This window comes from Nocardia sp. NPDC051990, from assembly GCF_040680755.1.
In the GTDB taxonomy this organism is placed as follows: Bacteria; Actinomycetota; Actinomycetes; order Mycobacteriales; family Mycobacteriaceae; genus Nocardia.
The window spans coordinates 286577-340701 of the sequence record NZ_JBFAXH010000004.1; the positions used below are offsets into that span (position 1 = coordinate 286577).

Below are 54125 nucleotides of genomic sequence, written 5' to 3' on the forward strand. Positions count from 1 at the left end.
CGAGATTGCGCGCCGCATTGGTCGCGGCCGGATTCTGCGTGCTCGAATCGGGTTCGGCGGCAGCGGATTCGGGTGCCGCCGCGGCGACATCGTCGGCTGCGGTCCGCTTCGGTTCGGAAGTCGCTGCAGCTGCGGTTCGACCCGCCGAGGTGGTCAACGCTCGGCTCCACCGCGGCGCGCACCACCACCATGCGCGTCATCCGCGCCGACTGCCGAGTAGCGCAGGTAGACCAGCCGGGCGGCCTCGTGCCGAGAGCGTCGGATGCCATCAAGGATCAGACCAGCGGTCCAGGCCAGGCTGCCGAGCAGCAGCAGGGTGAAACCGAGGAACAGCGTCGGGAACCGGGGCACCTCATGGGTGTTGTAGAACTCGACGACGATCGGAATGGTCAGGATGATCGAGACCAGCCAGCTCAGCGTGCCGAACAAGCCGTAGAACGCGACCGGCCGCTCATGTCTGGCCAAGCCGATGATCAGCGCGAGGATTTTGAATCCGTCGTGGTAGGTGCGCAGCTTGCTCTCACTGCCCGCGGGCCGATCGCGGAAGCCGACCGGAACCGCGGTCTGCGGCACCCGCAGATGCAGGGAATGCACGGTCAACTCGGTTTCGATCTCGAATTCGCGCGAAACGGCAGGGAAGCTCTTCACGAACCGGCGCGAGAACACTCGGAACCCGCTGAGCATATCTTCGACGTTCTCGCCGAACACCTTTCCGACCACGCCGTTGAGCACCTTGTTACCGGTCTCGTGGCCGGAGCGGTACGCCGAGGCACCCTCGTCCTGTTTACGGACGCCGAGCACATGATCGTACGGACCATCGAGGAGCGTCTTGATCATCAGCGGCGCGGCCGACGCCTCGTAGGTGTCGTCGCCGTCGATCATCAGATAGATATCGGCCTCGATATCGGCGAAGGCGCGGCGCACCACATTGCCCTTGCCCTTGGTGCGCTCGTGGCGCACGATCGCACCGGCCGCGCGGGCCCGCTCGGCGGTCGCATCGGTGCTGAGGTTGTCGTAGACGTAGACGACGATTCCCGGCACGGCGGCCTGTAGGTCGGCGACGACCTTGGCGACCGAAGCCTCCTCGTTGTGGCATGGCACCACGGCGGCAATTCGGAGCTCGGTGGAGTCCACCCGGTCAATCCTCGATGTCGGCGGTGAATGGGGAACACCGGGAGGGTACAGGGCGATATCTATTGGTGCGCACTCGGTTCGCCGAGCCACTGGGGTACCGTCGCCGAGTGTCTTACCCTGAGCAGCCCGTGTCCTTCTCCGAACGGTCCGGCTCACCGCACAGGTCGCCGATCGGTGACCAGGAACAACCGGCGGACGAGCCACTGACCGCGAAGGTGATCGCCGCACTGCGGCGCGGCGGCGCCTTCCTGGTGGTCGGCGCGATCGGCTTCCTCGTCGATGCGGGCACCTACAACCTGCTGGTGTTCTGGGGTGGCGAGGGTGTGCTTTACCCCGCACCGCTGCCCGCCAAGATCATCGCGATCGCGGTGGCCACCGTGGTGACCTATTTCGGGAACAAGTGGTGGACCTTCGGCCACAAGAAATCCGATAATCCGGGGCGCGAGTACCTGCTCTATGCCCTTTTCAATGTGGTCGCTATCGGTCTGCAACTGGGCTGCCTCGGGTTCTCCCGCTATGTGCTCGACCTGTCGTCACCGCTGTCGGACAACATTTCCGGCACGCTAATCGGTCAGATCGTCGCGGTGGTATTCCGCTACTTTGCCTACGACAAATTCGTATTCGTCGGTTCTTCGGACAAATCAGCTAATGACAAGCAACCATAACTAGCGGGGCCGCCCCGATTCCTGGACAGGCAGTTGCCGAGGCGAATTGGTATCCTCGCACCCGCCGCGAAGGCATCCAGGGGCGTGTCTGTCCCGTCGGCACCAAAACGATTTCGAGGACTTCATGGATCAGTCGGCTACCCAGGCCGTTACCGAGACAAATGACCGACCTTCGACCGCGCCCGCCTCGCTGCGCGTCGATCATCATGCGCCCGATCGGCTGGTGCTGCAGCGCGGCATCTTCACCGGTCCGTCGGCGAAGGTGAGTGACGAGCTGTATGCCGTCGTCAAGGGTCGCGCCCATCGGGAACGCTTGGAGCTGAGACTGGACAAGGGCGCATCCGCACATACCAATACCTATTTCGGGCGGTTCGTGGCGAGCTACTGGCAGCGTTGGACCACGGTCACCGAGGTACGGGCGACCATGGTGCTCGATGTGACCAACCGGGCCCGCGTCCGAGTGGTCGCCTCCGATATCGCCGGGCACCGCCGGATCATCGATACCGCCGAGCTCACCGCCAGCGGCCCGCTGACCATGACCGCACCGCTGGACCAGTACGTCGACGGCGGCGCGCTGTGGCTCGAGTTCGATGCCATCGGCGGCGAACTCGGCATTTCCGCGCAGACCTGGACGGCTACCGCGCCCGATCACGTGCGCCCCGTCGCCATCGCGATCTGCACCTTCAACCGGGCCGCGGACTGCGCCGAGACGGTGGCCGCGCTGGCCTCCGACGCCCCGATTCTGGAGGCTATCGACGCGGTCTATGTGGTGGATCAGGGCACCGATCTGGTGGAGAACCAGGCGCGTTTCAAAGAGACGCTGCCGATCTTCGGTGACAAGCTGCAGTACATCCGGCAGCCGAATCTCGGCGGTGCGGGTGGCTTTACCCGTGGCCTCTACGAGGTGTCCGCGGTCAACGAGCACGCCGACGTCATCCTGATGGACGACGACATCCTCTGCGAACCGGAAACGGTCTTGCGGCTCAATGCCTTCGCCAATATGACCGTGGCACCGACGTTGGTCGGTGCGCAGATGTTGTTCCTGCTCAACCCGGATTACCTGAATGTCGGCGCCGAGGAAGTGCATCTGCACGAACTGAAGCACGGCCAGAAGGTGCCGAAGGCGCTGCGCAACACCAGCATGCTGAAGAAGAACCAGGAGCGCCGCGTCGACGCCGGCTACAACGCCTGGTGGACCTGCCTGATCCCGGCCGAGGTGGTCGCCAAGATCGGGCTGCCGGTGCCGATCTTCTTCCAGTGGGACGATGTCGAGTACGGCATCCGGGCTCGTGAGCACGGGTTCGTCACGGTGACGCTGCCGAATGCCGCGGTCTGGCACGCGGACTTCTACTGGAAGGACTACGACGACTGGGCGCGCTACTTCAGCACGCGCAACTCGTTGATTGTCGGTTCGCTGCACACCGATCTCGATGGCAAAGCCATTACCCGCCAGCTGTTCCGGAATCTGGCCGAACATCTGGTCGCCATGCAGTACGGCCTCGTGCACACCACGCTGCAGGGCATCGAGGACTTCCTGCAGGGGCCGAAGATCCTGCGCGACGGTGGCATTGCCGCGCTGGCCACCGCCCGCACCAGCCGCTCCGATTACGACGAGACCATCAAACATCCGGCCGCGACCCCGCCGGTGCGCTCGGCCGATATCCAATTGCGCCGTGCCGGTGGTGAACCGAGTCGGGTCACGGCGGTGCTGATCAAGCGGGCCATCGCCCAGTGGACCGGACGCACCCAGCGCGGCCTGATCGGCATCACCCGCGAGGACGCGCACTGGTGGCACGTTTCGCTCTTCGACCACGTCGTGGTCACCGACGCCTCGCAGTCCGGTGTCCGGATTCGCCAGCGCGACAAGGCGCGCGCTCGTGCCCTGCTCATCCGCACCATCCGCGTCCTGCGCCGCCTCCGCCGCGAACTCCCCAACCTCACCAGGCAGTACCGCGCCGCGATGCCGGAGCTCACCAGCCGCGAAAACTGGGAGCGCCTCTATGGCATCGAACCGAACTGAGGGCTGAGTGCTGACCGTGCGGCGCGCAGTGGTTTGCGCGCCGCGCATTGATTTGCCCGGACATTTCGCGCGCATGCGCGGCGATGCTCAGCGCAGTGCGGTTTCGAATGCGGTGTACGCGCGCTCGTCGAAGAGGACGAAGCGGACTTCTTGAACGGATGTTTGTGTGTGGCACACCGTTTCGGTAGCGATGCGGGCGCCGTCGTCCATCGGCCAGCCGTAGATGCCGGTCGAGATGGCAGGAAAGGCGATTGTTCGCGCGCCCAATTCGTCTGCCACTCGGAGGGATTCGCGGTAGCAGGAGGCGAGGAGGGCGGAGCGGTCCTCGGTCGCGGACCAAACGGGTCCGACGGTGTGGATCACCCATCGGGCCCACATGTTGCCCCCGGTGGTGGCGACCGCCTGGCCGGTGGGCAGCCCTTTGCCGTAGTGCGACGCGCGTAGATCGCGGCACGCGTCGAGAATCGCGGGCCCACCAGCGCGATGAATTGCGCCGTCGACACCCCCGCCGCCGAGCAGAGCAGAGTTGGCCGCGTTGACGATCGCGTCGACTCGCTGCTCGGTGATATCGCCCTGATGCAGGATGATCGTGGCGGTACCAGGCGCGCCCGAGATCAGGTGCCGAGCGCGCCCTTCCAGTAGCGGCATCAATACCCGCCGCCAGGCATCGAGACTCACCATCCCGCTCGACATGCCGCCGTGCGCGAACTCCGATCGGTACACGCTGTCGGGTGCGTCTTTCGAGTCGAGACGCAAGCCGACGATCTGCTCGAAGGTGTTGTGCAGCAGTGCGATCACCTCGGCCGATGTCGGCGGTGGGCCGAGAGCCTCGAGCCGGCTCCGCAATTCTTGCCACAGGTAGGGATCTCCGCGTAGCCCCCACCCTTCGGGCTCCGGCTCGAAGAGTGCGGCCAAGGTCGAGGTACCAGTCACGATCTCAACGGTAGCGGCGGGCGGATCGAAGGTGGCCGGGTAAGCCACCTTTCTAGCGCGACGATCAGAGGAAGAGGTCGGTGGTCAGTTCGCCGTCGCCGGGGACGACGCGGTATTTGTCCAGGTCGGTGCTGCCGTGCGCGGCGAGGACTTCGTCATCGAGGAAGAAGTTGCCGGTGGTCTCCTTCGACGGCGAGGTGAGGACCAGGTAGGCGGCGTCGGCGTAGATATCGGGGGTGCGGGAGGTGGCGATCATTTCCGCGCCGCCGAGCAGGTTCTCGACCGCGGCGGTGGCGATGGTGGTGCGCGGCCACAGTGAGTTGACGGCGATACCGTCGCCCTTGAGCTCCTCGGCCAAACCCAGTGTGGTGAGCGACATTCCGTATTTGGCGATGGTGTAACCGAGCGCCATACCCGCCCACTTCGGGTCCAGGTTGAGCGGCGGCGACAGGGTCAGGATGTGCGGGTTGCGGCCCGCCGCGGCCGATGCGCGCAGCGCGGGAATGCTGAGCTTGGCGAGCAGGAAGCTGCCGCGGCAGTTGATGTCCTGCATGAGGTCGTACTTCTTCATCGAGAGGGTGTCGGTGGGCGACAGATCGATCGCGGACGCGTTGTTGACGACGATATCGATGCCGCCGAACCGCTCGACGGTCTGGCGCACGGCCTCGGCGACCGACTCATCGATGCGCACATCGCCGACGAAGGGCAGTACCGTGCCGCCCGCCGCCTCGAGTTCCGCCGCCGCGGTATGGATGGTGCCGGGCAGCTTCGGATGCGGTTGGTCGGTCTTCGCGATCAGGGTGATATTCGCGCCGTCCATGGCGGCTCGCTTGGCGATCTCCAGACCGATGCCACGGCTGCCGCCCGACATGATCATCGTCCTGCCCGCGAGCGGCTTCGATCCCGATTCCGTCATGACTGCTCCTGTCTTCTCTGCCGCGAGTGGGTGCGCCCGCGGCGGCCGTGCCGACCCGTTCGAGCGACCCTGCGAGCAGTCGCCGACGGGTGTTGTGCACGTTAAGCGTAACTCAGAATCCTATGCAACTGGTTGCATAGGGTAGCCGGAGAAAGGGCGCCGGAACCCCGACGCCCTTTCTTCGCTGTCAGATCGTGGAGGCTCCAACGATCAACACGATGTTCAGCAGAATCATCAATGCCACGATGGCCCAGCTGATGTAGATGAAGATGGCGCCGGGCGTCTTCTGCGGCACCGGGCCGATGGCGCCGTTGAGGAAGATGATCGCGGGCGGCTTGTAGTAGAACCGCACGCCCTGACCTTCCTGGATCGACGCCGTCGTATTCGCCGGGCCCATATCGAACAGCCAGGGCGTGGTCACCCGCACGTGGTACTGACCCGGACCGACCGGAATGTGGTTTTGGCCCCACCGCGTATTCGGCACCGGCTGACCGTTGATCAGGATCTTCGGCTTGGTGATCGCCAACAGGAAGGCGAACCACTCATAGGAGGCGTCGACGGTGATGCCCGGCGCGGCCGGTGCCTGCTGCGGACCCGCCTGGCCATACGGCACGGGCGGCTGACCGAACGGCTGCTGCCCATAGGGCTGCGGCTGACCGTACGGCTGCGGCGGTGCGGGGTGCGGCTGACCGCCGTACTGCGGCTGCGGAATATGCGGCTGGCTGCCGTACGGCGGTTGCGGCACCTGCGGTTGGCTGACCGGCTGCCCTGCGTGCGGCGCGTATTGCGGTGGCGCACCGTAGGGATTCGGCGCGCCCTGCGGTGCCGGCTGACCATATGCGGGCTGACCGGGCCATTGCCCTGGCTGGCCTTGAGGCGGATAACCGCCTGGGAAATTCATCGGAACCCTCCCGTATTGCGATGTTTGCGTGCCGACCCTACCGTGCTGATGCGACATCAGCTTGCCGCTGATGGTTAGCCCTGCCGCACCCCGGCCTTGGGGATGCGCCGGCATCAGCGCCGCGAACCTCGCTCCTGGTAGAACTGCCGCTGCTGGTTGCGGATATCGCGCCACGCCTCGGCGCGTTCGGCCTGCAATCGCTTATCCGATCGCGCTGCCATCCAGGCGTTTTCCCGTTCGAGTTTGCAATAACTGTCGAAGCGGCGCCGGCGTACGGTCAGCAGGGAATGTTCTTGACGGACAATCGCGGATCCCCATCGGGGCACCGTGTGAACCCGATGCCCTCGAAGTGTTCAGGTTCGTCAGCAAGCAGCGCAGCGAACATGACCCCTGGCCGGCGAACCCCGACCAGAGCGGCATCCAGAACGGCCGAAGCGAGGCCGGGATACCGTTCAGCAAGCCCGTGGCCGACGTCTACCTGTGACACCAGCACGGCCCAGTCCGGCTCCTCAGGCGGCAGGACAGCCCGCACATGGCGCTGCACGTCCCACGAACGGTCGTCGTGGACAACGAACACCGCATTGCCCAGCTCGGCCAGATGTCTGTCGCCCTGACACTCGGACCAGTCGACGGGGTTGACGCAGTCGTCGAATCCGATCAGATGGAGTTTCGCGTAACCGAGCTGCTCGCTCGCCACCATCAGCCGCGCCGTGCAGTTCGTGAAACCGACCTCGGACTCCTCCGGCTCGAACAGCGGCAGGTCGAGGGTGACCTCGAGGCGCGCGCAGCCGAGATCCGCACCAGCGGGCATGGCTGTGCGCAAAGCTGCGCAATCTAATTCTCGCCCGAAGTCTTCTCGTCCGGGGCCGGCTTGCCGAACTGCTCGTTGCGGCCCAGGCTGCGCAGGTGGAACCATTCGCGCAGACCGGCCGGGTCGCGGCGGGTGACGAGGAAGAACCAGGAGAAGCGAATCCATTCCTGGGGCAGCAGTTTGCGCATACCGGGCTGGGCCATGAGGTAGCCGCGGTTGCGGTAGGTGAAGTAGCGCTTGACCGGGTCGTCCGGATACTGGGTGTGCATGCGGCCGCCGAGGATCGGCTTGAATTCGGCGGCGCCATTGGGGTGCAGGTAGGCCGTCTGTAGGCAGGTGCCGAACGGCAGACCGGAGCGGACCAGCCTGCGGTGCACCTCGACCTCGTCGCCGCGCACGAATAGCCGCAGGTCCGGCACGCCGATCAGATCGACCGCCTTGGCGGAGATCAGTGCGCCGTTGAAGAGCGAGGCGATGCCGGGCAGGAAGTCTTCATCGCCTAGTTCGGAACGTAGCCGCCGCCAGACCACGCCGCGGCGCAGCGGGAAGGCGAGGCGGTCCGGCTCGTCGATATCGCAGACCACCGGCGATACCTCGACCAGACCGTGTCGGCCCGCGCAATCGAGCAGTGTGGCAAGCACTTCCGAGCCGTCGGGGCGGCCGTCGTCGTCGGCCAGCCACACCCAGTCCGCGCCGAGGGTCAGCGCGTGCAGCATGCCGAGCGCGAAACCGCCCGCGCCGCCGAGATTGTGCGCCGAGCCGAGGTAGGTGGCCTCGACCGGTTGCTGGGCGACCAGCTCCGCGACCTCGGATTCATTGGCATTGTCGACCACGATCAGGTGGTCCACCGGCCGGGTCTGGGAGACAAGGACTTTCAGCGATTCGGCGAGCAGTTCGCGGCGCTTGTGGGTGACGACCACGGCGATGATTTTGGCCTCGGGGCCGGTGCCCGCCGGGGTGCGGGCGGCTGCGATCTGTGCGGGGGAGGGGTCGTCGGAGTCGTCCAGGTCGTCCGGGATGGGTGCCACCTGGTCATCCGCAGGCTGAGGGTTCGCGGCTTGTGGTGCTGGGTCGTTCGCGGGCTGAGGTGTTGCTTGTGGTGCTGGGTCGTTCGCGGGCTGAGGTGGCGCAGGATCGTTGGCCGGGGCGCTCGAGGTCGGTGCATCGGAATCCGGCACGGAGTCGATCGGGGTCTCACGCCCCGCGTCGATCGGAGCGTTCTGCCCGGTCGGCTCACTCATGCTGTAGCCATTTGGCATGATCGGGGGGCCCTCCGTGGTTACGCGAGCCGGCTCCTCCGGAGCCTGACCGCTCATGGCGATTGCTCGCTCGCTGCGCTCGCTCACGCCTGATTCCGCTCCAGTTCTCGCTCGGTTCCCATTTTCCGTTCCGCTTCCATTTCGCGCAGCACGGTGGCGACGTGATTGCCTGCGTCCGGGCCCTCGTAGGCGCGCACCACTTCTTCGATACCGCCGCGCAAACGGATCTGCCCGTGGTCGACCCACATGGCGGTATCACAGAGCTGGGCGAGGAATTCGTTGGAATGGCTGGCGAACACCAGAATGCCCGAGCGGGCAACCAGTGATTGCAACCGGATCCGAGCCTTCTTCATGAATTCCGCATCGACCGCGCCGATCCCCTCGTCGAGCAGCAGGATCTCCGGATCAATGGAGGTCACCACGCCCATCGCCAGGCGCACCCGCATACCGGTGGAATAGGTGCGCAGTGGCATCGACAGATATTCGCCGAGTTCGGTGAATTCGGCGATCTCATCGATCTTCGACAGCATCTGCTTGCGCGTCTGTCCGAGGAAAAGCCCGCGGATGATGATGTTCTCGAAGCCGGAGATCTCCGGATCCATACCGACGCCGAGGTCGAATACCGGCGCCACCCGGCCGCGGATGCGCGCGCTGCCGCGCGAGGGTTCGTAGATTCCCGAAAGCAGCCGCAGCAGTGTCGATTTGCCGGCGCCGTTATGTCCGACCAGGCCGACCCGATCGCCCTCTTTCAGCGAAAGAGTAATGTCGCGCAGCGCCTCGACCACCACCACATCGGACTGATTGCGGCCGATCGCACCGCCGGCCTTGCCGAGGAATGCCTTTTTCAGCGACCGCGATTTGGCGTCGAAGATCGGGAACTCGACCCACGCCTGGCGGGTTTCGATACTCACATGGTCGGTCATCGGCCCGATCTCCTATACCCAGTACGGCACGCGCGAGCGGTACTTCTTCATGGCGAATATCGCCACGATCCAGCCGACCACGGTGATGGCGCCAACGATCCCCCAGTGATACAGATGCTGATCATCGCCGAGCAGCGGTGCGCGGACGATCTCCAGGTAATGGAAGGTCGGGATGATTTCGGCCAGCTTCGCGCGCTCGCTCACCTGACCGCCCTGGGATTCCAGGCTTTTGGTATTCCACATGACCGGCGTGAGCACGAACAGCATCAGCGTGAGGCTGCTGAGGATCGGCGCGATATCGCGGTAGCGGGTGCTGAAGATGCCGAACACGATCGAGACCCACATCGAGTTCAGGAACACCAGCCCCAGCGCGGGAATCGCCAAAATGGCGGTCCAGTGCAGTTTTTCCCAGACGCCGAATGCGACCAGCACCACCAGATAAATCAGCATGTTGTGTGCGAAGAACAGCAGCTGTCGCCAGACCAGGCGATAGACGTGCACGCTCAGCGCCGACGGCAGCTGTTTGATCAGCCCCTCATTGGCGATGAACACCTCCGAGCCCTCGAGGATGCTGGCCTGGATCACATTCCAGACGATGATGCCGACCGCCACATACGGCAGATAGGACTTGATCGATTGGCCGAGCAGGGCGGAGTACAGAATGCCGATCGCGGCGGCCTGCACACCGGTTGCGATGGTGATCCAGAACGGACCGAGCACCGAGCGCCGATAGCGCTGCTTGATGTCCTGCCAGCCCAGCGACAGCCACAGCTCGCGCTGCGCGAAGCCGCCGCGGAAATCCTTGAACGCGCGGCCGAAGGTTTGCGAATCCGAGATGATCGGGGTCGCCAGCGCGGTGTCCTGGTCCGACGGCGATGTTTCCGCGTCGGCGCTCACCGGATGCTCCGGCGCGATCTCTGCTTCAGGAGGTACGGAGGTCTCATCGGAACTCTCGTCGGTATGCGCTTGGCTGGTATCTGAACGCACTGAACCCTCTTCAGGACGGTCCGAGCCCTCATCGGGACGCGCCGTATTCACATCGGAGACCGAGTCGGGGCGGGCGGCGGCGGACGGCACGGTGCACGACACTACCCTCGCGAATCCCCGCGGCGTGAGCGGCAGGGCCCGGAGGCGGTAGCGGAGTGTAACCAGTCGGGCCCCGCGAATCGCCGCGAATCAGCCACCGCCGCCCCGGCTGGCACTCGACTCGGATCTACTCAGAGATATTGTCCGGAGCCGCCGGTCGCCGGATTCCACTGGCTCGCGCGCGGGTCGGCCGCGTGGATGCCGGGCGGCAGCGCACCCTGACGCATCTGTTCCAGCTGCGCCCGTGCCGCCATCTGCTGGGCGAACAGCGCCGTCTGGATGCCGTGGAAAAGACCTTCCAGCCAGCCGACGAGCTGGGCCTGAGCAATGCGCAGTTCGGCATCGGAGGGCACCGCGTCATCGGTGAACGGCAGCGTCAGCCGCTCCAGTTCCTCGCGTAATTCCGGTGCAAGACCCTGTTCGAGTTCGCGTACCGAGGATTTGTGGATCTCGCGCAGCCGGGTCCGGCTCGCATCATCCAACGGAGCGGCGCGGACCTCTTCCAGCAATTGTTTGATCATGGTTCCGATGCGCATGACCTTCGCAGGCTGCTCGACCATATCGGCGAGCGATTCCTCGACGTCGTCCTTGTTGTCCGCATTGTCGGATTTCTTGTCGCCGTCGGAAACGACCTGCGCGGTAAAGGGCGTGTGCGAGCCGGACTCGGCGGGAATGGCCAGCGGCCTACCGTCCGGCCCGATCACGACAATGGATTCAGCGGCTCCATCCGATTGCGTCATGGTCCCTATCATGTCGCGTCCGGCGCGAACGCGCTAAGTCGGTGGCCTCCGATCAGGTCACTGGGTCGGTGCCGCGGCGCTGAGGTGGCGTCTATTCTGTTCGGGTCGTGTGGTTCGGATTTGCTGAAAGTCGGTTGCCATGCTGAGTTCCAGTTCACTGCACCCCCGCCCGCCGGCGAGAGGGAACGCGGTTACGCCGGCTAGCCCGCTGCCCTTAGAGTGGCCAACATGACTTACGACGTCGCGAGGGTTCGGGGCCTGCTACCGTCCCTGGGCGACGGCTGGATCCATCTCGACCCGCAGGGCGGAATGCTGGTCCCGGATTCGGTATCTCGTGCCGTATCAACAGGTTTCCGAACCTCTTCGTTTTCCCATATCGGCCGCAATGGTGCCGCCGTTCGCAGTGCCGCGATTCTGGACGCGGCGCGCGAGGCCGTCGCGGATCTCGTCGGCGGTGATCCAGCGGGCGTCGTACTCGGACCGGACCGTGCGGTTTTGTTGGCCTGGTTGGCGGAGTCACTGAGTTCGCGGCTCGGTCTCGGCACCGGGATCGTGCTGTCGCGATTGGATGATGAGGCGAACGTCGCGCCGTGGTTGCGGATCGCGAATCGCTACGGCGCGCATGTGCGCTGGGCCGAGGTCGAGATCGAGACCTGTGAGATGCCGTCGTGGCAGTTCGAGGAATTGATCGGCCCGACCGCCCGGCTGGTCGCGCTGACCGCAGCATCGCCGATCGTCGGTTCGGCGCCCGCGGTGCGGGTCGCGGCGGATCGGGTGCACGAGGTGGGTGGTCTGCTCGTCGCCGATTGCTTCGGCGCCGCGCCGTATGCCCTCATCGATATCGACGAACTGAATGCCGATGTGGTCGCGTTGAGCGCGCCCGCGTGGGGTGGTCCGCAGATCGGCGCGCTGGTCTTCCGCGATCCGGCCTTCTTGGACCGGATTCCGTCGATGTCGTTGAACCCCTACGCGAAGGGCGCCGAACGCCTCGAGGTCGGCGGCCATCAATATGCCCTGCTCGCCGGCCTGACCACCTCCATCGACTTCCTCGCGGGCCTGGACGAGCGCGCCCGTGGCACCCGCCGCCAGCGCCTGGAAATCTCCATCACCTCGCTGCAGGACTACCACGATCAACTTTTCGAGCACCTGATGGATGTGCTCGACAAAATCTCCAATCTGACCGTCATCGGCCGCGCCTCGACCCGTATCCCCACCGTCAGCTTCACCATGGCGGGCATGCAGGCCGAGAAGGTGGCCGCCAAACTCGCCGACGCCCGCATCGGCACCCTCAGCGGCGTCCACGGCGGCAGCCGGCTGTTGGACGCGCTCGGCGTCAATGACGAAGGCGGGGCCGTCACCGTCGGCTTGGCCCCGTACACAACGAAATTCGAGATCGATCAGCTCGGTCGGGCGCTGGCCGCGCTGGAGTGACCGCGGGTGCCGCATCGAGGTGTCCGGCGTCAATATCGCTTCGGCTGACCCCACTGATTACTCGGCCGCTCCGGCATCGCATCGGCGACCTCTCGGGGCGCGACCGCATCGGCCGGCGCGATGAAGTCCAGATAGATCCACTGCCCATTGGTCTCGACCGGCACCTCGATACTGGCAATCCAACGCCCGTCCACGAGTCGATGCCACGCCCGCTGCCTGGCCACCATCCGACCCGACAAGACGAGACCGTATTTCTTGACGCGCGCGGACACCTCGCGCGGCGGTGATCCTTCCGGCGGAAGCACACGATCGATGTCGACGTAGATCGGCAGGAGCGGTGAGTACGGCCGCCAGACGTCTCGATGTCGATTATCGAACATACATTCGAGTATGGCATCGATGATGTGTCACGCAACAACTCTGTTCGGTATCGGCAGAGCCCACACTGGGCGTCGAGGATCTTCAGGGCTCGTCGCACTGGCGCCGCACGCCGGAGTCACGCCGCGGTGTGTTCAGCGCGCTCGTCATCTCGGCCGGCCCGTCATTTCCCGGCCGGCTCGGGCTCCTCGGCGCCGTGCACAATCTGCTCACAGAGCTCGACCCCGGTCAGCGCGGAAGTGCGACCGCCCTGACCGCGGCGGATGGTGCTCATCCGGACGGCATCGGGCTCCAGCGCTTCGATCACATGGCGCACTGCGTAGGCCGGATCGGCGCGCTCCCCGCAGGTGAATACATCGACGAAGGCCGCGCCGATCTCTGGGTAGGTATGTATGGAGGCGTGCGACTCCGACAGCAGCAGTACAACAGTGACCCCTTGGGGTACAAAGCGTTTGGATGCGATGTCGAGCACCGTGGCACCGGCTCGCGTGACCGAGTCGGTGAGCAGGGTGCACAGCAGATCCTCGTCGTCGAGCCGATGTGAATCGACGCCTTCGAATTCGGCAATCACATGTCGGCCGAGGAATTCCCCGACTGCGGTCAATTCCGTATACCCTTCTCTCACAGTCTTTTCCATGCCTCGCTCAGTACCGTGCGCAGTATCGACTCCATCTCGGCGAAATGGGTTTCGCCGCAGATCAGCGGAGGGGCGAGCTGGATGATCGGGTCACCGCGGTCATCGGCCCGGCAGTACAGTCCCGCCTCGAAGAGTGCCTTCGACACATAACCGCGCAGCAGCGCTTCCTTCTCCTCGGTGCTGAACGTTTCGCGAGTCGCTTTGTCCTTGACCAGTTCGATGCCGAAGAAGTAGCCGTCACCCCGGATGTCGCCGACAAGGGGCAGGTCGTAGAGGCGTTCCAGATAGGAGCGGAAGACGTTGGTGTTCGTGCGAACGTAGTTGTTGAGCTGCTCCCCCTCGATGATGTCGAGGTTGGCCAGCGCTACGGCCGCCGCCACGGGATGCCCGCCGTAAGTGATGCCGTGCGCGAACCAATCGCGTTCGGCGCGAAAAGGTTCGGCCAGGCGTTCGTGTGCGATCATCGCGCCGAGTTGGGCATAGCCGGAGGTCAATCCCTTGGCGCAGGTGATGATGTCGGGCTGGAAGTCGTAGCGTTGCGCACCGAAATACGATCCGAGCCTGCCGAATCCGCAGATCACTTCGTCAGAGACGAGCAGGACGTCATAGTGGTCGCAGATCTCCCTCACCCGGCGCAGATAGCCGGGCGGCGGCGGGATGCAACCGCCCGCGTTCTGTATGGGTTCGATGAAGACCGCCGCCACGGTGTCCGGCCCCTCTTGCTCGATCGCCTCGGCGATCTGGTCGGCGGCCCACTGCCCGAAGACGAACGGATCCGCGGCGCGGTCGGCCCGCCGGTAGTAGTTGGTGTTGGGAACCCGGACCACCGTCGGCACCAGCGGCTCGAAATCATTACGCACAGTGGGCATTCCGGTGATGGACAGCGCGCCCATCGAGGTGCCGTGATAGGACATGGAACGGGAGATGGCCTTGTGCTTGAGCGGACGCCCGGTGCGCCGGAAGTAGGCACGAGCCAGCTTCCACGCGGTCTCGACCGCTTCGGAGCCTCCGGTGGTGAAGAAGATCCGGTTGAGGTCGCCGGGCGTCAGATCGGCGAGCCGCTCCGCCAGTTCGATCGCGGGTTGGTGCGCATATGACCAGATCGGGAAGTACGCCAGCTCGCTGGCTTGTTTGGCGGCGGCCTGGGCGAGTTCCTGCCGGCCGTGACCGACCTGCACCACGAAGAGGCCGGATAGTCCGTCGAGGTAGCGGCGGCCGGCCGCGTCGTAGATATAGGGGCCATCGCCGCGCACCATGACCGCCGCGGTCGAGGTGTCCTGGGAGGCGTGTCGGGTGAAGTGCATCCACAAGTGGTCGGAGACGGCGTTGTCGGCGCCGAAGTCTTGAATGGTCACAGTCGCTGCCTGCAATATCATGGGCCCGCTTCAGCGGGACCCGTGTGTAGCCGATGAGTCACTGAAAGCGTGTCGCGTTCCGATGCACTCGGATAGATAGGGAAATCCCTACGTCCGTGCCGGCCGGTATTTCTGCGCAGCGACCACCGGCGCCGGGCACTCGAACGAATCATCCGGGGCGCCAAGCTATTTCCGGCGGATTGAACGCGTGCCGCGACGACGGATCGTATGGAAATTCCCGCATCGAAGCTGTCCCTGCCATGACAGGACACCGGCATGCGGGCTCGTTACGATGCAGCGAATTTCACGAATACTCCGCGAAACCCGCTGTCAGTGCTTGGAGGTGACATGTCAGGGTCGTCGGGATTCATTCGGCCCCTGGTGGGCCGTGTCGAAGTCAGTGTGCAGCACCCGCTGAATCGAGCCCGGGTACGCAAATTCTGTCGGTTATGCGTGGGGAGAGGTACGTTCCGCCTCGACGAAGGAAGAGGACCATCGTGCCGACCAGCTCGTCGACGTCGGCGAGGTGAGCGCGCACGGTCGTCGCAGGTCCGGACCGCTGCTAGCCACGCTCCGTAGCCGCTGTAGCTAACCTCATCCCATGACCGACGAAACCTTGTACCCCATATGGAAACTCGACCTCGCCGAGGAAGGCGTGATATTTGATGAGCTCACGTTCTCGGTGCGCGACAACAAGTCCGGCGAGTCCATCGGTCTCAGCGGGATGGAGTGGTTCCTCGGCAGGCTAACCACGTCCACAACGCGGACGGTCCTGTACGACGTCCGGGTTCGTGCCGAGAAGCCGCCGACTGTCGGCACGTGGTCCAAGGACGCAGTGCTGGGGTCGAACGCTGGCTGAGATGGTGTCCTCGGGCAGTGGCGATACGCAACTGCCCGTGCCAGAGACATCGCGCCTTCGGCTTGGGAGACGCGTTTAGCTCGGCCAATACGGGCCCGCATCGGGGCGAATGCTCGAGTGATCAACTGGACATGCCATGTACATCAATGCCCACCCGGACATGCACCCCGTGTTGATCCTCGAGGCGCTGCTGACGATCGGCATTGTGCCTCCGGATCACCAACGCTCGAAATGAACGTCGGTTGAATCGGGACCCGGCTGGTTCGAGGCAGCGCTGATCCAATCTCGGTCGGCTGGTGCCTGATATCTATCCGGCCGATCGCGCCGGGCTCACGGTGGTGAGCCGGCGCGAACTACTTCGGTTGCCGCGAGCATGGTCAAGCTACTGTGCACAACGGCACTGGAAATCATCCGACTGTCGCAACTGGAGTGCGTCGGACGAGGTCCGACCGGGCGTCGTGCGCCGGGGCTGCTGCCCGCCTACCTCCAACGGTCGCCCTCTGCGCGGCTATCCGCCTATCTCGACGCGCTGCCGGTAGGTGGACGGCTCTGCCAGGTTTCGGACGATCCAATCCGCGACATTGGCCCGCACTGCCGTTCCTGCCTTGGCGAGATGTCCGCCCACCGACAGCTGGTACGTGGAAGTCGGCTCGCCGTCCACGAGCATCGGCACGCGCACGATTGTCCAGTCCAGCCCGGAGTCGGCCACCACCGTCTCCATTCGGGCCAGGTCGGCGTGGATTTCACCGTAGACGCGTGTTGCCACCAAATGGGTGACCTGGCGTTGGAGGAACGGTAGGTGGTCGGTGGACAGACCTGCCGACGACATGACGATCAGCCGGCGCGTCCCGGCGTTCTGCGCCGCGGTGACGATGTTGCCGAGGCCGTCGGAGAACAGTGTCGTGCGACCGCGACCGAGCACGCCGAGTGCCACCGCGACCGCGTTCTGCCCTGCCATGGCTGTCGCCAGATCGGCCGGATTGTGGACATCGCCGCGCACTGTGTTCAGACCAGGGCGGGTGGTCACCCGACTCGGATCGCGAGCCAGCCCGGTGACCGTGTGGCCATCCTGCAGTGCTCGATCAACCAGCAAGCCCCCCGTGCGACCTGCGGCTCCTACCACCAGAACGTTCATGTGCTCGCCTCTTCGTTGCCCCGCACGGTCGGGTGACCGGCGTCTAAAATTTATTTAGTCAGATAGTGTGTATGAATAATAGCTCGGCGGATGTGCTTCGGCGCCGAACACTTACGAACTCAGGGAGAACTCATGGGCGCGCAGTATCCGGATCTGAAGGGGCGCGTGGTGGTGGTGACTGGCGGCTCACGCGGTATCGGGGCCGCCGCGAGCCGCGAGTTCGCTCGACAGGGAGCAAGGGTCGCGGTGATCGGCCGGGACGAGGCGGCGCTCGCCGCGGTGGTCGGTGACATCGAGCAGGACGGCGGCACGGCACTGGCGGTGCCGGCCGACTGCACCGAAGAGGACGCGCTCGCCGCGGCCGCCGCCACCATAACGAGCACCTGGCAACAGCCCGCATCTGTATTGCTCGCGTTCGCGGGCGGCGACGGCCGACCGACACCAACGATCGACCTGGAGCCGCAGCGTTGGCGCGCGACGTTGGCGGACAACCTCACCGCGACCTTCCTGACCGTGCAGGCATTCCTGCGGACCATGGTCGATGAGGGGCGCGGTTCGATTGTCACCATGGCCTCCACGGCAGGACGGTTGCCCGGCGGGGCCAGTGCGGCTTACGGGGCGGCCAAGGCAGGCGTTTTGATGTTCACCCGGCAGCTGGCCCTGGAGGTGGCCAGTTCCCAGGTCCGGGTCAACTGCCTCGCTCCTGGCGCGGTTCGCACCGAACGTACTGCCGCGCAAATGTCGGCTGATGTCCGGCGGCGGGTCGCAGCGGCACACCCGCTCGGTCGCATCGGCGAGCCGGCCGACGTGGCGCAGGCCGCTCTCTTCCTTGCATCGGACGCGTCCTCATGGATTACTGGTCAGACGATCGATATCAGTGGCGGCCGGGTGATGATGTAGCGTTCGCTGGTCGATGCCCCGACCGGGGAGGCGATCGACCGGATGCGGTGTCAGCGATACTGCTCGCACGCCCGCTCGGCGACCGGCCGAGCAGGTGAGAGGTACGGATGAGCCCAAGGCCATACAACATGGGTCGTCGACGCGAATTGGTGGACGAGACCCGCGCCCGCATCCTCGCAGCGACCCGCGATCTTCTGGTCGCCAAAGGGATGGTCGCCATTGATGCGATCGCTCGCCAGGCCGATGTCTCGCGTGCCACCGTGTACTACCAGTTCGGTACCAAGATCGGCTTGTTGGAGGCGCTGTGTGACGAGCTGGCCGAGGGCGGGGGCATGCGGCGGATCGCCGAGGCATTCGGTCAGCCCGACGCACGTAGGTCCCTTCATATGTTTGTCGAGGTCATCGCGGACTTCTGGGCGGTCGATCGGGAATGCACACGCCGCCTGCGTGGGCTCGCCGCCCTGGACCCTGATGTCGGCGAGGTCATCGCGGGACGGGATGCCCGGCGTCGCGCCGCCGCCACAGCTATCGCTACCCGGCTCGATGCCGGGCCGCTCTTCGCTCCCACCCTGTATACATTGACCAGCTTCGAGGTATTTGATTCCATGGCGGCAGACCGTCCCATCCGCGAAGCCACCACAGCCATACGGGCGCTCCTCGATGCCGCCTTGGCGATTCCGCCATCGCCGTCGACGTTGAATTGTTGAGGCCAGCGGTATCGAAGCGCACATCCCTCCCGCGCAATCGGTAGCGTGCGCGTTCAGGTGACTTGTGGTACGGCACAGGACATGTGTGGGTTGCTTCGCGCTCCGAGCACTCTTGCAGGAAAACACGTCGCCATCGAGCCGAATCTTGTCACCGACATAGCGGGTTAATTCAATGATCAGCTGCTGCTGGACGTAATGCCAGGTTCGGGCCTTTCGCGCACCATGATCAACGGCTCTCAGCACCTGGTTCCTGTTGACCGCTGGCCGGACAGAGCTCGAAAACCCTGCCCGCCCTATGGTTTCTGCGGAGACGGAGGGATTTGAACCCCCGGTCGCTCTCGCGACGCTCGCTTTCAAGTCGAATATCTGAGGTCCGCTCGTCGTCTGCCGACGTCCATTCCCCTACGCGAAGTGGCGAAATGCTTCCGTAGGGGTTTCGTCGTGTCCGGGGTCGTATGGGCGAGTTGTGACAACGACGTGACACATCTGCATGTCTGGTGACTTCCCTTCCCCTGCTTCCTCATACTGGCCATCTCTGAGCCGAGGGAGGGCGTGTCAAGGGCGTTGTTTCCCTTGACTCGTCCAAGTGAGGTCAGACAATTGGGCCGTGAGGAGGCAGGGATCTACGCAACCCCGTGCCGCCACGTCGGCAACGTGAGATGCGGTGGGTAGCAGGGGTGATGGGGGCCGAAGCCCCCGGGGTGGTTTAGGTGCCGTCGGTGCCGCAACCGTTGCACAGCAGCAGGGTGCCGTCGAGGTACCAGCTGCCGTGTTGGATGGGGCAGGCTTTGGGCTGGTAGGGCCATTCCCAGCCGGGGAAGTGAGCCTGGCCCACCTCGACGGGGCGGCCGTAGGCACAGTCACGCGTGCTCACGATGGTCCAGGTGCCGCCGATAACGGAGATGTCGGGAAGCTGGTCGACGGGGTAGCTCATGAGTGGTCCCTTTCCTGCGTTCGGTGATCTGGGCTCCGCCCGAACCAGGCCGCGCCCGCCCCGGCAATGGCTCGGCACCCGAGGGGGTGCGCGGCCCTACTGTTCGAGATTCCGCAGCGTGGAGGTCCGGGAAAGTCGCCGCGTGCCCCCTCGGGGGTCGACACCGCTTGGCCATTGCCGGGGTGGGTGTGGTCTGGTACGCCTGTGGCAGATCGCTGGGCGCAGGAAAGGGACCGCGCACGCTGCCCCGTCGACCAGCTTCCCGGCATCGGTGGTGAGGTGGCACCTGGACCATCGTGACCGCGTGACTGCGCCTACGGCCGCCCCGTCGAGGTGGGCTCACCCGCGGCTGGGAATGGCCCTACCAGCCCGAAGCCTGCTTACGCGGCGGCTGATACCTCGACGGCACCCTGCCCCGGCTGTGTGACGGTTGCGGCACCGACGGCACCTAAACCACCCCGGGGGCTTCGGCTCGCATCGCCCGTGTGGAAGGTGACCAAGGACCTTTGTCCGGAGTCGTGGAGTCAACCGCAGCGCGTGAATTGCAATGCAGGCCAACCCAGAGCAGGGCCACGTAGCTAGCGGTCGCGATACCACCAACCTCACCGCGGATTCGTTCAGCAATTCACTCGCTCCTGGTGAGCGGCTTGGTGATTGGGCAGAGTGGCGGCGGATTCGGCTGACTGGTGACGGCTTGGTGGCCACCTACGCGGGTTCGGCAGGCTGGTCTTATGAGGCAAGCGAGCGAAGCTCGTGCGGCAGCACCGTATGAGAGTCGTCGCGCTGGTGGCCGTCGATCGGGCAGAGTGCCGGCCGATCCGGGGTCGGTGATCCGTTCAGCAATTCGCTGTCGGGCGTGATCGTGGCCAACGTCGGTGGCTCGGGGCCGGTGCTGTCTGAGCATTCGGGAGTTCGGGCCGTCTGCTGGTAGCGCATGGGTGCCGCCGACGCGCCCGGTGGCCCGCCAGCGTAGCCAGGGACGCCGGTTGCGCGGCGGCGGCGCGCATGCGCCGCCGCAGGCGCCTTGACTCTATATAGCGAAATTCGGCAACCACTCTGTGCGGTGACGGGCGCTGTGCGACTGAGGTATCCGACACGGAGCTGTGGAATCGGTTGCCGTTCTTGCGATTCGGCTCGGCTGCTCGAGTAGGCTGGGATCACCTCCAGCTCAGGGGCGGTGTGGCAGTTGGTCCAAGCCGCATCGCGCCGAGGAGGGAGGTGGTGGGAGATGGCGAAACATCGCCGGAGCAAAACAAAGGCCCCGGTCGACTACGGCATTGTCCTTGCAGGGGCTGCCGTGATCGCCGGGGCGCTCATGTTGGTCCGCCGAGTTCGACGGGCTAGCTAATTCCATCTGGGTAGGGCGTCGGCTGCAATGGCGTCCTACCCGCTCGGCATCACATACGTGACATGGCTGATGCTACTTGACTATGTCTTGCCGCGGTAGGTGGTCGGCGCGTAATGCCAGTGGGGGAAGTCGTGAGCAAGCGCAAGCGCACGCCGCTCGATGATTGTCCGGCGAGAGGTTAGGTCGTTGTCGTCCACGTGAGCCGCCTGAGCTGTCGTCTGACCCGGCCATTTCCGGTACAACAGCCCGACTTCCACTGAGAAGTAGCCGTCTGCAACCGCGTTTGCGGCCAGAAGTAGCCCGGTGTCTTCGGATGCAGGTAGCCCCATCCAGCCGCCGAGGGCAAGGACGAGTTCGGTTCGGATACACAGCGTCGCCGGATGTACCTGGGCGCGGTATCCGTGCGATTGCCAGTGAGCTAGGACCGCACCCGGGGTGAGAATGCCTTCTTCTGGGTCGTTGTCGAATCCGACTGTCGAACCGTCCGGCAGAAGATCGAGGACTCGCGAGGTGGTCCATCCGGTGTCGCTACGCTCAAGTGCGGCGATATCACGTGATAGGACTCCACTGGCGAGTTGATCGTCTGCGTCAAGGACCTTCACAAGTTCCCCGTTGACGCGGCCGAGTGCGAGCGTGCGCGCTACACCTGGCCCACCGTGGCGTCCGGCCGCGAACCGAATCCGATGGTCGTTGGGGAGCATGGCAGAGGTACCAGCCTCTTCAAGTCCGTCCGCCTGGACGATCCATTCCCAAGTCCAACCGCTTGGCAACTCCTGGGACACGAGAGATTCGTACGCCTCCGCGAGATATTCGGGAACGGCCTGGTAGACCGGTGTAACGATAGAGATTACGTGATTCACTGTGACCACCTTTCGAGGCGGGTTTCGTATTCGAGTTCGGTTCGGTCGCCAGGCAAGGTCACATCAGCGATGTCCACGACTGTGCCGGTTGTGTCAATCAAAGTCTTGTGAATGACAAAGACCGGTACACCCGGCCCTATCCCGAGTTGTTCGGCTTCCTTTGGGGTTGGGGGCCTGGTCGTCACTTCTTCGATTACGCGTTCGATCTCGATCCCGACCGTGCTCAGCTGGTGCATCGTGCCACCAGGCCATGGCTCGTTCGAGTCGTCCAATAGAGCCGGATTCGCTGAGACCATGTCGTAGACCAGATAAGACCGGGCCAGGTTGAAAGGGGTGTGCTCGTCCTTGGACCGGGTGCGGAAATCGCGCTGTAGCAGCTTCGCGCCGGTGTGAATGCCGAACTCGATTGCAAGTTCCTTGGTCGCTTTCACGACGGTGTACTTGGCTTCGAAGACCAGGTCATCGACGTCCAGACCGGTGTCGCGTTCGGTGGCACCTGTGGCCGCCCGCTCGTCATTCGACTGATGCACTCGTGTCTTGTCGAAGTGGTTGTTTGTGTTGCTGCGTCGGACCTTTCGACGCGGTGGGCGGACGAATACGCCTCGCCCCTGTTGCGAGTCGATGAGCCCCTCGTTCCGGAGGACATCGAGGGCCTGCCTGACCGTCGGCAGACTCACGCCGTACTGCTCGCTGAGGGTTGGGGTGGTCGGCAACTGACTGCCTGCCGACAGTTGCCCTGACCTGATCGCTTTGCGCAGGTCATCGGCGAGCTTCTCGTATTTCAGCGCCATAGCTTCAGCTTATTCCTCACGTTGTCTTGACAAGTGGTCTGGGGCTCTGTCATTCTAGTTGTACGGTTAACAAGACAACCGGACAACATGACAAGCATCGCACAAGGAGCTGACATTCAATGGCACTCAAGGACATGTGGCTTTCCACCGAGTTCCGTACCGCGTTCCCGATGGGGGTGTTCCTGCTCGGCAGCATCGAGGCCGTCACCGAGTTCAACCAGGACCGCAACGCGCCGAAGCGTCACCAGCTCGATTTCGATCGCGACGGCAACGGCACCGGCAAGCGCCTGTGGAAGGCCACGATCATGGACCCCACGGGCGGGAAGGCGGCACAGGCCAGCTTCGATGTCGTGTTCGTCTCTGATCATCAGCCGGTTCCTTCGACTCCGGAGATCTCGCCGGGCCTGCGCCCGATCGAGCTGGAGGGGTTGATGCTCAAGCCGAAGGTTGTCGGTAACGGTGAGTTCAAGTCGATCGGCTGGAACATTCGGGCGACCGGCATCGTGGGCGACAACTCCGGTGCGAAGGTCAACCAGTCGGCTGCCTCGAAGGCTGCGTGATCGCGATGACACACATGCTGGTGAGCAGCGGCGTCATCGGTGGTGTGACTGCTGAGTACGTCCCTGCTGCGGAAGACGACGCGTTCTCGGCGTATGTGCGGATGTGCTTCAACGGTACCGATGCGGGTGCCGCGACGGTGTTTCTCGATATCGAGGATGTTCGGTATCTCGCCGAGGTGCTGCCGGGGCTATTGATGGCCCATGATGCCGCCGAGCATGCTGCGGCTGAACGGGATGCGATCCAGGCTGAGGCGGCCTGAGATGGACGCGGCGGATCGGCAGTCCAAGGGGATGGCGTGGGCTCGCTGGTCCGCCGTTCTCGTTGTCGTGGTCATCGGGGTCGCGGCGTTCGTGTTGTCGTTCGCGGCCCTACGTGACCTCGCGATCAAGGCTCATACTCCCGAACCGCTGGCGTGGCTGTTCCCGGTCATTGTGGACGGCACCATCATTCAGGCCACTATCGCCGTGTTGGCGTTGGCCGAGAGCGACGACCGCAAGTGGTTCGAACGTGTCCTGGTTGCTGGGGCTGCGGTCTCGATCGGCGGCAACATCGCTCACGCTCTGGTGTCGGGTCACGGGATCGGTGCTGCTGTGCTCGCGGTGATCGCCCCGGCTGCTCTGTTGATCGATACGCACGGGCTGGCGGTGCTGTTGCGCAAGCGGCAACCCACGCCGGTCGAATCAGACGAGCCTGCAACGGATTCCGTTCCCGTGGACGCTTCGGCTCCGCAACTCCCGGATTCCGTGCTTGAGCCTGTTGAAGTTCCTGCGCCCGCTGTGGTGGCCGAGGTCCCGGTTGCGCCCATGGTCTCCGCGCCGGTGCGAACCATCCAACCCATTCCCGCCCGCCCGGCTGCTCCGCTGCTGCCTGCCGCGGCTCCGCTCACCATTTTCTGAAAGGTGTTGATTAGCAATGAATTTGATGTTCCTGCGTCAGCTGTTCGGCTTCCCACCGCCGCCAGTGCGGATGGAAACCGGTTATGACCCGGATCAAGACGTGGTCTTCCTGAAGCTGGGGCGCAAAGGGGTTGCGCTGTCACCGCGCGAGGTGTTCTGGCTGATCGAGGATCTGCGCGATTCGGTGGATGAGCAGGTCCGCAGCGTCGGAGCCGACCAACAGTCGCCGGTCCCTGCCGCGTCGTTTCCCGGTGAGGTGGAAGCGTTCTGCCACCGACTCCCCAACGGGGAGCTGGCTGTGGTGATGGAGATCGGGAGCGAGACGACCGTTCACGCCTCGGTGCGGATGGACTACGACCAGGCCGAGGCACTCGCGGTTGAGTTGGTTGACGCCGTGGCCGAGTTCGGCACTGCTCGCGGGTCGGAGGTGGCGTGATGTCGAAGTCGTTGCTGCTGCCCGTGGGTGTGGTGTTCGCCGCTGTGGTCGTGTCAGCGGCTCCGGTGGCCGTGGCTGATCCGTCTGGGTGCGTGATGTTCTGCCAGAACCAGCCCTCGCGCCCGTCTCCCGACAAGTGCGCGATGTTGTGCGAACCGACACCACCGCGTGATGAGAGTTCCTGTGGCCAGTTCTGCGTGCTGAACAACCGGTGGGATCGGGGGACGCGCTGATGAGTTTCGCAACCATGTTGCCCCCGCTGGCTGCGGCGGCCGGTGGTGTGGGTATGGCGGCGCGGATGGCGTATTGGTCGCGGCGCAAACCCGCTGCCCGTGTGGAGACGGTCGCTGATTGGGTGGGGGCGGCACCGCTGCCGTTGAAGACCTCGATCCTGGTGTTCTGTGATCGCCAGCAGGAGTTGATGTTGTGGCGTGAGCTGGGTTTCGGCTCCAACGATGAGGGCTTCCCCACGGTCCTGGATGTCGAGTACACCGCCTACGGGCTGGATGTGGACGTGCAGATGCGTGGTGGGCACAAGATCTCCGATTGGACCGATCAGAACACCCTGGACGCGTTCGCCCACTACATCGGTGTTCCCGAGGTGACCGCGCTGTCGTCGTCTCCCGGATTCGTCCGCCTGCAAGTGAGGGTGGTCGATACGTTGGGCCACCCGTCACCGGTCCCGGTGGTCTCCGATGACGTGGACCTGGAAGCGATCCCGGTCGGCGTGTTCGAGGACGGTCAGATCTGGACCATGCCGGTTCAGGGCTATCACGACCTGATCGCCGGAGGTATGGGCTCGGGTAAGTCGAGCCTGTTGTGGTCGCTGGTCAACGGGATGGGGCCGGCGATCCGTTCCGGGCGGGTGGATCTGCGGGTCATCGACCCCAAAGGCGGTATGGAGCTGGGGTTCCTGCAACCGCTGTGCACCCGGTTCGCCTGCACCAGCGAAGAGGAAATGGTCGGGCTGCTGGAAGAAACCGTCACCGATCTGCAGGAGGCCACGCAACAGTATCGGGGCAAGGTCCGCAAACCGGTTCCGACGCCGGAAAACCCCCTCGTGGTGACGATCATCGACGAGGCGGCCACGTTGTCGGCGTTCTCCACCCCGAAGATGCAGCAGCGTTTCGAACGCGCTCACGGTCTGCTGCTCTCGCAGGGTCGGGCTCCGTTGTATTCGGTGATCGAGACGGTGATCGATCCGTCGAAAGAGAATGTGCCCCAACGGCAGTTGCTTCCGTATCGGGTCGGTATGCGCATGGACGAAGCCGCCCAGGTCGCGATGATCCACGGTCAGGGCGCCCGTAACCGCGGCTCCTATTGCGACCGGATCCCGCACACGACACCGGGTGTGTGCTACGTGCAGGAAGACGGTACAGCGGGGTTCCGGCGTGCTCGGGCGTTCATGGTCACCGACGCCGATGTGGACCGGATCGTCGCGCAATACAAGCCGGTCCCGCGCCCGGTCGATTTGGCTGACTTCGCCGAGGGGCGTGCGGCATGAAGACCGGGTTCGTCACCGAGGTGCACGTGGTCATCTACTGCGACGTCTGCGGTGACACCTACACCGAGAACACCGGTGAGGGCATCTGCTTCGACACGGTCAACCAGGCGGTTGCCTACCTGACCTCCCGATCCGCCGTCCTCGGCTGGGTTTATGACGGCGACAAGGTCGTTTGCGACGGCTGCCAAGCCTTGGCCCGCTGTACCGAGGCTGGCCACACCTTCCCCGAACGGCGTATCGCCCTGCAGCTCAACAAAACCACCCGTCCCCGCACCTGCACCGTGTGCGGCATCTCCGAAACCGAGGCCCTGTCATGAACACCAACCACCGTTACGACGACAACGTCATCGACCTGCACGCCCGTCGCCGCTGCCAGCTCCAAGCCCGCGGCCTCGACCCGGTCACGGTCGCGGTTCACCTGCTCGCCGAAACCGGCGCAATCCCGGCCTGGGGCACCGATGACTACGACGGTGGGGACTGGGTGGCATGACCAGCAACGAGTCTTCACGCGGCTATTGGAAGCCGGAGCGGGGCATGGACTTTCACCGGGTGCTGGTCTCCGCCGATCGTGGGCATCTGCGCGAATCGTGCGAGGTATTCGCCAACTACCTTCCCGATGCCATGGGGCAGCGCCAGATCCAGGTGAGCTTGCACAAGGAACACAACTTCGCCGCTGTGCTGCATATGGCCATGACCGTAGACGACGCCGTCGCGGTAGTTGGTGTGCTGCAAGCCGCAATCGGGCAAGCGACAGGTGGCCAGGGCGACGGGGAGGACCTGTCATGAGCGGCTCTGTGAAACCTGTTTCCCGACAACCGAATCCGATCGTCTCCGCAGCGGCGGCATCGGTCCGGAAACCACGCTCCAAGCGCAAGAACCTGCACGAACCCTGCGCGGACCAGCTGACCCTGTTCGAACCACGTGCGACAAGGACTTCGAAATGATCTGGTGGACAACGGCATTCGCAGGCGAGGCAATGGTCGCGGGAATGGTGGTGTGGCGGTTCCGGAGCCCGCGCACCTTCCGGCGGTGGATCAGCGCCCCAATCCGTGCCCGCTATCTCACCTGGTACCGGTACCGCCTGCGTTGGACCCGCCTGATGACCGCGGCCCGTCTCACTCTCACCACCGCCGACGGCGTCACCCGTGTTCCGCGGCTGCTGTCGGTCCGTATCGGCGACACCGTCGATCGAGTTCGGGTTCGGATGCCGCACGGTCATTGCCCCGCAGATTACGAGAACCGCACCACCCAGCTCGCCGAGGTCTTCGGTGTCCCGGGCTGTGACGCCGCGATCGTCGGCCCCGGAACAGTGGAAATCGTTCTCTACCAACAATTCTCACCCACAGCTATCGCCCTACAGGACGATCTGAAGGATGTGGCATGAGCGAGATGATCGACGGAGGCCGGACCGGGGATATCACCCTTGATCCGGCCTCCGGGCCATCCACCCCCCGCCAAACAGCGGCTGAGCGTCGCGCCCTGCCCGATTTCCGGGATATCGCCGAGGTGTTGGCTGATGAACAGCACATCTGCCGCCGCCCGGTGCCGATGCGGGCCGAGGACCCGAAAACGTTGCAGGTCACCTACATCGGGTCGCCGTGTAAGTCGACGATCGAATCGGTGTGCCCGGCATGCGCGGCCAAGGCCCGGTTTCTGCGGATGACCCAATGCCATGAGGGCTGGCACATGGACGCCGAACCCGTGGTCGACAAGCGCACTCCCACCCAACAGCAGAAGGACCTGGTGTCGGCGCGGTCGGACATGTTCGCCCAATACCAGCAAGCCGCCGATGACGGTGATCGCGAACTCATGGCCGGTATCCGGGAAGTCGTCGCTTCCCTGGATGTGGAGTTGCGTGGGTCGGGGTTTCGTGGCCGCCTCCCAGACTTCGACAAGTCGGCCACCGAGCGGCGTAAGCGTTCCACCAGCCGCCGTCAGGACGTGCCGGAGCTGCCGCGTAAGAAGGTTGCCAAGACCACCGTCGGGCGTGAGTACGCGGGCAAGTACCGGCCCTCGACGTTCGTCACCCTCACCTTGGATTCGTACGGGGCGGTGCACAAAGACGGCGCGATCGATTCGAAAGGTCGTGTGTGCGGGGACGGTTCACCGCGTGACCCGCAAACCTACGACTACCAGCGTGCGGCCCGGGATATCGTGCATTTCGCCGCGTTGTTCGACCGCTGGATACAGAACCTGCGTCGCGCGGTCGGCTGGGACGTGCAGTACTTCGCCACCGTGGAACCGCAGAAACGTGGTGCCCCGCACCTGCATATCGCAATCCGGGGATCGATCCCACACGCGGTGTTCCGGGCGGTCACCGCTGCCACCTACCACCAAGTCTGGTGGCCCCATCACGACCAGGAGGTCTACGCCGATTCCCGGATGCCGGTCTGGGACGCCGACGCCGGCACTTTCACCGACCCCGACACCGGGCAGCCGTTGACCGGCTGGGACGAAGCCCTCGACGTCATGGACCTGGTGGACGAGTTGGACCCCGCCCACGTGATCCGGTTCGGTGTCCAGGTCAAACCCATCGGCGTCCTCGGCGGCACCCCCGACGCCGACCGGAAGGTGCGGTATCTGACCAAGTACCTCACCAAGAGCATCGCCGAGATCATCGAACCCCAATCCCACCGTGCCGCCGAGCACTACGACCGGCTCCACGCCGAACTCACCCACACCCCGTGCTCGCCCCGCTGCCCGGTGTGGTTGCGCTACGGCATCGTCCCCAAGGGCGCCACCGCCAAGACCCAGCCCGGCAAGTGCAAGGGCAAAGCACACCGCCGTGACACCTTGGGCATGCCCGGTCGCCGGGTCCTGGCCTCGCGCCGCTGGTCGAACAAGACCCTGCCCGACCACAAGGCCGATCGCGCCGATTTCGTGCGGCAAACCCTCGCCGCGGTCGGGATCACCCCAGCGGATCGCTCCCACCTGATCATCACCCCGGTCGAAACCGGCGACAAGAACGTGCCACCCCGAGACCACCTGATCATGGCCACGGTCTCCCAACGCATCACCTGGCGCGCCCAATACACCAACGCCCTACTCGCGGCCAGTCCGCCAGGGCCGCAAAACACTTCGGCAATCCAGCAAGCCGCCGCATAGGAGGGGAACCCATCATGTCGAAACTGCTCACCGAGTCCGACGTCCGCAAGCTCATCCCGATCGGCCACAGCAAGTACTACGAACTGATCGGGTCCGGCGAACTGCGCTCGGTCAAGATCGGCCGTCGCCGGTTCGTCACCGAACAAGCCGTCACCGACTACATCGCCCGGCTCGACCAGGACGCAGCGGCATGAGTCGACGGCAGCTACCGCCGCAGATCGAGAAGATCACCCTCCTGAACGGCGAGATTCGCTACCAGGTCACCGCTGAGGCAGGAACCGATCCGACAACGGGCAAGCGTCGGCAGACTCGCAAGCGGTATCGGACCGAGAGGGAAGCACGCGATGCGTTGGGCAAGGTCGTCAATGCCGTTTCGAGTGGTTCCTACGTCGCTCGGTCGGTGATCACCATCGAACAGGCTTGTGCGGAGTGGCTTGACGGCAAGCGGATCGCCAAGAGCACGAAAGCGGCGTACCGCCATGCTCTCCAGCCTCTCCGTGATCGCCATGGGTCCCTTCCTGTTCAGCAATTGGCCAAGGCTCACCTCGACAACCTTGTGAGCGACCTGCAAGACGGCGAATTCGTCTACGCGCATGGGCGACCGTGCAAGACGTGGAACGCCCAGACCATAAACCCGATGCTGCGGATTGTCGGCAAGGTGCTCGACTCGCAAATGGGGCAGGGCCGTTTGGCGCGCAATGTCGCCGACCTGGTTGACCGGGTGCCAGGATCGCGGAAGGAGATGGATACCTACGACGCGGCTGAGGTTCGGAAAGTGCTCGCCGTCGCTGATCAGGTCCGTGCTGGGCACGCATGGCATCTGGCGCTGTCTGGCCTCCGTCGCGGAGAAATCGCTGGTTTGCGTTGGTCTGATGTGGATTTTAGAGCTGGAACGGTGACCATCACGAATACTCGGATTCAGGTTGACGGCGAGGTCATCGAGAAGGAGACCAAGACGGAGAAATCGAAGCGCACCCTGCCGCTTACGCCGGTGATCAGCGATGCCCTGAAGCGGGCTAAGGCTGCCCAGGCGGTGGAACGGCTGGAGTTGGGCGCCAGCTATGGCCCGGGTGAGTACGTGGTTTGCGATGAAGCCGGGCATCCGGTGCACCCGGATTGGCTGTCGCGAGAATGGCACCGGGTCTGTGGATCCGCCGGGGTGCGTCATATTCGGCTGCACGATGCTCGGCATACCTGCGGCACCCTGCTGCACCTTCAGAACGTGCCGATTGCGGTGGTGTCGGCGTGGCTGGGGCATTGCGATGCCGCGTTCACGATGCGCACTTACGTCCACAGCCAGCCCGACGCGCTGGCCGATGCCGCCCGGAGTTTGAACGCGGTTGTGACAAATCGTGACAAGACGGCGGGCGTTCGATCGATTCGAACACGCGGACTCCGCAGGCCAACAGCATGACCAGGGTGTCTGTTGCGGAGACGGAGGGATTTGAACCCCCGGTCGCTCTCGCGACGCTCGCTTTCAAGGCGAGTGCATTCGGCCGCTCTGCCACGTCTCCAGGCCAACGAGAGTACCCGGCGCCGTGCGCCGGCTGCCGAGGGGTCAGTCGGAATTGCCGATCTCATCGTCGACGCGGGCGAAGACCTCGCCGACCACCGCGAGTTGTTCGGGATTCAGTAGGTCGATGAAGTTGCGGCGGACCGCTTCGACGTGACCGGGGGCGGCGGCCTCCAGCCGACGCATACCTTCCTCGGTGAGTTCGGCGAGTACGCCGCGGCCGTCCTCGAGACAGGTGTTGCGGCGGACCATCTGCTGGATCTCCAAGCGGCGGATCTGATGGGTGAGTCGGCTGCGCGAGGACAGCACGCCGTCGGCCAGTTCGCTCATGCGCAGTGATCGGGCGGGGGCCTCGGAGAGCAGGACGAGGATCCGGTATTCGGCGAGGGTGAGGTCGGAATCGCGTTGCAGTTGACGGTTGAGTACCGTGGCCAAGCGTTGGTTACCGTCCATATAAGCCCGCCAGGCACGCTGCTGCGATGACGAGAGCCATTTCGGTTCGACAGGCGCGTGACTGTTCGGTTCGGCTTGCACGGGTCTATTCTAAGCCCGCCTGAACAGGGCAAACCCCGCCCAAGCGGGCATCAAAGACCTGGACAGACGATCAATCAACCCCGCGAAACTTGCGCCGAGCTCGGCAGGCAGCCCGATACCCGAGCGAACCTGTGCGCGGTCGTTGAAACGCGGATCTGTGCAGGTTCCGAGGCCGGAGCCGGAAGGCTCAGTGGGCTATCGCGATCCGACCTACCCGGGCTCGGAACCCGACGTCTGAGCGAGCTGACGCGTGGCGGACCGGTTGGCTGCCGCCGTGCGCTCCACCCACGCGCTCCCCGCCACATCGGCGAAGGCTTCGCTACGCAGCAACTCGCGCGCCCGCTCTTCCAAACCCGCAGCCGTCAATGGCAATTCGGGGACTGCACCACCAGTTCCGCCGGGTAGATCTCATGCTGGAAGTCGACAAAGCCGCGTACGTCAGGAACGCTGGTCCCCCGCACCTATCCCCGCAGGCAGCTCGCCATATTGTTGCCCGCGAGGCAGGATGGGACGGTGCGCGCTATCAAGCTGAACGGGTTCGGGGGACCCGAGGTGATGGAGTGGGTCGAGATGGCGGATCCGGTGCCAGGGCACGGGGAGGTGCTGATCGAGGTTGTCGCGGCGGGGGTGAATCGCGCGGATCTGCTGCAGCGGCGGGGGTTCTATCCGCCGCCGCCCGGGGCCAGTGAGGTCATGGGGTTGGAGTGTTCGGGCGTCATTGCCGAGGTCGGTGATGGGGTGCGGGATTGGCATGTCGGCGATCGGGTGTGCGCGCTGCTGTCCGGGGGCGGGTATGCGGAGAAGGTTGTCGTCGCCGCGACGCAGGTGCTGCCGGTGCCCGATGGACTCGATCTCGGTGCGGCGGCCGCGCTGCCCGAGGCGGCTGCGACGGTCTGGTCGAATCTCGCGATGACCGCCGGGCTGCACGTGGGGCAGTTGGTGCTGATTCATGGCGGCGGCAGCGGAATCGGTACGCACGCCATTCAAGTCGTGGTGAGCCAGGGTGCGCGTGTGGCGGTTACCGCGGGCTCGGCGCAGAAGCTGAAGCGGTGCCGCGAGCTGGGCGCGAGCGTACTGATCAACTACCGCGAGGACGACTTCGTGGCCGCGATCCGCGCCGAGGACGGTGCGGGCGGTCCCGGCGCCGACATCATTCTCGACATCATGGGTGCGGCCTACCTGTCCCGAAACGTCGAGGCGCTGGCACCGCACGGCCGCCTCGTGGTGATCGGCATGCAGGGCGGCGTCAGCGCGGAGCTGAATCTCGGTGCGCTGCTGTCCAAATGGGGCACGATCCACGCCAATAATGTCCGCAACCGCCCCGCCACCGGCCCCGAAAGCAAGGCCACCGTCATCGCCGAGCTGAACCGCCACATCTGGCCCCTGATCGCCGATGGCACCATCGCCCCGGTGGTCCACGCCGAACTCCCCATCACCGAAGCCGCCGAGGCTCACCGCCTCCTGGACTCCTCCGAAACCTTCGGCAAGGTACTGCTGAACATCCACGACGCCTGACCCGATCGTGCAGAAGCAGCCGCCTAGTGGTGGATGCGAGTCGAATCTGGTTGGCATGGCCCGGGTTTCCTTCAACTGACCGATGCCGGCAACTCGACCGCGGAATCTGGCCGAGGGGTGGGTTCGACGCTGACCTGACCCGACTGGATGAAGCGGTCGGGTCGTCGGCGTATGCATCTGTTGGCTAGCTGGTGCAACCTTTTCGTCCGGGTGGTCTTGCGGCAGGGTTCCGGCGGCCTGGTCGACCAGGCACGATGCCGTGATAGGGGCCGCCAGGCCGGCGACCGCAACACCGACGCCCGGTCCGCTATGGCGGTCTAAAGCCGAACATGACCGTCGGAGCGCCGAACGCTACGCCGAGAACGCCGAGAACGACGCCACGGTCGCGATCGATTTCGCGCTCTACGCGCTCGACCAGTGACTACGCCATCGTCGAGGCTGCCATCGCCCGCGCGGACGCCGACGAGTTCGCGGCCCAGAGCTGATCACGCGGGGTGGCGTAGCCATCGACCACTCCGGGCCGAAACTGCACAGAATACGGATGAATTGGAACTGATCCAGCGGGTCGCGGGCATCTCGGTGGCCTACTTGCGCACCGGCAGGCACGAAAAAATCCCCCCCGCCAGACTTGGGTTCCCGCGACACTCTCGATTGAGAGGCGACCGTGTCGTTTTCGAAGATGTGGCCATGTTCGGTGACCACCCGATCGGGTTGGTCGGTGCTGGGGTCGCGGTGGCCGAAGTTGCTGCGGTGTCGGGGATTACGCGGGCGCGGTTCTCGCTACGAATCGAACCCATAGCGCACCGACTTTCATTGCGCTATGGACCCGATCCAGGAGATATCTTGCGATTTTTCCTGGTTACGATGAGGCGCCGCAGACGCGATTGAGCTCGTCGGTGTAGGGGTTGAGATCGGCGACGTTCTCATCGATCAGCGCGTTGGCGTAGGCGGTGATGGCGTCCCTCTCCTGGCCCTGGGTGAAATCAGCCGGGACCCTCAGTCGGTCGGAGAGCGCTGTCGACGTCGCCACGTCCAGGTTTCCGCCGCTCATTTCGATCGCGGCGTTGATCAGGTCGATGGCCTTGGCGCAGGGAGCGGACTGGGCGTGTGCGGGTGCGGCGGGCAGAAGGAGTAACGCGGCAGCTGCTGCCGCAGAAACCGCAGCGGTGTAGGCCGTCGACTTGGCCATGATTCCTCCCGGAGAGACATGCGGTGCGGCAGATCTCGCATCGCTCGAACAAACAGGTCTGGTCGAGTAATAATGCTCGACCAGACCTGTAGTTCCTGTGCGCCCGAAGGGATTCGAACCCCTAACCTTCTGATCCGTAGTCAGATGCTCTATCCGTTGAGCTACGGGCGCATGCTTGTGTTCAGTTGTATAACCCCGGCGAACCGGAGTGTGGCGGAGGCGAGAGGATTTGAACCTCCGGTCCCCGTGAAGGGACAACTCATTAGCAGTGAGTCCCATTCGGCCGCTCTGGCACGCCTCCTGGAGCCTTCTCTTCGAGGGCACCGGTCCTTTCGAACCGCCGAAAAGGAAGGTTACAGTAGCCGACATCCAGATCGCAAAACGCCAGGTAATTACCGAAGATTGCTGTCGAACCAGTCGAAAATCCGGGCCTGGGAATCGACGAGATCGAAGTCTTCGTCGCCGCCGGATCGGTAGGCGGGGTGGTGCAGGCCGGGATAGGTCACTACGAGACTGGCGACCGCGGCGCTGGCGGCGGCGTCCCGGAGTTGATCGACTTGGACGGGCGGGGTGTCCGGGTCGTCGGCGCTGAAGAGCCCGAGCCATGGCGCCTGCAGATTCGGGGCCGCGCGGATGAGGGCGTCGGCTTCGTCGGTGAGCGGTTCGACGATGCCGGATGCGGCGACACTAACCGCGGCGCCGACGGGGCGATTGGTCGCCACCAGGAAGGCGGCGGTGCCCGCGTGGTCGAAGCCGAGCACGCCGACGCAGTCCGGGAAGACGCCGCGGCGGGTGAGCCAGTCGAAGCAGGCGTCGAAATCGTCGAAGAGCTCATCGCCGAAAACCTCCTGCGCCGGCTCGCTGTTGGTGCGATGGAACAAGTTGGGCGTGACCACCATCCAGCCTTCGGATGCCAGGGCTCTCATCAGTTCCAGCAATGACCCGGTGAACTCCCGGGCTTCGTGCAGCACCACGATGCCGCCGCGCGCATTGCCCTCCGGCTCGGCCACGGTGATGGGCACCAGGGCGCTGGCGATCCGATGCCGATTGTCGGTCGATTCTTGTGAGTCCGAACCGGAAATGATGTCGTCGCGACTACGTAGCGGCGCAATATCGTCGTAAATGCCCGACATGGAACCAGCGTAGGTGGATCCGCTGATCTTCGCGAGAAATTGCACGTGAGCGGCCCTGCCGACCAGATTTTCCGGTACCGGGCATATGGTTGAAACTGTGACAGTGCACATCCGGCCGGACCTCGATTCGATCCCGGCGTACGTCCCCGGCCGCAACCATCCTGGCGCGGTCAAGCTCGCCAGCAACGAGACCACCTTCGGTCCGCTCCCGGCCGCTGCCAAGGCCATTGCCGAGGCCGCGGAACTGGCGAACCGCTACCCGGACAATCAGGCCACCGAGCTCCGCGCGGCCATTGCGGACTTCCTCGGCGTCTCCTCGGCGAACGTCGCGGTCGGCTGTGGCAGCGTCGCGCTGTGCCAGGAACTGGTGCAGATCACCTGTGCTGCCCCGACCGACGAGGTGCTGTTCGCTTGGCGCTCCTTCGAGGCGTATCCGATCATCACCCAGGTCGGCAATGCGACCGCCGTGCGGGTACCGCTCACCCCGGAGCACGTGCACGATCTGGACGCGATGGCCGCCGCGGTCACCGAGCGCACCAAGCTGATCTTCGTCTGCAATCCGAACAACCCGACCGGCACCGCGGTCGGCGAGGCCGAGCTGGTCCGCTTCCTGGACGCGATCCCGGAGCACGTGCTGATCGTGCTGGACGAGGCCTATTTCGAGTACCTGCGGCTCACCCCCGGGCAACGCCCGAATGGTGTCGAGCTCGGGCGTGATCGGCCCAATGTCGTTGTGCTGCGGACCTTCTCCAAGGCGTACGGGCTGGCCGGACTGCGTGCCGGTTATGCGGTCGGCGATCCGGCGGTGATCACCGCGCTGATGAAGGTGCACATTCCGTTCAGCGTGAACCGGGTTGCCCAGGCCGCCGCGATCGCCTCGCTGGAGGCGCGGCACGAACTGCTCGAGCGCACCGATACGCTCGTCGTCGAACGCGATCGGGTGCGCGCGGCACTGCTCGCCGTGGGCTACGAAGTGCCGCCGAGCGAGTCGAACTTCCTGTGGCTGCCGCTTGGCCCGCGCAGCGCCGAATACGGCGAGCTGAGCGCGGAGGCCGGGGTGCTGCTGCGGCCGTACGGCACCGATGGCGTGCGGGTGACCATCGGTGATCCGCACGAGAACGAACAGTTCCTGCGGTTCGCGACCGATCCGGATGTGTTGGCGCGCTTCGGAATCGGCTAGACGCCCAACGCCCCGGAGATCGTCGGCCAGGACAGACCCAACTCGTCGGCCCAGTACGGCCACGAATGCGTCCCGGTTGCCCGGAAATTCGCGGTCAACGGAATCCCGAGCTCGGTGAGCCGATCGGCCAGCCGGCGGCTGCAGGCATTGGTCGCGGCCTCCAGCGGACCGCCGAATCCGATGGTGCTAGCCACATCCGGGTTGTTCGGGGTGTCGTATGTACCGGGAAGTCCGCTGCCGACCGACAGATAGATCGCCTTGCCGCGCAACGCTTCCGCGTGCAGCAGCACGTCATGGTCCAGCCAGGCGGGATTGTGCTGATCGCCGAACATATTGTCCGGTCCGCCGCGGTAGGTCGCGATTACCGCGCGGGCCTGTGCCTGCCCGAGATCGGTTCCCATCGAGAAACATCCGCTGTGCGCGGCGATCGCGGTGTACAGCTTCGGCTGCCGGAAAGCCAGCATCATCGCGGCCTCGGCGCCCATGGAGACGCCCATGACGGCATTGCGTCCGTTGCCGTTGAACTTCGCATCGATCAGCGGCGGCAGTTCCTTCGTCAGGAAGGTTTCCCACATGTTGGTGCCGAGCACCGGATCAGGGCGCTGCCAGTCGGTGTAGAAGCTGGCCGGTCCGCCGACCGTCAGCACCACGTTCACGTCTTTATCTTCGAAGAACTTGTCCGCGTGCCCGAGCTCGGTCCAGTTATTGCTCTCCGCCTCGGCACTGCGTCCGTCGAGCATGTAGACGGTCGGTCGCGGATGGTCCTGCGTACGCGGCAGCAACACCTGCACCTCGACGGCGCGACTCATCGCGGGTGAATTCACCCAGACCCGCAGCCACCGGTCGTTGACATGCACGATCCGATCAATCGAAGCGTGCGTCACGCCGGGCACGGTCGGCTGCGCGGGCGAGGGACCATCCGCCGATCCGCTATTCGGTCGGGGCTGATCGCCAGGCGCGGCTAGCACCTGGGATGGGCCGAACCCCGCCGCACCGGCAATCAGTGCGACGCTGACTATGGCGCTGGAGACCCAACGCCGCACCTCGCGCCGAGACAGCATGCGGACCATCCTGCCAGAAATGCGAAGGTGGGCGCGAAGCCATGACCATGCCGGTCGGTATGTGATGCGGGCCATTAGATATGGCTATTTCGTGGCAAGGCCACTTGTCAGCAGCGTTCCATTCCGGCGGAGCGCTGAATCGCCACCCGCGATCGCCAGCGGAGCGACGTCGGTCACGGTGTCGAATTCGGCCGTTGTCCACCAACAACTTTCGGGCGGGTGTTGTCGATCGCAACGTACAGGTCGGTCTGGTTCAGGTGGGCCGGTGAACAGTTGCGAGCGCCTGTCCGCGTGTAGGCGGATTCCGAACAGGCATTATGCCGAATTCGGGCACACGGTCAGCACACCGGTCTTACCCTTCGGTGCGGGCGTTTTCAGGCGTCGATTGGGGCGAGCATGATCATGGACAGCACACGGCAGCAGCCAACTAATGCTGCCGTGTGCGCGCCCGGCAACCCGACAGCCTGTCCCACTGCGCTTGTTGAATCGTCTGCCCGATCCGGATTTCCCGCAACGCGGAGGCTACCGCGCGGACCGCCGGCGTGGCCCGGTGTCAGCCGCGCTTCGCGCGCGAATTCTCTGCTCGATCAATGCCTGTCTGTTCAGCCGCAGTATCTGATGTCCGACCGGAGAACACCGTGAATCAAGCATTACCCGACGTATTGTTCGAAAGCGCCGCTGATACAAAGCCTTTCGGTCTCGATCCGAATAGGCGGATGCGGGAGTGCGATGAGTTCTTCCGATTGCCCGAGCTCGCGCATCTATCCGCGCACCGCCGCCGCACCGCATTGGAACAGCTCCAACACACCGGCAGCTACGTGCAGACCGCCGAGGAGATCCTCGTCGGCGCCAAGCTCGCATGGCGCAATCACGCCCGCTGCGTCGGGCGAAAACACTGGCGATCACTGAAATTGCTCGACGCACGGCGGGTGCGCTCGGCCCGCGATCTGGCCGAGGTCTGCTGGCAGCACCTGCATATGGCGACCAACGGCGGCGCCATCCAATCGATGATCACTGTCGGCCCACCACGTCAGGCCGATGGCCGCGAATTCCGGATCGTCAACCCCCAGCTCATCCGGTATGCCGGTTATCGCAACGGCGACGGCACTGTCACCGGTGACCCCGCCAATATCGCGATCACCGAATTCGCCAGGAAGCTCGGTTGGCGCGGCGCGGGCACGCCCTTCGATATCCTGCCGGTGCTCATCAGCACACCAGACGAGTCGATCCGCTGGTTCGACGTCCCGCCCGAACTGGCCCGCGAGGTCGAACTCGAACATCCCGAATTGGACTGGTTCGCCGACCTCGGCCTGAAATGGCATGCGCTGCCCGCCGTTTCGAATATGAACCTGGAGATCGGCGGCATCACCTACCCGTTCGCGCCGTTCAACGGCTGGTACATGGGCGCCGAAATCGGCGCACGCAATCTCAGCGACGCCACCCGGTACAACATGTTGCCGCTGATCGCCGAAATGATGTGCCTGGATACCAGACACGAACGCTCACTGTGGCGCGATCAGGCCCTTGTCGAATTGAATCGCGCTGTGCTGTACAGCTTTCGGAAGGCCGGGGTGTACATCGTCGACCATCACACGGTCGCCAAACAGTTCTGTGACCATGTCGATCGAGAGCAGGCCGCGGGCCGCAAATGCCCGACCGATTGGAGCTGGATCAACCCGCCGATCTCGTCGGGCGTGACCCCGACCTTCCACCGTTACTACGACGAACCGGAGCCGGATCTGCGCCCGAATTTCGTGCGCAGGGACTTCGGCGGCGAGGGTGATATCTGATCGTCGTTCGGCAGCGGTAGTGCGCTTGATGGACAAGAATGAGGCCATGGCACTGCGTCCTATGGGCTCGAAATGGGAAGCATTCGGCGCGCATCTCGAAGGCGCGCCGGGGCGGCTGCCGGTCGAGGTGCGGCGGTCGATCCGAGCGCGGGCCTCGGGTGCCGAAGAGGCGGCCGGGGTCCCCGACGACCTCGCCGGCTTCGTCGAACTGGTCGCCGAACGCTCGTATCGGATCACCGAAAAGAACATGACGACGCTGGCCGAGGCTGGCCGCGGCGACGACGAGATCTTCGAGGCCGCCGTCGTCGCGGCCTATGGCGCCGCCGACCGACGGCTGCGCGCCGCCCACCGTTCCTGGGAGGGGCTGTAGAAAATGTGGCTCGACGCGGTGGAATCCGGTCAAGAACTCCCGGCCCGAATCATGTTCGCGACCATGCGGCGGTTGGGCGGCACCGAGGCGCCCGCGATCATGAAGGTCACCTGCTACCGGCACCGCTACTTCGGCACCCCGCTGTCGGACCTCATCCAGGACGCCATGCGCGGACCGTCCTGCTGGACCGTCGCCGAACGCGAAATCTTCGCAATCCGGGCGTCCCAATCCAATGAATGCCCCTTCTGTCAGTCCGCCCACCGCGGTATCGCGGGCGCCTATATGGCGGGCGATCTGGTCGACGAAGCCCTGGCCGACGGTGATAGCTCGCCCCTGCGCCCCGAAGCCCGCGCCATGCTCGAATTCGTCGGCAAAATGGTCCGCGACCCCGACGGTCTCACACCCGGCGATGCCGAGAAGGTCCGCCAAGCCGGTGTCACCGCCGAGGCGTTCGACGAAGCCGTCTGGGTAGCCACCCTTTTCAATGTCATCACCCGAGTCATGAACACCGTCGGCGCCGAAGCGCTCGAAGCCAGCCAAGCGCAGGTCGGCGCCCGTTTCATCAAAGCTTTCGGTTACCGAACCCCACCGCCTGTGCGCTTCCTTTCCCGCGGCGCTTGAGCAAGGCGCGATCGAGTCTGCTCCCGGGATCGTCACTGGCGGGAGGTAACAGGCGCGTCCGCCGCGAAGTCTCTTCGGCACTCGGCGGTACTCCAGAGCTGCTTCTCGAGAAGCGGCATAGTCAGCCTTCGCGCTCTGATCGTGCTGTCGTCGGCTGTTGCGGGCATATTCGGTTCGGCGCGCTGACCGAAACGACACCGGTCCGGGATCGTGACAAAAGTCTGACCACCGGGGCCGGGTTGCGGCAATTATTGCGGGATTGGCCGCAGAATCGGGACATGACCTCGCAAAACAATGGAGTGGCTTGCGCGCGGGTAGCACACCGAAACCTGGGGTGGTGCTGATATGCGGGTGCTACTGACCGGTGCGGCCGGTTTTATCGGGGCGCGGGTGCATCAGGAGTTGATCGGTGCCGGACATGAGGTGGTGGCGGTCGATGTGATGTTGCCCGCGGCGCATGGGGGCGGTGCGGTAGCTCCCGAGCATGTGCGGTTGGTTGATGTGCGGGATGCGGCGGCGCTGGATTCGGTATTGCGGGGGATCGATGTGGTTTGTCATCAGGCCGCGGTGGTGGGTGCGGGGGTGAGTGCGCAGGATGCGCCCGCTTATGCGAGCCACAATGACTTGGGGACAGCGGTCTTATTGGCGGCTATGGATCGGGCAGGGTGTCGGCGGTTGGTACTGGCTTCGTCGATGGTGGTTTATGGGGAGGGGCGGTATCGCGGGGTTCGGGCCGGGGTAATCGAGGCCGGGGTGCGCAGGCGCGCGGATCTCGAGAATGCGATGTTCGAGCATCGGGATCCGGATTCGGATGAGGTGTTGAGTTGGGCGGTGGTGCCGGAGAATGCGCCGTTGCGGCCGCGCAGTCTTTATGCGGCGGCGAAAGTGGCCCAGGAGCACTATGCGGCCGCGTGGGCGGCGGTAACCGAGTCCGGGGTCACCGCACTGCGCTATCACAACGTCTATGGCCCCGATATGCCAAGAGATACACCATATTCCGGAGTTGCCGCGATCTTCCGATCGGCGCTGGAGGCGGGTAAGCCGCCGCAGGTTTTCGAAGACGGACGGCAGGCGCGGGATTTCGTGCACGTCAGCGATATCGCGGCGGCGAATCTCGCGGCGGTCGAATATGCGCACACCGGGTTCGTTCCGCTCAATATCGCCTCGGGACGTCCGATCACCATCGGCGCGGTCGCCAGCGCCTTGACCGCGGCGCGCGGCGGTCCCGAACCGGTGATCACCGGACGCTACCACCCCGGCGATGTGCGGCATATCGTCGCGAGTCCCGAACAGGCGCAACGCATTCTGGGATTCACCGCGCAGGTGGATCCACTCGAAGGTCTTGCCGAGTTCGCCTTCGCGCCGTTGCGTGCGGTCGCGGGCGCGAGTGCGCCGGTGGCGTAGCTCAGTGTCTGCTGAGTGGTAGCCGAACTTCGAAGCGGCAGCCCTGCTCTCGATTCTCGGCGGTGATATCGCCATGGTGTGCCTCAACCAGACTGGCCGCTACGCGAGACCGTGTCCAGGCCGGTGCGGTTCTTTCGGGTGGTGCCGGAGAATCCTTTGTCGATGAAGATCCGCTCGCGCGGCACCGCGAGGGCGAGCAGCTGCTCGGTCTGGATCTCGACGTCTTGTCCGTCGGTGGAGCAGCGCACGTATCCGACGCGGAAGGGATCGATCACGCCGGAAATCGTTCCATAGGAGGGGGGTTCACCGGAACGGTTCGCGGAACACCTCTACGGAACACCTGTGACCAGGGCTGGATTCGCCCGGCTGCGGTGTTCCGGTGGCGGATCGGCTTACGGAACACCACTACGCCAGTAGCGCCGTTCGTGCTTCGCACTTCGTGACAGCTCCGGGACTTCGGGGCCGAAGAAGGATGCCCGTCTCGTAGTTCCTGACCGCCGTGTGTGGATGACTGTGCTCGCGTGCCAGGTCGACAAGCGCGTCGACCAATATTTGAAGGTTTCGCCCCACTGTCCTGCCAATATTTCCGGGGAGTTTCAAACGAAGGTTCAACGATACTGTTCATGCTATGAATGCGGCTGACGAGAATCTGGTTATCGAACTCAGCATCGCCGAATTGCGTGAGGTCGCGGCCTATGCGGTGGCCTGTGCTGAGCCTGTTTTGGCGATTTTCGAGCGTGACTGTCCCGATGATCCGCGCGCACGGGCAGTGCTCGACGCGGTGCGCCAGTTCGCCGCCGGAGGCAAGCGGACGAAAGCGATACGTGCGACCGCATTCGACGCGCACCGGGCCGCGCGGGCAGCTCAAGAGATAGGACTCGATGCCGCGGCCGAAGCGGCGCGCGCCGCTGGTCACGCGGGAGGGGCTGCGTATCTGCACCCGCTGGCGAAGGCGACCCAGGGTGGGCACATCCTCATGTCGGCCGCCCATGCGGCTCGAGCATTCGAACTCGACGCCGGCGACACCCCTGACGTGGGAGGCGGTTACCTCGAGAAGGCGACAGATCTGGCCAACCCGATCGTGGTGCAGGTCCTGACGCGATACCCGAAAGCCCCGAGTGGCCGCGGCCGCGTAGGAGACCTCTGGCGGGAACTGGACGCATCGTTGCGAGGGTTGTCGACCGGTGTCGACCGGTAGTCGCTCTGACCAGCGTGAGCGCGGCATCGAGGATTCGCTGTGTGTCATCCGGTGAGGGCAAGCCGCGAGTTCATGTTGAGTTTGACCTCGCCATAAGGCAGCACGTGTGACCAGAACAACGGGGTCAGGCCGCGTTCGTCCTCGGCGGTGAGCACACCGTCCCAGTCGGGGTCGGCGAGGACGTCCTGGATCATCAGGACGTTGACATAGACGAGAGCGGCCTGGCAGATCCGCAGGCATAGCACGCTCATCTCCTGTTCGTCGCGCCGGTTGGACGCGATTTCGGAGGTCTTGCCGTAGTAGATGACCTGGTTGGCGCCGTTCCATGACTCGACCACGTTCAGGCCGCTGTTGATCTCCCGCTGCAATTCGCGACTTCGCAGGTAACGGCACAGAAGGATCGTCTTCTGGACTCGGCCGAGTTCGATCATCGCCTGGTAGGTGGGGTGGGCGGCGTTAGCCTTCATGAACCGGCGCAGGATCGCTTCGGTGGATGCGGTGCGGGTGCGGATCGCGGTGGCGCACTTCATCTCGCCCGGCTGTGGGCGGCTCCACCTTCACCTCGCGCAGGCGCGCCAACAGGTGTTCCCGTACTCGTTCGCCGCTGCGCTCGCGCCGGGTCACGTGCTCGACGAGCCATCCCACGATCTCGTCGGCATCGGTGACGCTGCATTCCCGATATCCCAGCAACTCCCGGATCTGCGTCCGGTGCGCCTTGCTGGTGCGGCCGGTGAAGTCGTAGAACGCGATCTCGGTTCGCTCCACACCGACCTGGCGTGCGACGTAATCAACCGCGGCATCAGGGATTTCGGCACGTCCGCGAGGAAACCGGCCCCGCTCGGTATAAAACCGCAGTATCAGCCCGAACCCGATCTTCGCCGCGCCCCGCTTCGTCGCGACCAGTTCCAGCTCCTTGCCCAGCAGCGTCCACCGGTCGATCAGCTCGTCCTGGTCCAGCTCCCTCATCACGCGCGAAAGCTACACCGCACCAACAGGTCCGCAACCCCGATTCACGCAGGCTTCATGTACCTGGTGACACGTTCCTTACCGGCACCCCGTTTCCACGACGGTCAGCCCGTCGCGTTCGACATAGCGCCGCACCACATCACGGATCAGCGGGTCGTCATCGGCGATCAGAATGTACATGGGTTACCAATTCGTCAGGATCGCGTGGGCCAGTACGAGGGTCCCGAGCGCTTGTACGAACAGCCAGACTCGAGCGGTGGATCGCGGCAGAAACGCGGTCGCGGCGAGCAGCCAGACGTCGAACGGCAGCCAGATGCGTTCGGTCTCTGCCTTGCTCAGGCCACTGAGGTCTGCCACCAATATCGCGCAAATCGCCGCCGTTACCAAGAGCGCGGTCGCATCGACTGGTCTGCGCTGGTGCGCGAGCGCGCTCGGTAATCCGGCGGCCGCGGCCAGGCCGACTGCGCAGACGGTGGCGGCGAGATTCGCCCAGACCCAGTACGCGTACGGCCGCTCGGCGGCGATGCCCTGGTAGTAGCGCTCGACCACCAGGTGGTAGCCATCCAGCCACCAGAAACCGGCCAGCGTAAAGGCCCCCACGACGATGAGCGCGCCGAATACGGCAGGCAACAGCGGCCGGACGGTTCGGCCCGCGATCAGGACCACGACGGCGGGGAGGGCCATGATCACGAGACCGTAGCTGAGGTACATGCCGAGCCCGAAGAGCACACCGGCGGCGACCGCGACCCACGGCCGCCGGATCGCGAGCGCGAGCAGCGCCACCGCCCATGCCGTGACACCGGCGAACATGGCGTCCGCGGAAACCGCGATCCATACCGCAGCGGGCGCTATCGTCAAGAACGGCAATGCCTTTCGGGCGCGATCCTCGGTGCCGAGTGCGCGCAATGCGACCGCGACCGCGACGATGGCGCTGGATCCGATCAGCAGACACGCCAGTCCCGCCCAAGCTCCGCCGCGCAGGCCGATGCGATCGAGCAGGACGAAGAACAGCAGTGCGCCCGGTGGATGCCCGGAGACATGGGTGGTCCAGGAATCCGGTTGGAAATCCGGAATGCGGCCGGAGAAACCGCGCAGCATGGCTGCGATATCACCGACGCCGGGGACCTCATGCAGATATTCGTGGGAGTCGGTGAGTCGTCCGGCGAAGCCGCGCTGCCAGCCGTCGATCATGGCCAGGGCGAAAGCCCAGGCCAGAGCGGTTATCCAGGACACGGCGAGCAGTCGTCGCCAGGGCAAGAGATCGGCCATCGCGGGACCGAACCGGATCACCGGTATCGCGATCGTGATGGCCGGTACCGAACCCCAGCCGACGTGGGTTAACCAATTGCCGAATATCGGGGCGGCACCCGCGTAGAGCTTGCTCCGCCATTGTTCGCTGGAGATTCGCGGAACCATGAATGCCGCCAGGGTTAGTGCGGCGGCGATACCTGCTCCCAGATACTCGCCGCGCACTCGGCCGCGTGGCCGCGCCACGGCCTCCGTCACGTCATGCACGAAGCTAACGATAGGGCCGCGGCGCGTGGAAAACCGGTGCTCGAGCGGTTCTGAACGCGGACGTCACTGTTTCGTCACCAGTTTTGCGGCCTCGATTCGGCCGGGCTGGCCTAGCGTCGACAAGGTGACCGAGACCCTCCACAACCCGGACGGCGTGACTGTGGTCATCCCGTGCCGAGACGAAGCTGAGGCGTTGCCAGGTGTGCTCGCGGCCATCCCGGCCGGCTTCCATGCGCTGGTCGTGGACAACGGTTCGACCGATGCGACGGCCGCGGTGGCCCGCCGGTGCGGCGCGGCGGTCGTATCCGAGGCGCGACCCGGCTACGGCGCCGCCGTGCAGGCCGGGCTTGCCTCGGCCAGCACGGATTTGATCGCCTTTCTCGATGGTGACGGATCGATGGATCCGGGCGAGTTGCCGCCGCTGGTCGCATTGGTGCGTGCGGGCGCCGATTTGGCGGTCGGACGGCGCAAGCCGGTGCGTCGGGGGGTGTGGCCGTGGCACGCGCGGCTCGGCAATCTGGTCATCGCCGGGCGACTGCGTCGCCGATATGGGCTGCCCGTGCACGATATCGGTGCCATGCGGGTGGCCCACCGCGCCGCACTACTGTCCCTCGGACCGCTGCATACCCGCTCCGGCTATCCACTACAGCTGCTGATTGGTGCGGCGCGGGCGGGGTGGCGCGTCGTCGAACGCGATATCGCGTATCGGCCACGGGCGGGCGGTGTTTCGAAGGTATCGGGATCGTGGCTCGGCACCCTGCGCGCGACCCGCGACTTCCTGGCGGTGCTGCGATGATATCGTTCCGACCGTCGCCAGTGGCCGCGACACTGCTCGTGCTGGCCAAAGCCCCGATTGCCGGACTCGCCAAAACTCGTCTGACACCACCGCTTTCGCCGCATGAAGCGGCACAGGTCGCCGCGGCGTCGCTGCTGGATACCTTGGAGTCGATGTCACGCAGTCCGGTCGCGCACCACATCGTCGCGTTCACCGGGGAGCTCGCGGAGGCGGAGTGCGCGGATGAGGTAACAAGGGCATTAACCGACTTCGAGGTCATCGCGCAGCGTGGCGCATCTTTCGGTGAGCGCTTGGCCAATGCGCACGCCGACGCCGCGCGGTACGGATTGCCGGTACTGCAGATCGGTATGGATACGCCGCAGATCGGCCCGGAGGTGCTGACCTGGGCCGCCCGCGAACTCGTCTTACGCGGCGACGCACTGCTCGGCCCCGCCGACGACGGCGGCTGGTGGGCGCTCGGGCTGCCGGCACCACAGGCCGCGCGCACCCTCGTCGACGTTCCCATGTCGACCGATCGAACCGGCGAACTCACCCGAGATGCCATGCAGTGCTGTGGCCTTCGCGTGCGCGCGCTGCCGCGCTACAACGATGTCGATACGTTCGCCGACGCACTCCAGGTTGCGCGTGCATCCGGCGGCCGGTTCGCGCACTTGATCCAGCAGCTGCACAACGCCCTGTTGGCACATCGATGAGCGGCATCGATATCGTCGATCTCGCGCTGGCGGGCCGTGCCGCCGCATCGCCCCCGAGCACCCCGGCGTCCGGTAAACCGATGCCGAGTAACCCCACCGTCCTGGATCGCAACTACCTGCTCGGACTGGCAGTCGCCCTGACCCTCGTATGGTCGCTGGTCGTCATCGCTCACACCGCCACTACGCGAGGCAAGTGCACACGCAGAGATTAGCGCGAAAGGGAAGGCTCAAACGAGGAGCCGCACCCTAGCCAACTACTCCACGGGGCCGTGAAATGTCATTTCCACGCAGGCAGCGTCGGCAGTGCGCCGCTGAGCTCCGCTCCCTCGGAACGACCGAGCAGCCACGCCAGCAGGGCAGACGCGGGCCCACTGATGGTGTGGTCTGGGGATCCGCTGCCGACGGTCGTGGCGAAGCCCGTATCTACGGTTCGCACCTCGAACGCGGCCGCGGGATCAGCCTCATCGGCAAACCGCTCGGTCAAATCGGCGGCAGCTCGAGGCAGCAGCCGCGCGACGAAATCCATTGGCCAGTCGCCGGGTTGGTAACCGGCCGCCAAATCGACATGATGGATCTCCACCTCTTGCAGCCGCATCCAGATGACATCGGCGGCCGGAATGGGCCTACCCTGCCTGGTCCGAACGGTGGCCGTCCAGGCCTGCTCGGGGGTGGTCTGCGCGAGCGCCAGCCAGCGATTCGCCGCCGCTTCGTTGTCGGCCAACTGCTCGGCCAGTGGCCGCGGCGCACCCGCCTCGATATCGGCATCTCGGATGAACATGCTCGCGTACTGCGGTGTTTCGATCCCGGTCCGCGCCCAGAGCAACAAATTGACCAGACTGTCGGCGTTGCGCGCGATATGCGCGAGCAGATGCCCCCGCGTCCACCCGGGCAGCAACGACGGCACGGTCACGTCATCGTCGAGCCCGCGAATGGTGTCGAGCAGACGATTCGTCGCCTCGGCGACGGTTTCGAGCTGAACGGTGGTCTCCGGCGCCTCGGTCACAAGACCGAGACTAGCGATCCGAACCCGGAACCGTCACACAAACTCCTATACGTCGACGATTGCGTCGGCCTCGATCTCGACCAACAGCGCGGGCGTGATCAACGCCTTGATCTCGTACATGGATGCGGCCGGGCGGATATCGCCGAATACCTCGGCGTGCGCCCTCGCGACCTCGGGCCAGCGCGCGATATCGGTGACGAAGATGCGCGTCCGAACCACATCCGCCAGGCGGGCACCGGCCTCGGTGAGCGCGGTGCCGATGCGGCGCAGCGCTTCCCGGGTCTGCTCGCCGATATCGTCGCCGCCGACCGCATTGCCGCCGGGCAGCGAGGCCGTGGTACCGCTGACGGCGACCGTATTGCCGACGCGCACCGCCCGCGAGTAGCCGACGACGTCCTCGAACTCCGAACCCGACGCGATATTCATCCGATCACCCATGGCGACAGCATGACTTGACATCCTTCCCGCGGCTGAAGCCGGGGGATTCCAACCCTTGACGACGGACGCCTAACGGCGAGGTCTCCGCGGACGGTCACGCCAGCCCGGCGGCGAGAATGTCTTGCGCCGCTTTCATGTCTGCTTTCTCACCGTGTCCGCGGCTGGTGCACCCGCCACCCGCCGATCGTTCCGGGAGCATGCGGCTCGGTCGAGATCGCCGTGCAGTACGCCGATCTCGGCCCAGCCGTCCCGCAAGGCAACTGGCTGCCCATCCCGGCATCCGGTCCCCGTTTTCGCTCACCCTGCGCCTCTATGCGTCGAAATAACATGTGGTACAAGGTGATTGGAAGATATTGCCGCTGGAATCGTTCGGCTGACGGCTGGTCAGTCAGCGAGCGCGGCGACGAACGAGGCGGCCACCGCCTGCTGCCCCGCCACCGAGGCGTGCACACCGTCGTCGAGCAGCAGCGGCGCCTCGTCGGCCGGCACAGTGTCGTCCTCGACGTCGATCGTCCGATCCGGCAGCTCCCGCGCCAGCATCGCGACATCGGCGATATCGATCCTGGTCCAGGTGATGCCGTTGCGGCGGAAGGGTTCGTAGTCCGCGACCCGGTCCTCGTCGATCGCGGTCGGGGTCAGCCAGACCCATTGCGTGTTGCTCAGCGCGAGACCGCGGTCGCGCAGGATGCGCAGATTGCGTTCCGTCTCCGGCCGGCTGACCAGGCGCTGGCCGTCCCGGCCGCCGACGCGCTGCACATCGTTGGTGCCGAGCTGGCAGAACACCCAATCGGGGCGATTGAAGCCGAGGACAGGCAGGAGGTTCAGCGTCTGCGTTGTCGTCGCGCCGGATATCGCGAAATTGCTGAGCCGGATGCGATCGGCGGGCCGCCGCAGCTCGATCAGATGACGCAGGATCTCGAACCACGACAGCCGGTCGGCGGTGGAACTCTCGCCGAGCGCGAGCACGTGCTGGCCGGGCTGCAGTGGCAGTGCGTCGACCGCGGCGGCCACCGCATCGTCGTCGAGCAGGGCTCGCGCGGCCTCGCGCGCCTGATCGTCGAAGGACTGGCAGAGCTTGTCGTATTCGACGATGTCCAGTCCGAACAGCGGCGCGATGCGGTCGGAGCCGAGGCCGGGCAGATACGGCAGCGAGCGTTCTGGACGCTGGAAGCGGACGAGTTTTTCGGTCAGCGGGTTGGTCATGTCATCACTCCGTTTCGGTAGCGGGGAAATTCGAGGCGAGGAAGCCGGCGGCGATCAACCAGGCCATGCCGGTGAACCGCGCGATCGGCAGCAGGAAGGCGACCTCGGTGCGCATCAGCGTCGCGGTGGTGGCCAGCGCGACGACCGCGATGGCCAGGCCGATGCGGGGCAGCCAGGTCCGGACCGCGCGCAAGGGGAAGGCGATGCCTGCGATGAGCAGTCCGGTCGGCACCACATTGGCCGGGCCGCCGGCGAGGAAGGCCAGCGTGTGAACCGCACGGACCAGTGCCGGATTCTCGACGGTGGCCGGCACGGTGAGGACCCAGGTCATCACGGCCGACATCAGCAGCGCCGCATTCGCGAGCACGCCGCCGATCAGCGCCAATGTGCCGAGCTGGCGCAGCCGCAGCACCGTCAGTGCGACGAAGAGCGAGGCCGGAATCACCGAGGCGAACTGCAGCGTCGCGCCGATACGGACGGCGTCGGCATGGTCGGTGAAGTAGGCGAGCGCGGCCGCCGGATCGCCGAACGGTGAGGGGAAGACCGCGCCGCCTGCGACGGCGATGCTCGCGAGCAGCCCGGCCACGAACAGCCCCGCCGACACCGCCGCGAAGACACCGGGTGGCGGGCCGAAGGTGCGGCCGATGGGCGGAGACGCGGAGGCGAGGGCTTGCGTTGCCATCGATTTTTCCCTTCTATCAAGTGAATCATTCACTGTGATGAACTATTGTGGAGTTGTACGATATATCGGTGATGGCATTCGAGCAAGCGAGTGGGAGCCCCGGACCGCAGCGATCGGGCGGACCACAGGTCGCATTCCTCCTCGCCCAGCTCGGATCGCATGCGGCCCAGCGGTTCAGCGAGCGCATCGCCGCGCTGGAACTCACACCCCCCGACGTCGGCGTGCTGCGGATGATCGCGATGGATCCGGGCGGCAGCCAGCGCGCGCTGGCCGAGAAACTGGGTGTGGTACCGAGCCGCGTTGTCGCTCTCATCGACCACCTCGCCAACAAGGGCCTGGTCGAACGCCGCCGCAGCACCACCGACCGGCGCAATCACGAGCTGCATCCGACCGCGGCCGCGCGCGAGTTGATGATCAGCCTGTGGCCCGTGGTCCAGGCCCACGAGGCCGATATCACCTCGGCCCTCACCCCCGAGGAACGCGACCAGCTAGCCGCGCTGCTGGTCCGCATCGCTGAACAGCAGGGACTCGACAATGATGTGCACCCCGGCTACCGCAGGTCCTGAGCTGCCGGGGATTTTCCCAGGTATCCGCCGACGATTACGTCGGCCTCGATCTCGAAGGTCGGCTAGCCCGAATCACTTTCGACCCACTCGCGGCCTTCCAGAATCACCGCGGCCGCCAACGTGATCAGCCACAGCGACATCGCTCCGACCTGGATTCGCTGGGCGATTCCGAGCGCGTAATGGCCGGGCAGGTTGTCGGTGACCAACATCCACACGGTCGCCACCGACCCGATCACCAGCACCACAACACCGGTCTCGCGCAGGATCCGCCAGCGGTGATAGCGGAAGGCGGCCACGCTGAAGGCGAAGGTCGCGACGGCGATCGCGGTGACCGCGATGGTGCTGGTCAGCGCGTGCGGCTGATGCAATTGCGGGAACAATTCGCTGCCACCGCCGCCGCATTCGGAGTTGTTCTGCGGGGTGCAATCGCGCAGCGGGAGCAGTACGTCACCGATGGTCGCCGCGCCGAAACAGAACAGCGCGACCCAGCCGATGGTGGTGTATTTGCGGCGCGGAAATAAGAGCAGCCCGGCGAGCGCGGCCGGCATCAGCAAGGCGCCGACGATCTTGTCGGCGGTCGCGAACAACTCGCGATGCGGTTTGCCCTCGGCATCGAGCTCACTCAGGAACGAGTTGACCGGATCGACATCGATCTTCAGCACGAACTCCAGCAACCACGACGAATAGCAGACTCCGGCGATCCCGATCGCCGCCGCGATGAGCGCGCAGGCCACCCGGACGTGTCGTTCGGGTAGCTTCCGGCGATCAGTCACTGGACCATTCTCCGTCTCATCGTTGGTCCGGTGTTCAACAGTAGGTCTGTGTGTCAGGACCGACAGGTCGTTCACACCTCATTACCATCTCGAACACAGGGTTCTGTCAGGTCCGTCGGTGATGGTTGGTAGACCTAAGGAGGTCCCATGAGCGCAATCGCAACGGAAATCGCCGGAATGCTGATGCTTATGCTGATGCTGACGGTAATGGTGGTATCCGGTTACCTGGCCGCGCACGCGCCGCGCTCGCTGGTTCGGGTGCGGGGACACCGCTAGCGATTGCTTGCAGGTCGCTCGAAAGGGTCAGCTAGCGCCGTTTTGCCAATACGGCCTGGATACGGTCCGCCGCCGCGACGGCGTCCTCATGCTCCCACACGCGGATCACCAGCCAGCCCGCGGCCGCCAGTGCCGCGTCGGTAGCCCGGTCCCGGGCCACATTTCCGGTCAATTTGTCCGCCCACCACTGCGCGTTGTTCTTCGGATCGGTCGCGTGCTGCGGGCACCGATGCCAGAAACATCCGTCCACGTACACCGCGACGTGCAGCCTGGGAAACACTAGATCCGCGCGCCGACGCTGCCCGCGCAAGGGTGCGCGATCGACGAAATAGCGCAATCCGCGTCGATGCAATTCCCGGCGCAGCGCGAGTTCGGGCCGGGTTCCGGTCCGCCGCTGGCGGGCCATCCGCGCACTGGTCGCGGCGTCGGTGCGTGGCCGCCGAACCGGGGTCATGACGTACCGAACCTCATGCTGCCCAGCCGCCCATGCGATCGAGATGACTCTCCACATCGGCCAGAAATCCGGGCGGGAACCGTAGATTGCCCATACCGGTGCGCCGCAGGAACCCGGCGGTCGCACGTGCCGAGAGCAGTCGCGAATCGGTGAGGAAATGCTGCAGGTCCTCATACGGCTCGTGCACCGGCCAGGTCGAAACCGGCACCCGGTAGGCGCTACCCGCGCGGCCCCAGGCGGCGACCGGCCATGGCTGTCCCGGCGGTAGTGGTTCAGCGGCCGGAATCGGGTCCAGTGGTTCGGCCAACCGGGAGCCGACCCAGGACGCCATCCGCACACTCACCGCATTCCCGATCAGCTTCCATCGATGCCCGTGCCGAATTCCGGGCGCCGTGGTCGCCGGTTCGGTCCAGTCGGCGTCGAAGCCCTGTAGCCGCTCACCATCGACGATGCCTGGCGTGACGATCTCACCCGATGGCAACCGCACCGCAGGCGGACTCGCGATGCCCAGCGCCGAACCGCCCTTGAGGGTGGGGACCGCATTCACCGCCCAGCCGAGCCCGCGTACGCCCTCGGTCCAGTAGAAGCCGCACGGATCCTGTTCCGGGTCACCGAGATCGAGCGGTCCGGCATCATCGCCGAACAGCACCCGGCGCGGATCCTCGGTGCGCGAGGCCAACATGAGCACCCGCTGACGGCGCTGTGGCAGTCCGAACGCGCGCGCGTCCACCACCCGGTATGCCCAGGTGTAGCCGAGCTCCTCCAGTGCGCTGGTGATATGCCGCATGGCGGCCCCGCGACCCAGCTGCAGCATGAACGGCACATTCTCGATCAACAGCCAGCGCGGTCCACGCTGACGGCGTACCAACCGGAACACCTGGTCCACCAGACCGGAGCGCTTGCCGGTGATGCCCGCGGTGCGTCCGGCCTGTGACAGGTCCTGGCAGGGAAATCCGGCGGCGACCAGTTCGGTGCCGGCGGGCAGGGCACGTAGCCGAGTGATGTCCCCCTGCAACGGAATTCCGGGAAAGCGCGCGGCGAGCACCGCCTGCGCACCGGGATCGATTTCGCAGAGCAACTCGGTATGCCAGCCGTGGTGGCCAAGGCCGAGCTCCAGTCCGCCGATTCCGGCGAACAGCCCGACCATCCGCCCGCCCGTCACAGTCATCCCTTCTCGCGGTTGCTCGCGGATCGCGCGGAGCCACCAGCGCTGCGTATCCGCTCAGCAGGTTACTCGAGCAGTGAATGCGACGACCAGCGACGGCCACGGTAGTGTGTCGAGCACCAGATCCGACCGGATGCCCCCAATAATGCTCACGGTCGAGTAGCGGTTTGCTCCGTCGTTCGATGACCTTCCGGCGCTTCAGCGTCGACGCGCAGTTCCCGGTTTACCCCAAAGAGTGATGCCAGGAAAGTGAGCGAAATGCAGATTCCGTCTACCAAGAACGGGAACTATCCGAACGTTGTCGTGACCAGTCTGGCGGCGACCACTTCGATCGCGGGTGATGTCGACTCCACCTGGAAGGAGCTGCTCAACGGCGCGAGCGGTATCGATGTCCTCGACGATGGTTTCGTCGAGCAATTCGAGCTGCCCGTGCGCATCGGCGGACATCTGAAGGTCAAGCCGTCGGATTGCCTCTCCAGACGGGAGGCGCGCCACCTGTCCTATGTGGAGCAGATGGCGGTGGTGCTGGCCCGTGAGGTCTGGTGCAATGCGGGCAGTCCGGAGGTGGACAAGAACCGCCTCGGCGTCTCCATCGGCACCGGCCTCGGCGGCGGCGAATACATCACGGCCGCACGCGACCGGCTGCAGAACGGCGGCTACCGCAATGTGTCGCCGCTGACCGTGCAGCGCATCATGCCCAACGGCTCGGCCGCCTGCGTCGGCATGGAACTCGGTGCGAAAGCGGGGGTGATGACACGGGTCTCGGCCTGCTCGTCGGGTTCGGAGGCCATCGCCAATGCCTGGCAGATGATCGTTATGGGTGATGCCGACATGGTGGTCACTGGCGGCGTCGAGGGCTCCAT

63 protein-coding genes and 3 tRNA genes (2 of these 66 running past the window's edge) are annotated in these 54125 nt (G+C 65.1%); 31 read left to right on the top strand and 35 right to left on the bottom strand.

Translation table 11 applies throughout. The features are described 5' to 3' along the window. Window positions 1–157 carry the 5' end (the start) of a DUF2142 domain-containing protein gene (locus AB0L63_RS10390; protein ID WP_364497533.1) on the bottom strand. It extends 1454 nt beyond the left edge of the window, so the window shows 157 of its 1611 coding nt (coding positions 1–157); it begins with the start codon at window positions 155–157; the stop codon falls past the left edge of the window. Then, window positions 154–1134: a glycosyltransferase gene (locus tag AB0L63_RS10395; RefSeq protein WP_364497536.1), complete on the bottom strand. Its 981-nt coding sequence runs from the start codon at window positions 1132–1134 to the stop codon at window positions 154–156. The genes AB0L63_RS10390 and AB0L63_RS10395 overlap by 4 nt, the downstream gene beginning before the upstream one ends. A gap of 107 nt (window positions 1135–1241) precedes the next feature. On the opposite strand from AB0L63_RS10395, the gene AB0L63_RS10400 reads away from it, so the two are divergent. Both AB0L63_RS10400 and AB0L63_RS10405 read left to right on the top strand, forming a co-directional pair. Then, complete coding sequence (locus tag AB0L63_RS10400; protein WP_364497539.1) at window positions 1242–1799, top strand: GtrA family protein; 558 nt, start codon at window positions 1242–1244, stop codon at window positions 1797–1799. Between the two features lie 124 nt (window positions 1800–1923). Continuing rightward, entirely contained in the window at window positions 1924–3819 is a 1896-nt protein-coding gene (locus AB0L63_RS10405) for a glycosyltransferase (RefSeq protein WP_364497541.1), read from the top strand. An 87-nt stretch (window positions 3820–3906) separates the two neighbouring features. Here AB0L63_RS10405 and AB0L63_RS10410 read toward each other — a convergent pair whose 3' ends face one another. The 8 genes from AB0L63_RS10410 to AB0L63_RS10445 form a co-directional block, all read right to left on the bottom strand. Continuing rightward, the gene (locus AB0L63_RS10410) at window positions 3907–4467 is read right to left on the bottom strand and encodes an O-acetyl-ADP-ribose deacetylase (RefSeq protein ID WP_364498196.1); all 561 of its coding nucleotides are present in this window, start codon (window positions 4465–4467) and stop codon (window positions 3907–3909) included. A 349-nt stretch (window positions 4468–4816) separates the two neighbouring features. Next, window positions 4817–5668 (bottom strand): NAD(P)-dependent oxidoreductase, encoded by an 852-nt coding sequence (locus tag AB0L63_RS10415; RefSeq protein WP_364497544.1) that lies wholly within the window; start codon window positions 5666–5668, stop codon window positions 4817–4819. A gap of 187 nt (window positions 5669–5855) precedes the next feature. Further along, entirely contained in the window at window positions 5856–6569 is a 714-nt protein-coding gene (locus tag AB0L63_RS10420) for a hypothetical protein (RefSeq protein WP_364497546.1), read from the bottom strand. A gap of 277 nt (window positions 6570–6846) precedes the next feature. Continuing rightward, window positions 6847–7392, bottom strand: a complete 546-nt coding sequence (locus AB0L63_RS10425) for a hypothetical protein (protein ID WP_364497549.1) — start codon at window positions 7390–7392, stop codon at window positions 6847–6849. A gap of 11 nt (window positions 7393–7403) precedes the next feature. Continuing rightward, entirely contained in the window at window positions 7404–8354 is a 951-nt protein-coding gene (locus AB0L63_RS10430; protein ID WP_364498199.1) for a glycosyltransferase family 2 protein, read from the bottom strand. Between the two features lie 368 nt (window positions 8355–8722). Next, window positions 8723–9562 carry an ABC transporter ATP-binding protein gene (locus AB0L63_RS10435; RefSeq protein ID WP_364388457.1) on the bottom strand — a complete coding sequence of 280 codons (840 nt, stop codon included), beginning with the start codon at window positions 9560–9562 and terminating at the stop codon, window positions 8723–8725. Window positions 9563–9574: 12 nt separating this feature from the next. Then, window positions 9575–10414 carry an ABC transporter permease gene (locus AB0L63_RS10440; RefSeq protein ID WP_364498202.1) on the bottom strand — a complete coding sequence of 280 codons (840 nt, stop codon included), beginning with the start codon at window positions 10412–10414 and terminating at the stop codon, window positions 9575–9577. A 365-nt stretch (window positions 10415–10779) separates the two neighbouring features. Beyond that, entirely contained in the window at window positions 10780–11388 is a 609-nt protein-coding gene (locus tag AB0L63_RS10445) for a bacterial proteasome activator family protein (protein WP_364497552.1), read from the bottom strand. 228 nt (window positions 11389–11616) lie between these two features. Between AB0L63_RS10445 and AB0L63_RS10450 the strand changes: the two genes are divergently transcribed. Continuing rightward, window positions 11617–12819 (top strand): cysteine desulfurase-like protein, encoded by a 1203-nt coding sequence (locus AB0L63_RS10450; protein ID WP_364497554.1) that lies wholly within the window; start codon window positions 11617–11619, stop codon window positions 12817–12819. 29 nt (window positions 12820–12848) lie between these two features. On the opposite strand, the gene AB0L63_RS10455 is transcribed toward AB0L63_RS10450, so the two are convergent. From AB0L63_RS10455 to AB0L63_RS10465, 3 genes are all read right to left on the bottom strand, one after another. Further along, window positions 12849–13199, bottom strand: coding sequence for a hypothetical protein (locus AB0L63_RS10455; RefSeq protein ID WP_364497557.1), 351 nt, complete (start codon window positions 13197–13199; stop codon window positions 12849–12851). A gap of 161 nt (window positions 13200–13360) precedes the next feature. Next, complete coding sequence (speD, locus tag AB0L63_RS10460) at window positions 13361–13801, bottom strand: adenosylmethionine decarboxylase (protein ID WP_364497560.1); 441 nt, start codon at window positions 13799–13801, stop codon at window positions 13361–13363. Window positions 13802–13818: 17 nt separating this feature from the next. Further along, a complete protein-coding gene (locus AB0L63_RS10465; RefSeq protein WP_364497563.1) occupies window positions 13819–15210 on the bottom strand; it encodes an aspartate aminotransferase family protein in 1392 nt (463 codons plus the stop codon). A gap of 580 nt (window positions 15211–15790) precedes the next feature. Between AB0L63_RS10465 and AB0L63_RS10470 the strand changes: the two genes are divergently transcribed. Next, window positions 15791–16048 carry a hypothetical protein gene (locus AB0L63_RS10470; RefSeq protein WP_364497566.1) on the top strand — a complete coding sequence of 86 codons (258 nt, stop codon included), beginning with the start codon at window positions 15791–15793 and terminating at the stop codon, window positions 16046–16048. Between the two features lie 508 nt (window positions 16049–16556). Here the strand turns inward: AB0L63_RS10470 and AB0L63_RS10475 are convergent. Continuing rightward, window positions 16557–17183 carry an NAD(P)H-binding protein gene (locus AB0L63_RS10475; protein ID WP_364497569.1) on the bottom strand — a complete coding sequence of 209 codons (627 nt, stop codon included), beginning with the start codon at window positions 17181–17183 and terminating at the stop codon, window positions 16557–16559. A gap of 132 nt (window positions 17184–17315) precedes the next feature. Between AB0L63_RS10475 and AB0L63_RS10480 the strand changes: the two genes are divergently transcribed. After that, window positions 17316–18083, top strand: a complete 768-nt coding sequence (locus AB0L63_RS10480; RefSeq protein WP_364497572.1) for an SDR family NAD(P)-dependent oxidoreductase — start codon at window positions 17316–17318, stop codon at window positions 18081–18083. Between the two features lie 107 nt (window positions 18084–18190). Next, entirely contained in the window at window positions 18191–18790 is a 600-nt protein-coding gene (locus tag AB0L63_RS10485) for a TetR/AcrR family transcriptional regulator (RefSeq protein WP_364497575.1), read from the top strand. Window positions 18791–19496: 706 nt separating this feature from the next. Here the strand turns inward: AB0L63_RS10485 and AB0L63_RS10490 are convergent. From AB0L63_RS10490 to AB0L63_RS10500, 3 genes are all read right to left on the bottom strand, one after another. Then, entirely contained in the window at window positions 19497–19724 is a 228-nt protein-coding gene (locus AB0L63_RS10490; RefSeq protein ID WP_364497577.1) for a hypothetical protein, read from the bottom strand. A 1428-nt stretch (window positions 19725–21152) separates the two neighbouring features. Beyond that, entirely contained in the window at window positions 21153–21941 is a 789-nt protein-coding gene (locus tag AB0L63_RS10495; RefSeq protein ID WP_364497580.1) for a glycosyltransferase, read from the bottom strand. Continuing rightward, window positions 21929–22723 (bottom strand): GntR family transcriptional regulator, encoded by a 795-nt coding sequence (locus AB0L63_RS10500; RefSeq protein WP_364497583.1) that lies wholly within the window; start codon window positions 22721–22723, stop codon window positions 21929–21931. Before AB0L63_RS10500 ends, AB0L63_RS10495 begins: the two co-directional genes overlap by 13 nt. Before the next feature lie 119 nt (window positions 22724–22842). Here AB0L63_RS10500 and AB0L63_RS10505 point away from each other — a divergent pair, with 119 nt between their 5' ends. From AB0L63_RS10505 to AB0L63_RS10560, 12 genes are all read left to right on the top strand, one after another. After that, window positions 22843–23283 (top strand): hypothetical protein, encoded by a 441-nt coding sequence (locus AB0L63_RS10505; protein WP_364497586.1) that lies wholly within the window; start codon window positions 22843–22845, stop codon window positions 23281–23283. Between the two features lie 14 nt (window positions 23284–23297). After that, entirely contained in the window at window positions 23298–23543 is a 246-nt protein-coding gene (locus tag AB0L63_RS10510; RefSeq protein ID WP_364497589.1) for a hypothetical protein, read from the top strand. A gap of 1 nt (window position 23544) precedes the next feature. Beyond that, window positions 23545–24180, top strand: coding sequence for a DUF2637 domain-containing protein (locus tag AB0L63_RS10515; RefSeq protein WP_364497592.1), 636 nt, complete (start codon window positions 23545–23547; stop codon window positions 24178–24180). Between the two features lie 16 nt (window positions 24181–24196). Beyond that, window positions 24197–24616: a hypothetical protein gene (locus tag AB0L63_RS10520; RefSeq protein WP_364497595.1), complete on the top strand. Its 420-nt coding sequence runs from the start codon at window positions 24197–24199 to the stop codon at window positions 24614–24616. A 232-nt stretch (window positions 24617–24848) separates the two neighbouring features. After that, window positions 24849–26120, top strand: coding sequence for an FtsK/SpoIIIE domain-containing protein (locus AB0L63_RS10525; RefSeq protein ID WP_364497598.1), 1272 nt, complete (start codon window positions 24849–24851; stop codon window positions 26118–26120). Beyond that, complete coding sequence (locus AB0L63_RS10530; RefSeq protein WP_364497601.1) at window positions 26117–26437, top strand: hypothetical protein; 321 nt, start codon at window positions 26117–26119, stop codon at window positions 26435–26437. The genes AB0L63_RS10525 and AB0L63_RS10530 overlap by 4 nt, the downstream gene beginning before the upstream one ends. Continuing rightward, complete coding sequence (locus AB0L63_RS10535; protein ID WP_364497604.1) at window positions 26434–26610, top strand: hypothetical protein; 177 nt, start codon at window positions 26434–26436, stop codon at window positions 26608–26610. Before AB0L63_RS10530 ends, AB0L63_RS10535 begins: the two co-directional genes overlap by 4 nt. Continuing rightward, window positions 26607–26906, top strand: coding sequence for a hypothetical protein (locus tag AB0L63_RS10540; protein WP_364497607.1), 300 nt, complete (start codon window positions 26607–26609; stop codon window positions 26904–26906). Before AB0L63_RS10535 ends, AB0L63_RS10540 begins: the two co-directional genes overlap by 4 nt. Window positions 26907–27060: 154 nt before the next feature. Then, window positions 27061–27504 carry a hypothetical protein gene (locus AB0L63_RS10545; protein WP_364497610.1) on the top strand — a complete coding sequence of 148 codons (444 nt, stop codon included), beginning with the start codon at window positions 27061–27063 and terminating at the stop codon, window positions 27502–27504. After that, on the top strand, window positions 27501–29225 hold the full coding sequence (locus AB0L63_RS10550) for a replication initiator (RefSeq protein ID WP_364497613.1): 1725 nt from the start codon (window positions 27501–27503) through the stop codon (window positions 29223–29225). Before AB0L63_RS10545 ends, AB0L63_RS10550 begins: the two co-directional genes overlap by 4 nt. Window positions 29226–29239: 14 nt before the next feature. Further along, window positions 29240–29419, top strand: a complete 180-nt coding sequence (locus AB0L63_RS10555) for a helix-turn-helix domain-containing protein (RefSeq protein WP_364497616.1) — start codon at window positions 29240–29242, stop codon at window positions 29417–29419. Continuing rightward, window positions 29416–30639 (top strand): tyrosine-type recombinase/integrase, encoded by a 1224-nt coding sequence (locus AB0L63_RS10560; protein WP_364497619.1) that lies wholly within the window; start codon window positions 29416–29418, stop codon window positions 30637–30639. The genes AB0L63_RS10555 and AB0L63_RS10560 overlap by 4 nt, the downstream gene beginning before the upstream one ends. A gap of 15 nt (window positions 30640–30654) precedes the next feature. Here the strand turns inward: AB0L63_RS10560 and AB0L63_RS10565 are convergent. Both AB0L63_RS10565 and AB0L63_RS10570 read right to left on the bottom strand, forming a co-directional pair. Beyond that, window positions 30655–30739, bottom strand: a tRNA-Ser gene (locus AB0L63_RS10565). 44 nt (window positions 30740–30783) lie between these two features. After that, complete coding sequence (locus AB0L63_RS10570) at window positions 30784–31191, bottom strand: MarR family transcriptional regulator (RefSeq protein ID WP_364498204.1); 408 nt, start codon at window positions 31189–31191, stop codon at window positions 30784–30786. Between the two features lie 594 nt (window positions 31192–31785). On the opposite strand from AB0L63_RS10570, the gene AB0L63_RS10575 reads away from it, so the two are divergent. After that, the gene (locus AB0L63_RS10575) at window positions 31786–32787 is read left to right on the top strand and encodes an NAD(P)H-quinone oxidoreductase (RefSeq protein ID WP_364497622.1); all 1002 of its coding nucleotides are present in this window, start codon (window positions 31786–31788) and stop codon (window positions 32785–32787) included. Window positions 32788–33646: 859 nt separating this feature from the next. Here the strand turns inward: AB0L63_RS10575 and AB0L63_RS10580 are convergent. The 4 genes from AB0L63_RS10580 to AB0L63_RS10595 form a co-directional block, all read right to left on the bottom strand. Beyond that, complete coding sequence (locus tag AB0L63_RS10580; protein ID WP_364497625.1) at window positions 33647–33976, bottom strand: hypothetical protein; 330 nt, start codon at window positions 33974–33976, stop codon at window positions 33647–33649. A gap of 98 nt (window positions 33977–34074) precedes the next feature. Then, a tRNA-Arg gene (locus AB0L63_RS10585) sits at window positions 34075–34147 on the bottom strand. Window positions 34148–34187: 40 nt separating this feature from the next. Then, window positions 34188–34277: transfer RNA gene (locus tag AB0L63_RS10590), tRNA-Ser, on the bottom strand. Between the two features lie 91 nt (window positions 34278–34368). Continuing rightward, window positions 34369–35109, bottom strand: coding sequence for a dienelactone hydrolase family protein (locus AB0L63_RS10595; protein WP_364497628.1), 741 nt, complete (start codon window positions 35107–35109; stop codon window positions 34369–34371). A gap of 97 nt (window positions 35110–35206) precedes the next feature. Here AB0L63_RS10595 and hisC point away from each other — a divergent pair, with 97 nt between their 5' ends. After that, window positions 35207–36289 carry a histidinol-phosphate transaminase gene (gene hisC / locus AB0L63_RS10600; protein WP_364497630.1) on the top strand — a complete coding sequence of 361 codons (1083 nt, stop codon included), beginning with the start codon at window positions 35207–35209 and terminating at the stop codon, window positions 36287–36289. On the opposite strand, the gene AB0L63_RS10605 is transcribed toward hisC, so the two are convergent. Beyond that, window positions 36286–37350 (bottom strand): alpha/beta hydrolase family protein, encoded by a 1065-nt coding sequence (locus AB0L63_RS10605; protein WP_364497633.1) that lies wholly within the window; start codon window positions 37348–37350, stop codon window positions 36286–36288. The two genes, hisC and AB0L63_RS10605, sit on opposite strands and share 4 nt — an antisense overlap. A 716-nt stretch (window positions 37351–38066) precedes the next feature. Here AB0L63_RS10605 and AB0L63_RS10610 point away from each other — a divergent pair. The 4 genes from AB0L63_RS10610 to AB0L63_RS10625 all read left to right on the top strand — a co-directional run bounded on the left by AB0L63_RS10610 (window position 38067) and on the right by AB0L63_RS10625 (window position 41535). Further along, window positions 38067–39140 carry a nitric oxide synthase oxygenase gene (locus AB0L63_RS10610; protein ID WP_364497636.1) on the top strand — a complete coding sequence of 358 codons (1074 nt, stop codon included), beginning with the start codon at window positions 38067–38069 and terminating at the stop codon, window positions 39138–39140. A 46-nt stretch (window positions 39141–39186) separates the two neighbouring features. Then, window positions 39187–39510 (top strand): hypothetical protein, encoded by a 324-nt coding sequence (locus AB0L63_RS10615; RefSeq protein ID WP_364497638.1) that lies wholly within the window; start codon window positions 39187–39189, stop codon window positions 39508–39510. Window positions 39511–39513: 3 nt separating this feature from the next. After that, complete coding sequence (locus AB0L63_RS10620; RefSeq protein WP_364497641.1) at window positions 39514–40131, top strand: carboxymuconolactone decarboxylase family protein; 618 nt, start codon at window positions 39514–39516, stop codon at window positions 40129–40131. A 345-nt stretch (window positions 40132–40476) separates the two neighbouring features. After that, the gene (locus AB0L63_RS10625) at window positions 40477–41535 is read left to right on the top strand and encodes an NAD-dependent epimerase/dehydratase family protein (protein ID WP_364497644.1); all 1059 of its coding nucleotides are present in this window, start codon (window positions 40477–40479) and stop codon (window positions 41533–41535) included. 83 nt (window positions 41536–41618) lie between these two features. Here AB0L63_RS10625 and AB0L63_RS10630 read toward each other — a convergent pair whose 3' ends face one another. Then, window positions 41619–41810 carry a recombinase family protein gene (locus AB0L63_RS10630; RefSeq protein WP_364497647.1) on the bottom strand — a complete coding sequence of 64 codons (192 nt, stop codon included), beginning with the start codon at window positions 41808–41810 and terminating at the stop codon, window positions 41619–41621. A 353-nt stretch (window positions 41811–42163) separates the two neighbouring features. On the opposite strand from AB0L63_RS10630, the gene AB0L63_RS10635 reads away from it, so the two are divergent. Beyond that, window positions 42164–42733 (top strand): putative immunity protein, encoded by a 570-nt coding sequence (locus AB0L63_RS10635; RefSeq protein WP_364497649.1) that lies wholly within the window; start codon window positions 42164–42166, stop codon window positions 42731–42733. A gap of 44 nt (window positions 42734–42777) precedes the next feature. Here the strand turns inward: AB0L63_RS10635 and AB0L63_RS10640 are convergent, their stop codons facing one another. The 3 genes from AB0L63_RS10640 to AB0L63_RS10650 form a co-directional block, all read right to left on the bottom strand. Further along, window positions 42778–43263: a Tn3 family transposase gene (locus tag AB0L63_RS10640; RefSeq protein ID WP_364497652.1), complete on the bottom strand. Its 486-nt coding sequence runs from the start codon at window positions 43261–43263 to the stop codon at window positions 42778–42780. Continuing rightward, entirely contained in the window at window positions 43190–43699 is a 510-nt protein-coding gene (locus AB0L63_RS10645) for a DUF4158 domain-containing protein (RefSeq protein WP_364498207.1), read from the bottom strand. Before AB0L63_RS10645 ends, AB0L63_RS10640 begins: the two co-directional genes overlap by 74 nt. Before the next feature lie 183 nt (window positions 43700–43882). Further along, window positions 43883–45205 carry a hypothetical protein gene (locus AB0L63_RS10650; protein ID WP_364498210.1) on the bottom strand — a complete coding sequence of 441 codons (1323 nt, stop codon included), beginning with the start codon at window positions 45203–45205 and terminating at the stop codon, window positions 43883–43885. A 133-nt stretch (window positions 45206–45338) separates the two neighbouring features. On the opposite strand from AB0L63_RS10650, the gene AB0L63_RS10655 reads away from it, so the two are divergent. Genes AB0L63_RS10655 through AB0L63_RS10665 form a run of 3 tightly spaced genes read left to right on the top strand, consistent with a single transcriptional unit; the run spans window position 45339 to window position 46914 of the window. Further along, window positions 45339–46010 carry a glycosyltransferase family 2 protein gene (locus AB0L63_RS10655; RefSeq protein ID WP_364497654.1) on the top strand — a complete coding sequence of 224 codons (672 nt, stop codon included), beginning with the start codon at window positions 45339–45341 and terminating at the stop codon, window positions 46008–46010. 20 nt (window positions 46011–46030) lie between these two features. Then, the gene (locus tag AB0L63_RS10660; RefSeq protein WP_364497657.1) at window positions 46031–46702 is read left to right on the top strand and encodes a DUF2064 domain-containing protein; all 672 of its coding nucleotides are present in this window, start codon (window positions 46031–46033) and stop codon (window positions 46700–46702) included. Next, on the top strand, window positions 46699–46914 hold the full coding sequence (locus tag AB0L63_RS10665) for a hypothetical protein (RefSeq protein WP_364497660.1): 216 nt from the start codon (window positions 46699–46701) through the stop codon (window positions 46912–46914). Before AB0L63_RS10660 ends, AB0L63_RS10665 begins: the two co-directional genes overlap by 4 nt. 65 nt (window positions 46915–46979) lie before the next feature. On the opposite strand, the gene AB0L63_RS10670 is transcribed toward AB0L63_RS10665, so the two are convergent. The 4 genes from AB0L63_RS10670 to AB0L63_RS10685 form a co-directional block, all read right to left on the bottom strand. Continuing rightward, on the bottom strand, window positions 46980–47705 hold the full coding sequence (locus tag AB0L63_RS10670; protein WP_364497663.1) for a maleylpyruvate isomerase family mycothiol-dependent enzyme: 726 nt from the start codon (window positions 47703–47705) through the stop codon (window positions 46980–46982). A gap of 45 nt (window positions 47706–47750) precedes the next feature. Further along, window positions 47751–48143 carry a RidA family protein gene (locus tag AB0L63_RS10675; RefSeq protein ID WP_364497666.1) on the bottom strand — a complete coding sequence of 131 codons (393 nt, stop codon included), beginning with the start codon at window positions 48141–48143 and terminating at the stop codon, window positions 47751–47753. Window positions 48144–48527: 384 nt separating this feature from the next. Then, window positions 48528–49346, bottom strand: a complete 819-nt coding sequence (locus tag AB0L63_RS10680) for an SGNH/GDSL hydrolase family protein (RefSeq protein WP_364497669.1) — start codon at window positions 49344–49346, stop codon at window positions 48528–48530. Between the two features lie 4 nt (window positions 49347–49350). Further along, on the bottom strand, window positions 49351–50028 hold the full coding sequence (locus tag AB0L63_RS10685; RefSeq protein ID WP_364497672.1) for a hypothetical protein: 678 nt from the start codon (window positions 50026–50028) through the stop codon (window positions 49351–49353). Window positions 50029–50099: 71 nt separating this feature from the next. On the opposite strand from AB0L63_RS10685, the gene AB0L63_RS10690 reads away from it, so the two are divergent. Continuing rightward, complete coding sequence (locus tag AB0L63_RS10690; RefSeq protein ID WP_364498213.1) at window positions 50100–50594, top strand: MarR family winged helix-turn-helix transcriptional regulator; 495 nt, start codon at window positions 50100–50102, stop codon at window positions 50592–50594. A gap of 62 nt (window positions 50595–50656) precedes the next feature. Here AB0L63_RS10690 and AB0L63_RS10695 read toward each other — a convergent pair whose 3' ends face one another. Further along, window positions 50657–51367, bottom strand: coding sequence for a DUF998 domain-containing protein (locus tag AB0L63_RS10695; protein ID WP_364497675.1), 711 nt, complete (start codon window positions 51365–51367; stop codon window positions 50657–50659). A gap of 147 nt (window positions 51368–51514) precedes the next feature. Here AB0L63_RS10695 and AB0L63_RS10700 point away from each other — a divergent pair, with 147 nt between their 5' ends. Continuing rightward, window positions 51515–51643, top strand: a complete 129-nt coding sequence (locus tag AB0L63_RS10700) for a hypothetical protein (protein WP_364497678.1) — start codon at window positions 51515–51517, stop codon at window positions 51641–51643. A 31-nt stretch (window positions 51644–51674) separates the two neighbouring features. Here the strand turns inward: AB0L63_RS10700 and AB0L63_RS10705 are convergent, their stop codons facing one another. Together AB0L63_RS10705 and dcm are read right to left on the bottom strand one after the other, a co-directional pair. Next, window positions 51675–52097 carry a very short patch repair endonuclease gene (locus AB0L63_RS10705; protein WP_364497681.1) on the bottom strand — a complete coding sequence of 141 codons (423 nt, stop codon included), beginning with the start codon at window positions 52095–52097 and terminating at the stop codon, window positions 51675–51677. Window positions 52098–52110: 13 nt separating this feature from the next. Continuing rightward, window positions 52111–53265 carry a DNA (cytosine-5-)-methyltransferase gene (gene dcm, locus AB0L63_RS10710; protein WP_364497683.1) on the bottom strand — a complete coding sequence of 385 codons (1155 nt, stop codon included), beginning with the start codon at window positions 53263–53265 and terminating at the stop codon, window positions 52111–52113. A 255-nt stretch (window positions 53266–53520) separates the two neighbouring features. Between dcm and AB0L63_RS10715 the strand changes: the two genes are divergently transcribed. Beyond that, window positions 53521–54125, top strand: the 5' portion of a protein-coding gene (locus tag AB0L63_RS10715; protein ID WP_364497686.1) for a KasA/KasB family beta-ketoacyl-ACP synthase. Its footprint extends 646 nt past the window's final position; the window shows 605 of its 1251 coding nt (coding positions 1–605); it begins with the start codon at window positions 53521–53523; the stop codon falls past the right edge of the window.

Coding starts and splice junctions, on each gene's coding strand:
- AB0L63_RS10625 (WP_364497644.1), top strand. CDS start 40,477: ATGCGGGTGCTACTGACCGGTGCGGCCGGTTTTATCGGGGCGCGGGTG.
- AB0L63_RS10615 (WP_364497638.1), top strand. CDS start 39,187: ATGGCACTGCGTCCTATGGGCTCGAAATGGGAAGCATTCGGCGCGCAT.
- AB0L63_RS10595 (WP_364497628.1), bottom strand. CDS start 35,109: ATGTCGGGCATTTACGACGATATTGCGCCGCTACGTAGTCGCGACGAC.
- AB0L63_RS10520 (WP_364497595.1), top strand. CDS start 24,197: ATGAATTTGATGTTCCTGCGTCAGCTGTTCGGCTTCCCACCGCCGCCA.
- AB0L63_RS10635 (WP_364497649.1), top strand. CDS start 42,164: ATGAATGCGGCTGACGAGAATCTGGTTATCGAACTCAGCATCGCCGAA.
- AB0L63_RS10555 (WP_364497616.1), top strand. CDS start 29,240: ATGTCGAAACTGCTCACCGAGTCCGACGTCCGCAAGCTCATCCCGATC.
- AB0L63_RS10410 (WP_364498196.1), bottom strand. CDS start 4,467: ATGCCGCTACTGGAAGGGCGCGCTCGGCACCTGATCTCGGGCGCGCCT.
- AB0L63_RS10580 (WP_364497625.1), bottom strand. CDS start 33,976: ATGGCCAAGTCGACGGCCTACACCGCTGCGGTTTCTGCGGCAGCAGCT.
- AB0L63_RS10620 (WP_364497641.1), top strand. CDS start 39,514: ATGTGGCTCGACGCGGTGGAATCCGGTCAAGAACTCCCGGCCCGAATC.
- dcm (WP_364497683.1), bottom strand. CDS start 53,265: ATGACTGTGACGGGCGGGCGGATGGTCGGGCTGTTCGCCGGAATCGGC.
- AB0L63_RS10475 (WP_364497569.1), bottom strand. CDS start 17,183: ATGAACGTTCTGGTGGTAGGAGCCGCAGGTCGCACGGGGGGCTTGCTG.
- AB0L63_RS10605 (WP_364497633.1), bottom strand. CDS start 37,350: ATGCTGTCTCGGCGCGAGGTGCGGCGTTGGGTCTCCAGCGCCATAGTC.
- AB0L63_RS10560 (WP_364497619.1), top strand. CDS start 29,416: ATGAGTCGACGGCAGCTACCGCCGCAGATCGAGAAGATCACCCTCCTG.
- AB0L63_RS10480 (WP_364497572.1), top strand. CDS start 17,316: ATGGGCGCGCAGTATCCGGATCTGAAGGGGCGCGTGGTGGTGGTGACT.
- AB0L63_RS10405 (WP_364497541.1), top strand. CDS start 1,924: ATGGATCAGTCGGCTACCCAGGCCGTTACCGAGACAAATGACCGACCT.
- AB0L63_RS10415 (WP_364497544.1), bottom strand. CDS start 5,668: ATGACGGAATCGGGATCGAAGCCGCTCGCGGGCAGGACGATGATCATG.
- AB0L63_RS10610 (WP_364497636.1), top strand. CDS start 38,067: ATGCGGGAGTGCGATGAGTTCTTCCGATTGCCCGAGCTCGCGCATCTA.
- AB0L63_RS10570 (WP_364498204.1), bottom strand. CDS start 31,191: ATGGACGGTAACCAACGCTTGGCCACGGTACTCAACCGTCAACTGCAA.
- AB0L63_RS10470 (WP_364497566.1), top strand. CDS start 15,791: ATGACCGACGAAACCTTGTACCCCATATGGAAACTCGACCTCGCCGAG.
- AB0L63_RS10420 (WP_364497546.1), bottom strand. CDS start 6,569: ATGAATTTCCCAGGCGGTTATCCGCCTCAAGGCCAGCCAGGGCAATGG.
- AB0L63_RS10510 (WP_364497589.1), top strand. CDS start 23,298: ATGCTGGTGAGCAGCGGCGTCATCGGTGGTGTGACTGCTGAGTACGTC.
- AB0L63_RS10465 (WP_364497563.1), bottom strand. CDS start 15,210: ATGATATTGCAGGCAGCGACTGTGACCATTCAAGACTTCGGCGCCGAC.
- AB0L63_RS10485 (WP_364497575.1), top strand. CDS start 18,191: ATGAGCCCAAGGCCATACAACATGGGTCGTCGACGCGAATTGGTGGAC.
- AB0L63_RS10640 (WP_364497652.1), bottom strand. CDS start 43,263: ATGAAGTGCGCCACCGCGATCCGCACCCGCACCGCATCCACCGAAGCG.
- AB0L63_RS10530 (WP_364497601.1), top strand. CDS start 26,117: ATGAAGACCGGGTTCGTCACCGAGGTGCACGTGGTCATCTACTGCGAC.
- AB0L63_RS10680 (WP_364497669.1), bottom strand. CDS start 49,346: ATGACCAACCCGCTGACCGAAAAACTCGTCCGCTTCCAGCGTCCAGAA.
- AB0L63_RS10500 (WP_364497583.1), bottom strand. CDS start 22,723: ATGGCGCTGAAATACGAGAAGCTCGCCGATGACCTGCGCAAAGCGATC.
- AB0L63_RS10455 (WP_364497557.1), bottom strand. CDS start 13,199: ATGTTCGATAATCGACATCGAGACGTCTGGCGGCCGTACTCACCGCTC.
- AB0L63_RS10515 (WP_364497592.1), top strand. CDS start 23,545: ATGGACGCGGCGGATCGGCAGTCCAAGGGGATGGCGTGGGCTCGCTGG.
- AB0L63_RS10705 (WP_364497681.1), bottom strand. CDS start 52,097: ATGACCCCGGTTCGGCGGCCACGCACCGACGCCGCGACCAGTGCGCGG.
- AB0L63_RS10545 (WP_364497610.1), top strand. CDS start 27,061: ATGATCTGGTGGACAACGGCATTCGCAGGCGAGGCAATGGTCGCGGGA.
- AB0L63_RS10685 (WP_364497672.1), bottom strand. CDS start 50,028: ATGGCAACGCAAGCCCTCGCCTCCGCGTCTCCGCCCATCGGCCGCACC.
- AB0L63_RS10490 (WP_364497577.1), bottom strand. CDS start 19,724: ATGAGCTACCCCGTCGACCAGCTTCCCGACATCTCCGTTATCGGCGGC.
- AB0L63_RS10690 (WP_364498213.1), top strand. CDS start 50,100: ATGGCATTCGAGCAAGCGAGTGGGAGCCCCGGACCGCAGCGATCGGGC.
- AB0L63_RS10675 (WP_364497666.1), bottom strand. CDS start 48,143: ATGGGTGATCGGATGAATATCGCGTCGGGTTCGGAGTTCGAGGACGTC.
- AB0L63_RS10665 (WP_364497660.1), top strand. CDS start 46,699: ATGAGCGGCATCGATATCGTCGATCTCGCGCTGGCGGGCCGTGCCGCC.
- AB0L63_RS10505 (WP_364497586.1), top strand. CDS start 22,843: ATGGCACTCAAGGACATGTGGCTTTCCACCGAGTTCCGTACCGCGTTC.
- AB0L63_RS10435 (WP_364388457.1), bottom strand. CDS start 9,562: ATGACCGACCATGTGAGTATCGAAACCCGCCAGGCGTGGGTCGAGTTC.
- AB0L63_RS10550 (WP_364497613.1), top strand. CDS start 27,501: ATGAGCGAGATGATCGACGGAGGCCGGACCGGGGATATCACCCTTGAT.
- AB0L63_RS10525 (WP_364497598.1), top strand. CDS start 24,849: ATGAGTTTCGCAACCATGTTGCCCCCGCTGGCTGCGGCGGCCGGTGGT.
- AB0L63_RS10700 (WP_364497678.1), top strand. CDS start 51,515: ATGAGCGCAATCGCAACGGAAATCGCCGGAATGCTGATGCTTATGCTG.
- AB0L63_RS10645 (WP_364498207.1), bottom strand. CDS start 43,699: ATGAGGGAGCTGGACCAGGACGAGCTGATCGACCGGTGGACGCTGCTG.
- AB0L63_RS10450 (WP_364497554.1), top strand. CDS start 11,617: ATGACTTACGACGTCGCGAGGGTTCGGGGCCTGCTACCGTCCCTGGGC.
- AB0L63_RS10540 (WP_364497607.1), top strand. CDS start 26,607: ATGACCAGCAACGAGTCTTCACGCGGCTATTGGAAGCCGGAGCGGGGC.
- AB0L63_RS10535 (WP_364497604.1), top strand. CDS start 26,434: ATGAACACCAACCACCGTTACGACGACAACGTCATCGACCTGCACGCC.
- AB0L63_RS10445 (WP_364497552.1), bottom strand. CDS start 11,388: ATGACGCAATCGGATGGAGCCGCTGAATCCATTGTCGTGATCGGGCCG.